Genomic DNA, 57,671 nt, shown 5'->3' with positions numbered 1-57,671 from the left:
GCAAGCGCGTCATCGAGCTGGAGAAGGGCCGCCTCGTCCGTGACCAGGCACGCGGCGTCTACGGCTACCAGCACTGACCGCCGACTGACCGCCGTCTGATGTCCGTCCACGGAAAGGCCTGAAGAAGCCGCCATGCGCGCCCAGTTCGTACTCTCCGAGATCGGTGTCGGTCTCCGTCGCAACCTGACGATGACCTTCGCGGTCGTCGTCTCCGTAGCCCTGTCCCTGGCCCTCTTCGGAGGCTCGCTTTTGATGAGCGACCAGGTGACCACGATGAAGGGCTACTGGTACGACAAGGTCAACGTCTCGATCTTCCTCTGCAACAAGAGCGACGCCGAGTCCGACCCCAACTGCGCCAAGGGCGCGGTGACCGACGACCAGAAGAAGTCGATCGTCTCCGACCTCGGCAAGATGTCGGTCGTCCAGAAGGTCGTGTTCGAGTCCCAGGACGAGGCGTACAAGCACTACAAGCAACAGTTCGGCGACTCCCCGCTGGCCAGTTCGCTGACGCCGGACCAGATGCAGGAGTCGTACCGGATCAAGCTCAAGGACCCGGAGAAGTACCAGGTCATCGCGACCGCCTTCGACGGTCGTGACGGCGTCCAGTCGGTGCAGGACCAGAAGGGCATCCTGGACAACCTCTTCGGCCTCCTGAACGGCATGAACTGGGCCGCCCGCGCGGTGATGGCCCTCATGCTGGTCGTCGCCCTGATGCTGATCGTCAACACGGTGCGCGTCTCGGCGTTCAGCCGCCGCCGCGAGACCGGCATCATGCGCCTGGTCGGCGCTTCCGGCTTCTACATCCAGGCCCCGTTCATCATGGAGGCCGCGGTCGCCGGACTGATCGGCGGCACGGTCGCCTGCGGATTCCTGGTGGTCGCCCGGTACTTCATCATCGACCACGGCCTGGACCTGTCCCACAAGCTCAACCTGATCAACTTCATCGGCTGGGACGCCGTCCTGACCAAGCTCCCCCTCATCCTCGCGACGAGCCTCCTGATGCCGGCGCTTGCGGCGTTCTTCGCGCTGCGCAAGTACCTGAAGGTGTGACACATGCCAAGAGGGCCGTACGGGCAACCGCCCGTGCGGCCCTTCGCGTTGTCCTAGACTCACCGCCATGTCAGGTCGTGACCTGTTCTGTCAGCCCCGCCGCATCCGCCGCGGGGCCGCCCTGACATTGGTGTTCGCGAGTGTGCTGGTCGCCGGTGCGGCGACCGGGTCGTTCGACGAACCCGACCGGCCCGACCGGAAATCGGCGTCCGGTACGGCCCGTTCGGCGCCCGTCGCCCGTACCGAAGAGGTCGCGAAGGCCGCCGCCGAGGCCAAGGCCGACGGCAAGTCGCCCATGGAGGCCGCCGAGCGCGCCGTCAGCCGCAGCGGGGACCGGTGGGGTGCCGTGTACTCCCAAGGGGAGTACGAGGAGTTCGAGGAGGCCCTCGACGGCCAGTACACCGGCGTCGGGCTCTGGGCCCGCCGCGAGCGGGACGGCCGCATCGAGGTGACCCGTGTCCAGTCCGGGTCGCCCGCCGCCACCGCCGGGGTCCGCAAGGGCGACCGGCTGCGCAGCGTCGACGGGGAGAACGTCGACGGGCAGCCCGTCACCGAGGTCGTGTCCTTACTGCGCGGTGACGCCCAGGATGCCGCCGCCGGCACCGCCGTCACCCTCGGCCTGGAGCGCGGCACGCACGCGTGGAGCGAGACCGTACGGCGCGCCCGCCTCTCCACCGACTCCGTGACCGTCCGCAAGCTCGCGGGTGAGGTCACCGTCATCAAGATCGCCGCGTTCACCAAGGGCGTCGGCGACCTCGTCCGCACCGCCGTACGGCAGGCCCCGGCCGACTCCGCGTTCATCCTCGACCTGCGCGGCAACTCCGGCGGCCTGGTCACCGAGGCCGTCACCACCGCCTCCGCCTTCCTCGACGGCGGCCTCGTCGCGACGTACGACGTCGACGGCCAGCAGCGTGCCCTGCACGCGGCGACCGGCGGCGACACCACCAGACCCCTGGTCGCGCTCGTCGACGGCGGCACGATGAGCGCGGCCGAGATGCTCACCGGCGCCCTCCAGGACCGCGGCCGCGCGGTCGTCGTGGGCTCCAGGACCTTCGGCAAGGGCTCGGTCCAGATGCCGAGCAAGCTGCCCGACGGCGTCGTCGCCGAACTGACCGTCGGCCACTACCGCACCCCCTCCGGCCACACCGTCGACGGCCGGGGCATCACCCCCGACCTCGATGTCACCGCGCAGGGACAGGCCGCCGTGGAGCGGGCCGAGACGGTACTGAGCGGGCTCGGGGACGCTTCCTAGTCGTCCGTCGCCACTGTTGGTAATCGCCTTTCCCTCCGACCCCCTCGTAGTGCGAAAATGGGCAGCACTATGAGCAAGGGAATGTACGTACCCAAGGAGTCCCAGCCCAAGCAGGGCGGTGGGGCCGCGAAGGCCAAGGACGGCAAGCGCAAGATCGTCGCGCAGAACAAGAAGGCCCGGCACGACTACGCGATCGTCGACACCTACGAGGCCGGGCTCGTCCTGACCGGCACCGAGGTCAAGTCGCTGCGCCAGGGGCGCGCCTCGCTGACGGACGGCTTCGTCCAGATCGACGGGGGAGAGGCGTGGCTGCACAACGCCCACATCCCCGAGTACAGCCAGGGCACCTGGACGAACCACACGGTCCGCCGCAAGCGCAAGCTGCTGCTGCACCGCGAGGAGATCGACAAGCTGGAGTCCAAGTCGGAGGAGACGGGTCACACGATCGTGCCCCTCGCCCTCTACTTCAAGGACGGCCGGGCGAAGGCCGAGATCGCCCTCGCCCGCGGCAAGAAGGAGTACGACAAGCGGCAGACCCTGCGCGAGAAGCAGGACCGCCGGGAGTCGGACCGCGCGATCGCGGCGGCGAAGCGGAAGCAGCGCGGCGAGTAGCCTGCCGGTCCTGCGGCCGGTCGCCGGGAATACGGTGGCATCGGCGTGCGTTGGTCACGTACGATGGCAACTGCACCCCACAGCGGGTGTGGCGCCCTCTTCGGAGGGACATTGAAAAAACAACATGGGGATGATCGGTTTCGACAGCGGCTGTCGAAGCAGGTGAAGCGTGTCGAGGAAGCGGCAATGATCTCGTTAACCATATGTCGCAACCAATAATCGCCAATTCCAAGAGCGATTCCCAGTCCTTCGCCCTCGCTGCCTAATAACAGCGACTGAAGGACCCTAAAAGGGTGTCAGCCCGGGAGTGTTCCCGACCCGGACCCTGGCATAATCTAGGGAACTAAACCATCGAGCCCGGTCACGGGGTTCGATGGGAAATCAAACAGTGACTGGGCCCGTCGGCGACTTGTTCGCGTGATCACCGGGGCCGAGAAAATCACAGCGAACTGCACACGGAGAAGCCCTGATTCTGCACCGGTGGACGCGGGTTCGATTCCCGCCATCTCCACTCATCCCATGTTTGTGATTGAGTACAGCGGCAGAGGCCCCGCCACTTTCGAGTGGCGGGGCCTTTGTCATGCGCTTTCAGTGAATGCTGAACGTCGACAGGCGCAGGCCGTCGCCCAGGACGAGATACACGTCCGTACGACCCTTTGCCGCGCCCGACAGGTCGGCGGTCACCGTCTCATAGTCGTACGACGATGCCGTCCCGTTCGCGTGTGCCGTACCGACGAGTCTGCCGGTCGGAGAGCCCAGCCGGATCTCGACCGTGCCGGGGGATGTCCCGGCGACGCGGGCGGTGAAATCGGCCGCCCCCTTGCCCAGTTGCGTGTCCGTGAATTTCAGCCACGCCCCGTCCGCAGCCGCGCCCACCGCCGTACCGCTCGCCTTGGACTCGTCCACGAGGTGAATGCCGGAGTAGTCGTCGAAGTTCTCGGCGCGGGTCGTTCGGGAAAGGTTCCGGGGCGGGATGGTCTCGCCGTGGACGCGCCAGGTCGTACGGGCGCGGATGTCCGTGGAGGATGCTCCGGCCATGACGTCGTACGTGCCGCTTTCCACCGCCCATTTCGAGCGGGTGACGTCCCAGTGGGCGAGGTCTTTCTGCTGGATCTTCAGGCGGACTGTTTTTGTCTCGCCCGCTTTCAATGAGACCCGCTGAAAGGCTTTCAACCGCTTCAGGGGTTCTTTGTCGCGGGACGTGCGCTGGTGGGTGTAGAGCTGTACGACCTCGTCGCCGGCCCGCGTTCCCGTGTTCGTCACCGTGACCTCGTAGCCGCCGGTGACGGGTTTCAGGGTGCCGTAGCGGAAGGTCGTGTAGGAGAGGCCGTAGCCGAAGGGGTAGAGCGGGGTGCCCTGGAAGTACTGGTAGGTGCGGTCGGACTTGATGATGTCGTAGTCGAGGATCGAGGGGAGATCCGACTCCGACTGGTACCAGGTCTGGGTGAGGCGGCCGGACGGGTTGACGTCGCCGTAGAGGACGTCGGCCAGGGCATTGCCCGTTTCCTGGCCCGCGTGGGAGGTCCACAGGAGGGCCGGGACTTCCTTCTGGAGGGCGCCGAGTGTGGTCGGGTAGCTGTTCTCGACCACTACCACCGTCTTCGGGTTGGCCCGGTGGACGGCCTTGACCAGGGCTTCCTGGGAGGGGGCCAGGGCCATGTCCGTGCGGTCGTGGGCCTCGCGGCCGTTGATCGACGGCATGGAGCCGATGACTACGACCGCCGTGTCCTTGCCCTTGACCGCCGCCACCGCGTCGGCGACGCCGCTGCGGACCACGTCCTTCGCGTAGTGCGCCGCCTGGTCCTTGGTGACCAGGCCGAGGGTGCCGTTCGTGTCGGTCGGGCCGAGGTAGAGGGGGCTCGACCACCAGGACTCGGTGGTCTCGTAGCCCGCGTACTTCAGCAAGTACGTGCCGTCGTCCTGCTGTTCCAGCTTGAACTGCTGCTGGACGTACCAACCGTTGGGCTGCGTCTGGTCGTTGACGAAGTTCGACCAGTTGTAGCCGACGTACTTGCCGTTGGCGGCCGAGCGCAGGGTCACGATGCCGGAGCCCCAGTCGAAGGCGTCGAACTGGGCGGCTGTTGTAGGGGTGTTCGTGGTCTCCTGCAAGGGTGCGCCCGCGTCGCCGGTGCCCGCCGTGACATATTTGCCGGTCGCCGTGTCGCGCAGGGCGATGCGGTCGACGCCCTCGCTGGTCGTGACACCGGTGCCGAGTTTCGAGGCGATGCCCTTCGCGGGGGTGACGGCGTAGGGGAGGGTGCCCGAGTACCAGTCCGTGTAGAGGGTGTCGGCCAGGGGGCCGACCACGGCTACGTTCTTCGCCGGGCCCGAGCCCGAACTCCTCAGTGGCAGCGCCCCGTTGTTCTTCAGCAGCACCGTCCCCTCGGCCGCCGCCTTGCGTGCCAACCGCTGATGCTCCGAGCTGTTGATGACGGACGCGTCGATCGAGCCGTACTTGCCGCCGCCCGGGTCGAACTCACCGAGCCGGACGCGGACGGAGAGGATGTGGGAGACGGCCGTGTCGATGTCCGAGACCTTCAACAGGCCTTGTTGGAGAGCCGAGGTGACGGCTGTCGTCGTCGGGCCGGGGTCGGCGCTGTTGTCCGTGAAGCTGTCGACGCCGGCCTTGAGTGCTGCCGCGTCGCCCTCGGTGATGCTGGGGTAGTACTGCTGCGGGGTGACGAGGTTGCCGGGGGCGAAGGCGTCGGTGACGTTCAGCAGGCTCTGGTCGGTCCACTTCCGCACTACGTCGTTCAGGTCCGGATTCACCGTGCTGGGACGGCCGTTGACCAGGTTGTACGACGTCATCACGCCCGTGGCCGCGTCCGCCTCGATCGCCGGTTTGAACGCGGCCTCGTCGTACTCCTTCTCCACCCGTGGGCGCAGGTCGGAGGACGTGGTCGCGCGGTCGGCCTCGTTGTTGTAGGCGAGGTAGTGCTTCAGGGTGGGGGCCGTCTTGAGGTGGTTCGGGTCGCCGCCGGTCAGGCCCTCGCCGTATGCCGTGGAGAGGGCGCCGGTGAGTTCCGGGTCCTCGCTGTAGCCCTCCTCGTTACGGCCCCAGCGCGGGTCGCGGAGGAGGTTCACCACCGGGGCCCAGAGATTCAATCCCCAGCCGTCCGGGCGTTGTTGCTGGAAGCCGCGGGCCTCGTCGCCGACCGCCGAGCCGACCTGCCGCATCAGCGCCGGGTCCCAGGTCGAGGCGAGTCCGATGGCCTGCGGGAAGACGGTGGCCCTGCCGAGCCAGGCGACGCCGTGCAGGGCCTCGGTGCCGGTGCGGAAGGACTGGATGCCGAGGCGCGGGATCGCGGGCTCGTACTGGTGGAGGAGGGAGATCTTCTCGTCGAGGGTCAGGCGGCCCAGGAGGTCGTCAACGCGCCGGCTCACCGGGAGAGTTGGGTCGCGGAAGGGGTAGGGGGTGTCGGCCGTCGCGGGGACCGTCGCTCCCAGTCCGGCGATCAGGGCGAACGCCACGACGAGCGTGGTTCTGCGTCTTCTTCCCGTGCCTTGTCTTCTTCTCTTGCCTTTCATGTCACGGCTCCTTCACGTAGGGCCTTGCATGCGGGCGTTACGGACCTCGGAGATCTCAGGGCGCGTTGCGCGGTGCCGTGCTCGCGCGTTCCGTCAGCCGGGGGGACAGGAGTGTCGCGTCGGGTACGGTCTTGCCGCCCAGCTTCGCCATCAGCAACTCGACGGCCCTGGAGCCCAGTTCGGCGGCGGGCAGCGCGACCGACGTGACCGGAACCCGTACGGACTCGGCGAGTTCGTCGGGGCAGATCGCGGTGATCGACAGATCGCCGGGTACGCGCAGTCCGAGCTGCTCGAAGGCGTCGATGAGAGGTTCCAGGAGTGGTTCGTTGTGAACGACGACTCCGGTCAACGCCGGTTGTTCGAGCAGCAGTTGTTCCGCCACGGCCGCCGCCGCGGCGGGTGCCGCCTCGCACGGGTGGACGGAGGAGGCGAGCCTGTTGCGGTCGGCGGCGGCCGTGAAGCCCTGAACGACCCGCTGGGCGAAGGCGGTTCCGCGGACGTACACCTCGGGTGGTGACCCGACGAGGGCGACGACCCGGTGCCCGAGCCCCGCGAGCCGTTCCACGCACAGTTCACCGGCCGCCTTGAAGTCGAGGTCGATGCAGGTCAGTCCGTCCGCCTCGGCGGGGAAGCCGATCATCACGGACGGCCGGTCCAGGGAACGGAGCAACGGCAGCCGGGGGTCGTTGAGTTGGACGTCCATCACGATCATCGCGTCCACGAGTGCGGTGTCCGCGACCCGCCGGAGGCCCTCCTCTCCCTCCTCCTGGGTGAGCAGCAGGACGTCGTGGTCGTGGCGGCGGGCGGTGGTCACCACGGACACCGCGAACTGCATGACGACCGGGACGTGGATGCCGGTCCGTAAGGGGATGACCAGCGCCAGCACGTTCGACCGGCTGCTGGCCAGGGCGCGGGCGCCGGCGTGCGGCCGGTAGCCCAGTTCGCGGATGGACGCCTCGACGCGCTGCCGGGTCTCCTCGGAGATCGGGCGCTTGCCGCTCAGGGCGTACGACACGGTGCTGGGGGAGACGCCGGCGTGCCGGGCCACGTCCGTGATCTTCACCATCAGCCCAGCTCCAGGGTCAGGAACCCGCTGCCCGACTTCGACCGGGACCCGGCGGCCAGCGCCCACGACACGGACGGATCACTGCAGGACGCCCGGAGCGTGTCCCCTTCCCGTACGACGGTGAAGGTCACCTCTCCGACCGGCACCGTCACTTGCGCGCCCCGTCCCAGGTCGTACGCCCGCAGGGTGACCCCGTCGGCGTAGTCGTAGTCGGGCCGGTCGGTCACCGCGCCGACCGGGATCACCGCGCCGGGCCGCACCAGCAGGGGCACGCTGTCGAACGCGTGCTTCTCGCGCACCCAGCGCGGCCCGGTGACCGTGCGGCCGGTGAGGTAGTGGGTCCAGGTGCCCTCGGGGACGTAGTACGAGACGTCCCCGTCGTCGCTGAACACGGGCGCGACCAGCAGATCACTCCCGAGCATGTACTGCCGTTCCAGGTGGGCGCACCCGGGGTCGTCCGGGAATTCGAGGACCATCGCCCGCATTATCGGCACGCCCTCGGCGGAGGCGGTGCGCGCGGTCTCGTAGAGGTACGGCATGAGGCTCAGCTTCAGGCGGGTGAACTGCCGTAGTACGTCGACGGATTCCTCGTCGAAGAGCCACGGGACGCGGTATGAGGAGCTGCCGTGCAGGCGGCTGTGGGAGGACAACAGGCCGAAGGCCAGCCAGCGTTTGAAGAGGGCGGGGGTCGGGGTGCCCTCGAAGCCGCCGATGTCGTGGCTCCAGTAGCCGAAGCCGGACAGACCGAGGGAGAGCCCGCCGCGCAACGACTCGGCCATCGACTCGTAGGTCGCCTCGCAGTCGCCGCCCCAGTGAACCGGGTACTTCTGGCTGCCTGTTGTGGCCGAGCGGGCGAAGACGACCGCCTCGCCCTCGCCCCGGTGTTTGCGCAGCACGTCGAAGACCGTGCGGTTGTAGAGGTAGGTGTAGTAGTTGTGCATCCGCTCGGGGTCCGCGCCGTCCGCGTAGGCGACGTCGACGGGGACGCGCTCGCCGAAGTCGGTCTTGAAGCAGTCGACGCCCTGCGCGAGGAGGGCCTCCAGTTTTCCGGCGTACCAGTCGCGGGCGGCCGGGCTGGTGAAGTCGACCAGGGCCATGCCGGGTTGCCACAGGTCCCACTGCCAGACACTGCCGTCCGGCCTGCGGAGCAGATGCCCAAGTGCCTTGCCCTCGGCGAAGAGTGGCGAACGCTGGGCGATGTACGGGTTGATCCAGACACTGATGTGCAGGCCCTTGGACTTGAGCCGGGCCAGCATGCCTTTCGGGTCGGGGAACACCCTCGGGTCCCACTGGAAGTCGCACCAGTTGAACTCGCGCATCCAGAAACAGTCGAAGTGGAAGACGGAGAGCGGGAGTTCACGCTCCCGCATGCCCTCGATGAAGGACGTCACCGTCTCCTCGTCGTACGAGGTGGTGAAGGACGTCGACAGCCACAGGCCGAACGACCAGGCGGGCGGGAGCGCCGGGCGGCCGGTGAGGGCGGTGTACTTGCGGAGAATCTCCTTGGGGGTCGGGCCGTAGATGACGTAGTACGTCAACTGCTGGCTCTCCACGCTGAACTGGACCCGGGACACCGCCTCCGAACCGACCTCGAAGGAGACCCGGCCGGGGTGGTCCACGAAGACGCCGTAGCCCGCGTCGGTCAGGTAGAAGGGGATGTTCTTGTAGGCCTGTTCGGTGGCGGTGCCGCCGTCGGCGTTCCACATGTCGACGACCTGGCCGTTCTTGACGAGCGGGCCGAAGCGTTCGCCAAGTCCGTAGACGGATGCGCCTACTTGGAGCCCGAGCTGCTCGCGCAGGTAGTGGGCGCCCGTCGCGTCGCGCATGATGCCCATGCCCTTGGGGCCGCTGCCGGTGAGGGTGCGGCCGTGGGCGAGGAAGTCGACGTGCCAGGGGCCGGTGCGGGCGACCTGGACCGACAGGGCGCCGGAGGTGAGGGTCGCGTGCTTGTCGTCGTACGACGTGTGGACCGCGCTGTGCTTTTCTGGGGGACATCCCCCAGACCCCCGGACCTCCTTCTGGACATCGAATTGGGGGCGGCGCGGCTGTTCGCCCTCGAAGTGGGTGAAGGTGACGCCGATGACGTCGGGCATCGGGGCGTGGGCGCTGATCGTCACGACCGGTCCCTTCAGCAGGTCGCCGCGGTGGCGGATGGGCATGGTCGGCGCGTGGATCTCCAGCGTGCTGTCCGGGGCGGTGACATCGAGGACCTCGACCGGGTGGGCCGCGGTGACGCCCTCGCGCAGCAGCCAGTAGCCGTCGGTGAACTTCATGTGGGGGTCCCCTTACTACTTGACGGCACCCACGGCGATGCCGCGCGTGAGGGTCCGCTGGAAGACGAGGAAGAAGACGATGGCGGGCAACACACCGAGCAGGGCAGCCGCGTTGGTCATCGTGGCGTCCATCAGACGCTGGCCCTGGAGGACGCCGAGGGCCACCGACACGGTCTGGTTGTCGTTGGAGATCAGCATGACCAGGGGGAGCAGGAACTCGTTCCAGGTCCAGATGAAGAAGAAGACCAGGAGGACTCCGATGGTGGGGCGGCTGACGGGGACCACGATCCGCCACAGCACCTGCCACTTGTTGGCGCCGTCGATCCGGGCCGCTTCGAGGATCTCCCTCGGGAACTGGCCGAGTACGGAGGAGAGGAGATACGTGCCGAACGCCGCCTGGATCACCGTGAAGACGATGATGACGCTCAACCTCGTGTCGTAGAGGCCGACTTGCTTGCTGAGGTAGTAGATCGGGTAGACCAGCGCCTCCTGCGGCAGCATGTTGGCGAGGACGAAGAAGGCCAGGACCCAGGTGCGGCCCTTGATACGGCCGATGCCGATCGCGTACGCGTTGAGGACGGAGAGGGCGGCGGCGAGGAGGGCGACCGAGCCGCTGATCAGGGCCGAGTTGAAGAGTTTCTGGCCGTAGTCGACGCGCTGCCAGAAGTCCTTGAGGCCGTCCAGGTAGAGGCCCTTGGGGAGGCTGAGGGGGCCGTGTGCGGAGTACTCGGCCGGTGACTTCACGGCGTTGACCACGACGATCAGGAACGGGACGACCATGAAGAGGGCCGCGATGCACAGGGCGATCAGTACGGGGTAGCGGCGCAGGGCGGTCGTCATGTGCGGACCCCTTCCTCGGCGTCCTCCGCGCGGGTCTGGAGCTTCAGGAAGGCGAGGGAGAGCACCAGGATGATCACCGTCAACACCGTTGATATCGCGGCTCCGTAGCCGACCTGGGTCTTCTCGAAGAACGTGGTGAAGGAGAAGTAGGAGGGGACGTCGGTCGCGCCGCCCGGACCGCCCTTCGTCAGCACGTACACCGCGCCGAACACCTTGAGCGCGGCGATGGTGCACCACGTGAGGACGACGTAGATCTCCGGGCGGATCTGCGGCAGCGTGATGTGCCAGAAGCGGCGCCACCAGCCGGCGCCGTCCAGCTCGGCGGCCTCGTAGAGCTGGGGGTCGACGCGTTGCAGCCCGGCCATGAACACCACGAGCGGGAAGCCGAGTTGGACCCAGACCATGACGCCCATGACGCTGTAGAGCGCGATGTCGGGGTCGCCCAGCCAGTCCTGTTGCCAGGAGCCCAACCCGACTGCTTTCAGCAGGGCGTTGAGGGAGCCGTTGTCGGGGGCGAGGATCCAGCTCCAGACGATGCCGGCGACCGCGATCGGCAGCACCTGGGGGAGGTAGAAGCAGGCGCGGAGGATCGCGGCGACACGGGTGCCGAAGTGCTTGGCGATGTAGTCGAACAGGGCGGCGGCGAGGACCAGTCCGATCAGTGTCGGTACGGCCGCCATCGCCACCACCATGAACAGGCTGTGGCGGAAGGACGCCCAGAACTCCGAATCGTCCAGCAGATCACGGTAGTTGGCGAGCCCGGTCCACTTGGGGTCGCCCACGCCCTGCCAACTCGTGAAGCTCACGGCCGTGTTCATCAGGAACGGGACGACGATCACGGCGAGGGCAGCCAGGGCGCCGGGGACGAGGAAGAGCGCGTACGAGTCGCGGGGGCGGCGTGGGCTGCGCGGGCCGGGGCGCTGGTGCTTGCCGGCGGCCCGCGCGTCCTTTTCGACGGTGACCGTCATGTCGACGGGACGCCCTTGTCGTACGCCTTCTGCAAGTTGCTGAGATAGGCGTCCGGCTTCTCGCTGTTCGTGATCAGCTTCTGGGTCTCGGAGACGAGGACGTCGTAGAAGCCGGGGACCGGCCAGTCCGGGTAGAAGGCCAGGCCGTCACGGGCGGAGACGGTGTTGAAGTTGGCGATGAGTTCCTTGGACTTGGGGTCGGTGATCGCGGAGGTGTCGGCCGCGACCGGGATGCCGCCCTTGTTGCCCATCAGGTTCTGGATCTTCTTCGACAGGGTGATGTCGATGAAGTCGTAGGCGAGTTGCTTGTTCTTGGCACCCTTGGGGACGACCCAGATGTTGCCGCCGGAGCCGAGGGTGAGGTTCGAGCCGGGCCAAAGGGTCGTGTCCCAGTCGAACTTGGCCTCCGTCTGGAAGCGGCCGTACCACCAGCTGCCGGAGAACAGGATCGGGGCCTTGCCCTGTATCCAGGAGACACCGGCGTCCTCGGCCTTCGTGCCGCTGGAGGTCTTGGCGATGTAGCCCTTCTTCACCCAGTCGGCGAACGTCGTCGCCGCGTACGTCCAGGCCGGGTCGTGGAAGTCCGTCTTGCCCTTGTACAACTCGTACTTGTCGACCCAGGCGCGGTCGGCCTTCGAGAGCGCGAGTTGGTAGAGGTACTGCTGGGCCACGTACTCGGCGCCCGCGTTGGCGAGGGGGGTGACGCCCTTCGCCGTGAACTGGGCCATGGCGGCGGTGAGTTCGTCGAACGTCTTCGGCTCGGCGATCTTGTACTTCTTGAAGAGGGCCTTGTTGTAGTAGACCATCGTGTACTCGCCGTAGTCCGTGACGCCGTACCACTTGCCGGAGCCCATCACTCCGTTGGTGTCGTAGACGTCCGTCGTGCCCACGCTCGCGGGGATCTTCTTGTCCCAGCCGCGCTTCGTCGCCTCGGCGGTGAGGTCGGTGAGCAGGCCTTGTTTCGAGAGCAGGCCTGCCGTCGCGTTGCCCTTGTTGTACTCCATGATGTCCGGGGCGTCGGACGAGTTGAGGACCATGGGGGCTGTCTTCTGGATCTGCTCGAAGCCCTTCTCCTCGAACTTCACCTTCACGCCCGGGTGTTGGGCCTCGAACTCCTTGATGGCCTCGTTCCAGGCCACGCCCATCGCGCTGTCGGGGCCCTCGTAGTGCCAGAGCTTGAGGGTCTTGCCGTCCGAGGAGCCGTTGTCCGAGCTGCCGCCGCAGGAGGACAGGAGCAGGGATCCGCTCAGGATCAGTGCGGCTGCTGTTGCGCGCCGTTGTGCCGTCGACATCCAGTGCCTCCAGGGGAGTCGGATGGGGGTCGAATCGATTCGACGGGGGGCGTCGAAGCGCTTCGATGGAGGAAGGTATGTAGGGGCTGTGAGGGCGTCAATGGGTTGGGCGGAGATTGGCGCAAGCGGTTCGATGGGTTCGTGGGTGGGTGCGGCGCCGTGGAGGCTGGTCGCGCAGTTCCCCGCGCCCCTGGGGAGCTGCCCCTTACGGCGTTTCCTTGCTCAGGACGCCGATCAGTAGCGCTGTTGCTGCTGCCGCTGTCGGTACCGCGAAGCCCGCCGTCGGTGATGCGTGATCCGCCACCCAGCCTCCCGTCGCTGAACCGCACGCGATTCCCAGCAGCAAGCCCGTCACTGCCAGGCTCATGCCCTCGTTCAACCTGCCCTCGGGTGTGCGGTGTTGGAGCAGGGTCATCGCGGTGATCATCGTGGGGGCCGTTGCCATGCCTGCCAGCAGCAGGGCAACTGCCAGCGCCGGGAGGGAGTTGAGCGTGCGGGTTGCCAGTAGGGGCAGTGGCATCAGGGTCGTCATCGCCAACAGGCACCACCGCAGGCGGCGTTCCGGTGCGTCCGTTGGGTTCAGCGTGCCGTAGAGCAGGCCCGCCGCGCAGGAACCGGCTGCCTGGAGGGCCAACACCGCGCCGCCCGCCGCGCGGTGACCCACCGCGTCCGCGTAGGCGAGCGTCACTACCTCCATCGCGCCGAACACGGCCCCGGTTGCGATGAAGCCGGCGACCAGGGGAGGGATGCCGGGGGTGCGGAGGGGTGAACTGCCCTTTGGGGTCGGGCTCGGTGGTGGTTCCGTGGAGCGCTGGGCCGTGAAGATCAGGATGCCGGTCAGGAGGAGTACCGCCCCGATCAGGGTGCCCGCCTCCGGGAAGAACGTGCCGCACAGGAAGGCCGCCAGTGCCGGGCCCAGCATGAAGCAGAGTTCGTCCGCCGCCTGCTCGAAGGAGTTCGCCGTGTGCAGGGCCTCGGTGTCGTCGGCGAGGAGATGGGCCCAGCGGGCGCGGGACATGCCGCCGGTGTTGGGGGTCGTCGCGGTGGCCGCGTAGGCGGCGAACAGGGTCCAGTCGGGGGCGCCGTAGCGGACGCAGAGGAGGAGGGCCAGGGAGCCGAGCGCCGCAACTGCCGTTGCCGGCACGGCTGTTCGGGACTGGCCGTGGCGGTCGGTCAGCCTCGCTATCCACGGGCCCGCCAGTGCTGTCGCCGCGAGGCCCGTCGCGGTGACGGCGCCGGCCAGGGCGTACGAACCCCGTGAACCGGCGATCATCACCACCGCGCTCACGCTGAACATGCCTGCGGGGAGGCGGGCGATGAGGTTCCCGGCGGTGAAGGCGCGGGTGCCGGGGAGGGTGAAGAGGTGGCGGTAGGTGGGGCGGGTGGTGGTCCGGCGGTTGGTGGTCCCGGGTTCGGTGGTCCGGGGTTCCGTGGTCCGGGGTTCGGTGGGCGTTTGCGGCATGCGGTAACCGTCGCCCGGAGTGGATCACCGGGTCCAACACCTGGTCCCGCCGATTCACGCACCCGCGTTGTAAGTTCGCCGGATGCCCACCTCGCTCGACCCCCGTCTCCTGCGCGCCTTCGTCGCCGTAGCCGAAGAGTTGCACTTCACCCGGGCCGCCGCCCGCTTGTACGTCGCCCAGCAGGCGCTCAGTCGTGATGTGCGGCGGCTGGAGCGGGAGTTGGGGGCCGAGTTGTTCGTGCGCACCACTCGGCAGGTGACGTTGACGGCGGACGGTGAGCGGCTGGTGCCGTATGCGCGGCGGGTGCTCGGTGCGCAGGACGAGCTGCTTGCCGCGTTCCGGGAGGCCGGGCCCCGGCCTCTCCTCGTCGATCTGAACTCGCCGGGGTTGGGCACCGGACGCCGCGTGCTGCATCGGGCCCGTGAACTCGCCCCGGAGCAGGAGCTGATGGCCCGCTATGAGAGTGGACTGGCGGGCGCGGCGGGGGAGTTGCTGGCGGGGCGGCTCGATGTGTCGTTCGGGCGGTTCGCCGGGCTGGACCCTGTGTTGCGGGCCGGCCTCGATCATCAACTCGTGCGGTACGAGCCGATGGCGGTCGTGTTGCCCGAGGGGCATCGGTTGGCGTCGCTCGCGGAGGTGCCTGTCGACGCGCTCGCGGGGGAGGTCGTGTACGCCGGAGCCGGGAATCCGCGTACTCCGGAGTGGACGGATCTCGCGCGTCGTTTGTTCGAGGGGCGTGACATCGAGGTTGCCGCGCCCGCGCCGATGGCCGTAGGCGAAGAGGAGTTCGAGCGGGTCATGGCGAAGACGCGGACGCCGATCCTCGCCGTGGTGGACTTTCCGGCCATGCCTCGGACGGTGTTGCGCCCGCTGGTGGACCCGGTGCCGTTGTCCGCCGTGTCGCTCGTGTGGCGAAAGGGGCTGGTGCACCCCGGATTCGATGCGCTTCGACGTGCTGCGGTGGAGATCGGTACCGCCGAGGGATGGCTGCGTCGGCCGGTGAACGGATGGATTCCGGCCATCGACGTGGACATGCTAAAAAGGGGAAAATAACGCATCCCACCACATGAAGTGCCCCTGTGCGCTACCTTCAGGGGCCTGAGCACGGTGTGGTAAGGGGGGCGCGAGGACCGGGTGGGGGCCCGGTTCGGCGGCGTGTGCTCAGGGTCGTTTGCGCACCCGGAACAGTCCCGTGGGGGGATGTGCGTGCGCATGGAAAAGTGGCGAGAAGACGCCCAACCGGAATGGCCCCAAGCCGCATCCGCGACCAGAGACGTACCGGTCGTAGGCGGAGAGGCCCAGGCGTTCCCGGAGACCGGAACAAGTGGAGGATCAGAGGTTTTGGAGGGCGGCAGACATGCCGCCAAGGACGGCCGTCATGCCGGTAAGGACAGTCGTCGTACGACCAAGGACGGCCGCCGTATACGGACCGGGTGGCCCGAGCCTCCACCAGGCAAGGACGCCGCATCCGCCGCATCCGTGACACCTGTCGCCGGTGTCGGCGCGGGAATCCTCGCCGATCCCTGGGACGCGTCAGCGGAGACAGGGTTGGGGATGGGGAGTGGGACCGGGGGAGCAGGGGACGGCACGGCCGACCCCGACGAGGTGACCGTCCAGCTCGACGGGCCCGCTCGGCACGCGGAGGGCGGGGGTAGGACGGGCGCCGGTCACGACGGTTCCGACCGGCCCGTCTTCGTCGACGAGTCCGGCCGTCGTAGCCGTAGGTACCGCCGGATCGGTATGGCCATCGGCCTCGCGTGTGCGGTGTACGCCGTCGTCATCGTCATCACGTTGTTGTCCGGCAGTTCGGACGCGCCGTGGCTGCTGGTGCCGGGGCAGAAGGACGACGCGCCCGCGGGCAAGGTCGACACCTCGCCGCTGCCCGCCGAGTCGGGGCGCCCGTCCGGTGGCAGCGACAGTGTGGCGCCGGGGAACATTCCGACGGCGAGCGACGGTACGACGCCGTCGCCGGGCGTGAGTGTGAGCGGTGCGGCCGGCGCGTCCGCGAAACCCGGTGGCAAGGCGAGCACGTCCGCGTCGCCCGGGGCGTCCGCGAGCAGGAGCGCCTCGGCGCCGGCGAGTGGCGGCGCGAGCAATCCGGTCGTACAGCCCTCGCGGTCGTCGGCGTCACCGCCGGCCGACCCGACGCCGTCCAACAGCGTGAGCGCGCCGGCCGATCCGGCGCCGACCCCGAGCGCGACGGCGGGCACCGGCACGGTGGCCGACGCGCCGAGCACTCCGTCGCCCGTGGCGCAGGGGCCGGCCGCTCCTTCCGAACCGGCCCCGACCCCGTCCAAGACCCCGGAGCACATCCTCTGATGGCATCGCACAACCGCCGCCCCAAGGCCACGCACCAGGCCCCGGGCGGACGTCATGGAGCAACTCCGGTCGCGGCAAGCGGAGTTGGGCCCAGCGATCGGAAGGGAGTTGGGCCCGGCCCCGCGCCTCGCACCGCGCGCGATCCCCGGCGCCGCCGGCTGTCCATGCGGTTCCTGCTGCCGATGCTGCTGCTCGTCGCGTTGCTGGCGATGCTGATGCTGCGCGGCTACGTGCACAGCGAGATCCTCGCCGACCACCGCATCCGTCCCGAGGCGGCCACCAACAAGGTGCCGGACAGGATTCTCGACGGCGGCCCGGTCATCGACACCCGCGGCGGCCGTACGAGCAGCCTGGACGTGCCGGACCACGACATCGTCCTGACCTTCGACGACGGCCCCGACCCGACCTGGACGCCCAAGGTCCTGGACGTGCTCAAGAAGCATCACGCGCACGCCGTCTTCTTCGTCACCGGCACGATGACCTCGCGCTACCCGGGCCTGGTCAAACGCATCGTGGCGGAGGGCAACGAGGTCGGCGTGCACACCTTCAGCCACCCCGACCTCTCCTTCCAGTCCAAGAAGCGCATCGACTGGGAGCTGTCCCAGACCCAGCTGGCGATCACCGGCGCGGCGGGCATCCGTACGTCGTTGTTCCGGCCGCCGTACTCGTCGTCCGCCGACGCGATGGACAACCTGTCCTGGCCGGTGACCGAGTACATCGGCACCCGCGGCTACATCACCGTCGTCAACAACACGGACAGCGAGGACTGGCAGAAGCCCGGCGTCGCGGAGATCATCAGCAACGCGACCCCGCGCGGCGGCAAGGGTGCGATCGTCCTCATGCACGACTCGGGCGGCGACCGCCACGAGACCGTGCAGGCGCTGGACAGGTTCCTGCCGGAGATGCAGGCCAAGGGCTACACGTTCGACAACCTCACCCAGGCACTCGGCGCGCGCAGCGCGCTCACCCCGATGACCGGCGTCAACCTGTGGAAGGGCAAGGCGTGGATCTTCCTGGTCCAGGCCTCGGACAGCATCATGGACGTCCTGGTGGTGGGCCTGGCGATCACCGGCTCCCTCGTCATCGCCCGCTTCGCACTGATGCTCCTGCTCTCCGTCATCCACGCCCGCCGGGTGCGCCGCAAGGACTTCGCGTGGGGCCCGCCGGTCACCGAACCGGTCACGGTCCTCGTCCCGGCGTACAACGAGGCCAAGTGCATTGAGAACACGGTCCGTTCCCTCATGGCGAGCGAACATCCCGTCGAGGTGATCGTCGTCGACGACGGCTCGGCCGACGGTACGGCGAGAATCGTGGAGGCGATGTTCCTGCCGAACGTACGGGTCGTGCGCCAGGTCAACGCGGGCAAGCCGGCCGCCCTCAACCGCGGCCTGGCGAACGCCAGTTACGACCTCATCGTCATGATGGACGGCGACACGGTCTTCGAACCGGCCACCGTCCGCGAACTGGTCCAGCCCTTCGGCGACCCGCGCGTGGGCGCAGTCGCCGGCAACGCGAAGGTCGGCAACAGGGACTCCCTCATCGGCGCCTGGCAGCACATCGAGTACGTGATGGGCTTCAACCTCGACCGCCGTATGTACGACATCCTGCGCTGCATGCCGACGATCCCGGGCGCCGTGGGGGCCTTCAGGAGAAGCGCGTTGGAGCGGGTCGGCGGCATGAGCGACGACACCCTCGCCGAGGACACCGACATCACGATGGCGATGCACAGGGACGGCTGGCGGGTGGTCTACGCCGAGAAGGCCCGCGCCTGGACCGAGGCCCCGGAGACGGTCCAACAACTCTGGTCCCAGCGCTACCGCTGGTCCTACGGCACGATGCAGGCGATCTGGAAACACCGGGGCGCGATCCTGGACCGGGGCCCGTCCGGCCGCTTCGGCAGGGTGGGCCTCCCACTGGTGGCCCTGTTCATGGTGATCGCCCCGATCCTGGCCCCGCTGATCGACGTGTTCCTGTTCTACGGCCTGGTGTTCGGCCCGACGGAGAAGACGTTCCTGGCCTGGCTGGGCGTCCTGGCGATCCAAGCGTTCTGCGCGGCCTACGCCTTCCGCCTCGACCGCGAACGCATGACCCACCTGGTCTCACTGCCCCTCCAACAGATCCTCTACCGCCAACTCATGTACGTCGTACTGCTCCAGTCCTGGATCACCGCGCTCACCGGGGGCCGCCTGCGCTGGCAGAAGCTGCGGCGGACGGGGGTCGTGGGGGCGCCGGGCGGGCCGGTATCGGCTCAGCGCAGCGGTAGCGGTAGCGGCAGTGATCGGAGGACTGTGGCATGACGCACGGATACACGGCAGGGACGGGTACGAGCCCGGATCCGGAGTCGACGCCGGCGTACGGGATTCCGCAACAGCGGCAGCAAGAACCCTTGGCGGAAAGGCCGGTTGAAGCGAAGAAGGGCGGGGGTGGCCGGGACCGCTACCTAGACCTCCTCCGCTCGATCGCCCTCGTCCGGGTGGTCATCTACCACCTCTTCGGCTGGGCGTGGCTGTCGGTCCTGTTCCCTTCCATGGGCGTGATGTTCGCGCTGGCGGGTTCGCTGATGGCCCGCTCGCTGAACCGCCCCGCGCTGGGTGTGATCAGGGGTCGGCTACGGCGCCTGCTGCCCCCGCTGTGGGCGTTCAGCGCGGTGGTGCTGGTGATGATGTTCGCGAGCGGCTGGAACCCGCTCAAGGACCCTGACCTGGGCGGCACTTGGGGTGTGGCGAAGCTCTTCGACTACATCGTCCCGTTCGGTGCGCCGCCGTATCCCGAGCATCTGGGTTCGGAGTCGGGCCTGTTGGAGAGCACGTGGGCGGACCAGGCGGCGGGGCCGTTGTGGTACTTGCGGGCGTATCTGTGGTTCGTGATCGCGTCGCCGCTGCTGCTGTGGGCGTTCAGGAGGGTCCCCTGGGCAACTCTGCTGGCACCCTTGGCGCTGACGGCGGTCGTAGGCACAGGCCTTGTGACCATCCCCGGTGAGACGGGCAACGCGGTGTCGGACTTCGCGGTGTACGGGGGCTGTTGGGTCCTGGGCTTCGCGCACCACGAGGGCGTACTGAAGAAGGTCCCGCGCTACCTCGCGGTGTCGGGCGCGACCCTGATCATGGGCTTCGGGTTGTGGTGGGCGTCGGGTCATCTGGGCCCCGATGGCTGGGACTTGAACGACATCCCGCTGGCCCAGGCGACCTGGTCCTTCGGCGTCGTGGTGATCCTGCTCCAGTACGCGCCGTCCTGGCAGGAGTTGCCGAGGCGGTTGGCTCGCTGGGACAAGCTGGTGACGCTGTCCAACAACCGTGCCGTCACGATCTACCTGTGGCACAACCTCCTCATCATGGCCACGGTCCCGATCCTCGACCAGCTGTACAACCTGCCCTTCATGGAGAACGACACGGCGACCGCCTTCCTCGACAAGGCGGACACGTTCCTGATGTTCCTACTGATCTGGCCGCTTATTGCCTTGGCGATCCTTGCGTTCGGGTGGATCGAGGACATTGCCGCCAAGCGGGGGCCGAGGTTGTGGCCGGACGGGGGGAGTCGGGGGAGGGCTCGGCGGAGGGGGTGATGAGAGCTTGACCATCGGCACCGAGTACAGGTCGGGCGACTACTCGCTTTCCTGCGGGGACGACTACACGTTTGCACGCGCGTCCGGCAGCCCGGGAATCCGCAGTAGTTGGAGCAACAGATCTCGCGTCAAGGACGCCCTGGCTTCTTTGGCGAGGTCAGTCAGTGGGGAATGTGACACTTCAGCGCCGAGTGTCACGCTCCCGCGCCGAGGCGTCCTGATGTCCGCTCCTCTTGTGTCTCCTCAACTTCGAGGAGCTCTGTTGACGTGGTTCGATCGAGCCCGCGCGCTCCCGCCCCCTTCGACAGGCCGCCCGGCGACCGATTATCCGCCCACCGCACCGGATGTCGGCGTTGGATGGGGTGCCAAATGGGAAAGCTGCCAGGGAGTTTGCAACTGGCCATAAGGTAAAGGGAATTGTCGGGTACGGACCCGTTGGGGGAGCTGTGGAGCCAGAGATTGCCGCGCTCGCGAGTACGGCGGGAACGACCATCGTCACCTTGATGGCCACGGACGCATGGCAACGCACGCGCGAGGGCATCACATCTCTTTGGCGTCGTGTTCACCCAGCGCGCGTTGAGGCCGTGGCCGCAGAACTGGATGCCGCCCACGAGGACCTGCTTGCTGCGCGCACAACCGGAGACCCGGATACTGAGCGGGAACTGGTGGCCGAGTGGCAGGGCCGTATCCGACGTCTGCTCACAGCTTGCCCTGAGGTAGCCGAGGACCTGCGGACCCTTCTGGACGAGCTGGACACACGTACGACGACAGTCCCGGTAGTGGTGCAGCAGGCCACCGCGTCAGGCAACTCCAGGATCTATCAGGCCGGACGTGACCAGCACGTCATCGAGCGATGAGCGACGCGATGGATGGTCGCGCCGATGGGCATGGCCGTGTGTACCAGGCGTCTGGTGACCAGCACATCATCGAGCACCACCACCACGGCGATGCAAGTCCTGCAGCGTGGGCCAGCACCGAATCAGTACGTCAACCGACAGGTGGTCGCGCGCCAGTGGTACTCCGCGACCGTACCGAGCTGATGGAGCGCCTTCGGGCCGCAGTAGCGTCCGACGCCTTCCATCAGATCTACGTGCTTCACGGCATGGGCGGCTGCGGCAAGACGGCGGTTGCGCGCGCAGTGTTCCAGTTTGCCTCGACCGAAGGCAGCCGGGTCGGCCTGTGGGTCAATGCGGCCGACCGCACCACGCTGCGCAGCGGAATGCTCGCCGTCGCCGCCGACCGAGGAGCGACGGAGGGCGAGTTGCTTGCCGCACGAAACGGATTGCGGGCTTCCGCTGATCTGGTGTGGGAGCGGCTCGACCGATCCGCGGAACCCTGGCTGCTGGTGCTGGACAACGCCGACGACCCCGCGAGCTTGCGGGACGGCAGTTGGCTCCGCACCAGCCCACGTGGGACCGTCCTGGTCACCACCCGTCAAGCAGCCCCCCGCTGGTGGCCACATGCTGAGTTGCACCACGTCGGTGTGCTGCCGCGTGATGCTGCCGCCCAGGTGCTGTACGACCTTGCGCCAGAAACAGGCACGATGGACGAGGCCGCCGAGATCGCAGACCGCCTGGGACGGCTGCCCTTGGCGCTCACTCTTGCGGGCGGCTTCCTCTCCCACCAGGTGATCGACCCGTGGACGATGACGAGGTACGGCAGTCACCTTGCCGGTCACGAGCCCGTCGACCTCATCGACCGGGGGGCCAACGCGCTGACCGACAGTGGTTCCAGGCATCTCGTCAGCCAAACCTGGCAGTTGTCCCTCGAAGCGCTAGCCGCTCAGGGGTTCCCCGAGTCGACCGTGTTGCTCCGGCTGATGGCCTGCTACGGCGCTGATCCGCTGCCGCTCACTCTCTTGAACAGCCCGGAGCTCAACGACGTACTCCCGCGCTCACGGGCGGAAACCGCGCTGCGGGGACTGCTGGACCAGTCCCTCACCACATTGGTCGATGTCGGCGTGCGATGTGTACAGACCCACGGCGTGCTGCTCGCCAGCGTGGCGGTCGGTACACCACACGGGCAGGCCACCAAGTCCGCACGCACGGCCGCTCGGTTGCTTGATGCCGGCGTCCCCGCCATCCCCGAGCCAGGCCCACAGGACCTGCGGCTGCGTTTGCTTTCGCCCCACGTGCTTGCCTTGCTTCGGCATGCCACGGATGTGTCCGTGGTGACTGAGGCCCTCGACGTTGCTGTACGGCTGGCCATCGCTCTTCACCGCACCGGCGATTACCTGTCCGCCTGGGAGTTGGCCTCCGACGCGGCGGCCGTCGCTCAACCAGTGCTCGGCGCGGAGCACCGGCTGGTTCTGTCCTCGTACGCACGAGCCGGCCGGGCGCTTTTTCGCCTCGGCCGGTATGAGGAGTCCGAGGCACTCCACCGCCGCGTGCTCTTAGACCGCGAGCGACTCTTCGGACCCGACGACCCCGACACCTTGGACAGTTATGAGGGGACCAGCGATCCACTGTTCGAGTTGAGCCGCGTGTCGGAGGGCCTGGCGCTTCTCCGGCACGCCGCTATGGGCCGGCAGCGGGTACTCGGGCCTACGCACCCACTCACCCTGGGGGCGAGAGCTCTCCTGCTCTCGCGCGTGCCCCCCTCCGAGCTCGCTGCGGAGGTCGATAGCACGGCGCTGCCGCTTCCCCAGGAATGCGCCCTGGAGCTGGGGCCTGACCACACGGTCACCCTGCAAGCACGGCTCAACTATGCCAACGCACTGAACAGGCTGGGCCGGTTCGAGGCGGCCATCGAAGACGCTCGCTTGGTCGTCGAGGAATACCAGCGGCGTTACGGCCCGGACTTTCCGATGACACTCTCGGCCCAGACGTTGTACGCGTCGATCAGGGCAGCACTCGGTGACGTGAACTTGGCAGTCGAGTTGATGGCAACCGTAGTGGACACCCGTGAACGGATCCTCGGTGCTCAACATCCATTCACGGCATTCAGCCGGAGGCGCTTGGACGAATTCCGCGCAAAGGCTGACCATCAGTCGCCCGATGGTCAGCCTTGACAGTCGTACGAGCCTCGGACACCGGCAAGATCCTCTCCGAGACCCGGTCTCTCCCCCCCCCAGAAGGCCCTGAAGCGCCTCTGGGGGGAGCCCGAACTCGTCATCGGAGGACGGGTGTACACGCTCGCAGGGCGGGAGAAGTCGTACGTCGCCGAGGTCGTCGTACATCACTGCCGGGTCGAGGTTCGTACTCGCGTGGGACCCGGACGGCGCCGCCAATGATCCGGGACGGTTGCGTGCTGTGGGCGTCGGGCCGACGGCTGTGGCCCTGAGGACCTGACCGCCACCTCACCGCGCCCCACCCCCGCCCGTGAGAGCAACGTTCCCTTCCGGTCACTCACAGCCACAGCGTCGAAACGCGCCCTCCCTACCTTCGGGACGTATCACCGCTCGTTACCCCGTCGTAGGGGCACCCCCGAGCCCCGGAGCACCGTGGAGGCGTCATGACAGCCCCAGTCCCAGCCCCCGCCCCAGTCCCAACTCCCGCCCCCGGCAAGTGGATCGAGCACTGGGACCCGGAGGACGAGACCTTCTGGCGGGAGACCGGTGAGAAGGTCGCCCGGCGCAATCTCGTCTTCTCCGTGCTCTCCGAGCACATCGGCTTCTCGATCTGGACCCTGTGGTCCGTGCTGGTGCTCTTCATGGGCCCGGAGTACGGGCTGACCCCGGCGGACAAGTTCCTGCTGACGTCGATGGTCACGCTCGTCGGCGCGGTCGTCCGGGTGCCGTACACCTTCGCGGTCGCGATCTTCGGTGGACGGAACTGGACGATCGTCTCCGCGAGCCTCCTCCTCATCCCCACGATCGCCGCGTTCGCCGTGATGAAGCCGGGGACGTCCTTCGACACCTTCCTCTGGATCGGCCTGCTGGCCGGTATCGGCGGCGGCAACTTCGCCTCCTCCATGACCAACATCAACGCCTTCTTCCCGTTGAAGAAGAAGGGGTGGGCCCTTGGGCTCAATGCCGGGGGCGGCAACATCGGTGTCCCGGTCATCCAGCTCGTCGCCCTCGCGATCATCGGGGCCAGTGGCGGGCCGCGCGTGCTGCTCGGGATCTACATCCCGCTCATCCTCGTCGCCGCCGTCCTCGCCGCCCTCTTCATGGACAACCTCACCTCCGTGAAGAACGACACCGGCGCCGCCAAGGACGCCGCGCGGGACTGGCACACCTGGATCATGGCGTTCCTGTACATCGGCACGTTCGGGTCGTTCATCGGGTACGCGTTCGCGTTCGGGCAGGTGCTTCAGGTCCAGTTCGGCCGTACGCCGTTGCAGGCCGCGTATCTCACCTTCATCGGCCCGCTGCTCGGCTCGCTCATCCGTCCCGTCGGCGGGTGGCTCGCCGACCGTTACGGCGGCGCGCGGATCACCCTGTGGAACTTCGTCGCCATGGCCGCCGCGACCGCCATCCTGGTCGTCGCCAGCATGCAGAAGTCGCTGCCGCTGTTCGTCACCGTGTTCATCGTGCTGTTCGTGCTCAGCGGGCTCGGCAACGGGTCGACGTACAAGATGATCCCCGGCATCTTCCAGACCAAGGCCCTCGCGAAGGGACTCGAAGGGGATGAGGCCGCCGCTTACGGTCGGCGGCTCTCCGGGGCCTCCATGGGGCTCATCGGGGCCGTCGGCGCGCTCGGCGGGGTCGGCATCAACCTCGCCTTCCGGCAGTCCTTCCTCTCCTCCGGCTCCGGGACCGGCGCGTTCGTCGCCTTCCTCGTCTTCTACGGCCTCTGCTTCGGGGTCACCTGGGCCGTATACCTTCGCCGCCCGACCGCCCAGGCTCAGGCCAAGGCTTCCGCATCGGAGGCGAAGTCGCAGCTCAGCTATGCCGAGGTGTGACGTAACACCGGCGACATAAAGCCGAACCGAGCCTGTCACGCGCCGTTGACAGGCTCGTTCGGCATGTAGGCGCCGCACCATTGGATGTACGACCAGTACGTACCACTGCATGTACGACGACGTTCGGGACGAGAGCCATGCACGAGGAACAGCAGCTACCGGATCGCACGCAACACGGTCCCCTCTCCGGGTTCACCGTGGGCGTCACCGCCGCGCGCCGCGCCGACGAGCTGGGGGCACTGCTCCAGCGGCGCGGTGCGGTGGTCGTGCACGCGCCCGCGCTGCGCATCGTGCCCCTCGCCGACGACAGCGAACTGCTCGCCGCGACCAAGGAGTTGATCGACCAGGCGCCCGACGTGGTGGTGGCCACGACCGCGATCGGGTTCCGGGGATGGATCGAGGCCGCCGACGGGTGGGGGCTCGGGGAGGCGCTCCTCGAACGGTTGGGCGGGGTGGAGCTGCTCGCCCGCGGGCCCAAGGTCAAAGGGGCGGTGCGCGCCGCCGGGCTGACCGAGGAGTGGTCGCCGTCCTCCGAGTCCATGGCCGAGGTGCTCGACCGGCTCCTGGAGGAGGGCGTCGAGGGGCGCCGGGTCGCCATCCAGCTGCATGGCGAACCGTTGCCCGGGTTCGTGGAGTCGCTGCGGGCCGGGGGAGCGGATGTCGTCGTCGTTCCCGTGTACCGGTGGATGCCGCCCGAGGACATCGCCCCGCTGGACCGGCTCCTCGACGCCACGGTCTCGCGCGGCCTGGACGCGCTGACGTTCACCAGCGCACCGGCCGCCGCGTCGCTGCTGTCCCGCGCCGAGACCCGGGGTCTGCTGCCCGAACTCCTCGCCGCCCTGCACCACGACGTCCTCCCGGCCTGCGTCGGTCCCGTCACCGCGCTCCCGCTCCAGAACCACGGCATCGGCACGGTCCAGCCCGAGCGTTTCCGGCTCGGCCCGCTCGTCCAGCTCCTCTGCCAGGAACTCCCCGGCCGCGCCCGCGTGCTGCCCGTCGCCGGCCACCGCGTGGAGATCCGCGGCCACGCGGTCCTGGTCGACGGCGCGCTACGACCCGTCCCGCCGGCCGGGATGTCATTGCTCAGGGCCCTGTCCCGCCGCCCGGGTTGGGTCGTGGCCCGTGCGGAACTCCTGCGGGCGCTGCCGGGTGCCGGGCGGGACGAGCATGCCGTAGAGACGGCAATGGCCCGCCTCCGTACGGCACTTGGGGCACCGAAGCTGATTCAGACGGTGGTGAAGCGGGGGTACCGGCTGGCGCTGGACCCGGCGGCCGACACGAAGTACTCCGTAGGGTGAGCGGGAGTTGGTGCGGGGCGCTGGTGCGAGCGTCCCTGGGGGCTCCGCCCCCAGCCCCCCCCCATCGGCCCTGAAGGGGCCTCGTCCTCAAACGCCGGACGGGCTGAATTTCGCCGCCCTGCACCAAGAAGCGACCCTCCACGGGCTGGATGGCGCCGTCCTGCACCGAGAGACCACCCGGCGCTGAATATTGCCGCCCTGCACCAAGAAGCAAGCCCCCACGAGCTGAGCCGGATGATGCCGGCCCGCACCGAGAAGCGAGCCTCCGCAGGCTGGATGGCGCTGCCCTGCACCGAGAGACCACCCGGCGCTGAAGGTGCCGCTCTGCATCACGAGCCCGCCCTGCGCTGAAAGGCCCCGGCCTACGCCAGAAGCAAGCCCTCACCGGCTGGATTGATACCGGCCTGCACCAAGAAGCCAACCTCCACGGGCTGGATGGCGCCGTCCTGCACCGAGAGACCACCCGGCGCTGAAGGCGTCAGCCTGCGTCAAGAGGCCCAGCTGACCCGGTGCTGAAGGTGCCGGCCTGCGCCAAGAGCCCCCAGCGCTGACGGCGCCAGCCTGCGTCAAGAGGCCCAGCTGACCCGGTGCTGAAGGTGCCCCCCTGCATCAACAGCCCGCCCTGCGCTCGCTGAAGCCGCCGCCCTGCACTAGAAGTTCCCCTGCGCTGAAGCCCCCCCGCCCTGCACTAGAAGTTCCCCTGCGCTGAAGCCCCCCGCCCTGCACTAAGAAGTCCCCTTGCGCTGAAAGCTGCCGTACAGCACCAGTGCCCGCGCCAAACACCCCACCCCCACCGTCGACAACACCGCCCGTACCACGTTCCACCCCACCCACGCGCTCTCGAAGCGATCTCGCGCCACCCCCACATCCCCCGTATCCGCCAACCCATTGTTCAGCGGAATATTGAAGGCAACCGTCACCAGGAACGCCAGCGCATGCGCCCCCAGCCCCGCCCACACCCACCCCCGATACGGCCTCCCGCGTGCCTGCCACGCGGACACGCCGGCCAGCAGCAACGCCCCCATGAAGCTGAGGAAGAACACCGGGTTCTGGATCACGTCGTTGATGTTCCGCATGACCTCGACGAACACCCGGTCGTCGCTGCGCGCAAGCGCCGGCATGATCGCGCACGCGAACACGTAGAAGACCCCGGCGATCAACCCCATCGCGACCGTGGCCGCACCCAGTACCCAACCCGTGCCAGTCCTGTTCTCTGTCATGCCTCCAGTCAACGGACGAGCCGCCCCACCGAACATCGCCGAGACGCGCGACCGCATACGCGACCGTCCACGCGCGCCCCGCACAAGGGGTTACGGCCACGCGAGCGGGCAGGCACTGTAGAGAGAACGGTTTCCCGCGCCCCGACCTCTCCCCACCTCTCCCCACCTCTCCTCTCCCATCCCATCCCCTCCCCACTCCCACCGACCGACCCGACGACCGGGGTAATCCCAAGGCGGTGACAGGCACATGGCACTGGGTTCGACCATGGCCCCGTACGAGCTGCGTTTCGACGCCGGGCGGATCTGTCTGGATCTCCTCGCCACCACGCACCCCGAGGAACGGCTCGACGCGCCGGAGCCGTTGTGCGCGTGGATCGTCCGATCAGGGCTCGTCCCCGCGGCCACCCCGCTCGCGCACGTCGACTCCGCCTGGCTCGTCGGCTTCCGTGAACTGCGCGGGCAGATCGGGCAGTTGGTCCGCAGAAGCACCGGTTCCGACACCCGCCCCTACGACCTCGCCCTCGCCCGCGTCAACGACCTCGCCCGCGCCGCACCCCCCGCACCCCGTGCCGTACGCGATGAAGACGGCGCCCTGGTGCGGCAGTTGGACGGGCCCCCGGGGTGTGACGCGCTGCTCGCGGTGATCGCAAGGGATGCTGTGGAGCTGCTCACCGATCCGGTTGCGCGGGCCTCGCTCAGAGAGTGCGAGGGGGACAACTGCCCGATCGTTTATCTGGATACGTCCCGGGGGCGGCGACGGCGCTGGTGCTCCAGTGAGGTCTGCGGGAATCGCGAAAGAGTGGCCCGGCATCGACGGCGCGCGGCGCTCGCCCGAGCCTGAGAATCCCTTATGCGGCTTCTGTGAGGTGACGGGACGTCAATTGTCGAAGTGATTTCGACAACAGTGCGTTTCACTCCGGCGCGGCACGGGCAGCTCGCGTGATCTTGCTTGTGTGGTGGAAATGTAAAGATCGTACGGTGGGAATGTGCACTCATGTCCCCCTCGTCACGTCACTACACAGAAAAATGTCGCCTCCCTCTGAACACTCGACCGCCCGCCCGCGTACCTCTCCATGAGCGACCGACTGGGGGAACCCCCGGACACCGGAGGTGGGCGTGCGCAAGGATTCCGTCGTGGCCAATGAACACGCACCGAGGGCCCGACATCGCATGTCCCAGTCCTCGGAACCTGATGAGGAGCTGATGCGTGCCCTGTACCGAGAGCACGCCGGACCCTTGCTCGCCTATGTGTTGCGGCTCGTCGCCGGGGACCGGCAGCGTGCCGAGGACGTGGTGCAGGAGACGCTCATCCGGGCCTGGAAGAACGCCGGCCAGCTCAATCGAGCGACCGGATCGGTACGACCCTGGCTGGTGACGGTCGCACGGCGCATCGTCATCGACGGTCACCGCAGCCGGCAGGCCCGGCCGCAGGAGGTGGACCCGTCGCCGCTGGAGGTCATCCCCGCGGAGGACGAGATCGACAAGGCGTTGTGGCTGATGACACTGTCGGACGCGCTGGACGACCTGACCCCGGCCCACCGGGAGGTGCTCGTCGAGACGTACTTCAAGGGGCGTACCGTCAATGAGGCGGCCGAGACGCTTGGCATCCCCAGTGGCACGGTGCGCTCAAGGGTGTTCTACGCCCTTCGATCGATGAAGCTTGCTCTGGAGGAGCGGGGGGTGACGGCATGAGCATTTACGGGGGATACGGAACGGGTAGTCCTGGTTCCATGCAGGGATCTCAGGGCTCGAACGAACACGAGACCGTCGGCGCCTACGCCCTCGGGATTCTCGACGACACCGAAGCAACCGCTTTCGAGGCCCATCTCGCCACCTGTGAATGGTGCGCCCAGCAGCTCGACGAGCTGGCCGGGATGGAACCGATGCTGGCGGCGCTCGCGGATCTGCCGGGCTCCGGCACCCCCGCGATCGGCGAGTCCCTGTCCGCGAAGCCCAGTCCCCGACTGGTGGAGCGGCTGGTCGACGACGTCGGTGACCGTCGGGCCCTGAAGCGTCGGCGCAGTTTCTACATGATCGCCGCCGCGGCGGCCCTGATCATCGCGGGACCGCTGGCCGTCATCGCCGTCAACGGCGGCAACGACTCGGGCGGCAGGGGAAACGTGGCCGTGTCCACCGCGAAGACCACCTTCGACACTTTGTCCGACAAGGTCTCCGCGACGGACAAGACCACCAAGGTCAGCGCGACCGTGGCGATGTCCAAGAAGGACTGGGGCACCCTCGGGGTCGTCGAGCTCAAGAACGTCAAGGGCCCGCTGAAGTGCTCCCTGATCGCCGTCGGCAAGAACGGCGAACGCGAGACGATGAGCTCCTGGTCGGTCCCGGCCTGGGGTTACGGCATCGCGAACGCCACGAAGGCGGAGGCCAAGAGCCCGCTCTACGCCCAGGGCGGAGCGGCTCTCACGCCGAACGAGATCGACCACTTCGAGGTCATGACCTTCGACGGCAAGAAGCTCGTGGCAGTGGACGCGTAAGCACGTAGCAACTGATCAAGTTTGGTCAGTGGGGTCCGGAACGCGGCAGGTGCGCGTGCCGGGCCCCGCGTCTTTGTCAAGATCCACTCGGCAGGCCCCTCGCTACGGAGGCTTTCTTTCGCGTACGGTTGACGGCTGCCCAGCACGTCAGAAGGGGGCCCGGTGGCCGCACAGGCTCAACAGGAGACCGCGCTCGACACGGTGTCCGACAAATCCGCCCAGGATTCGCTACGGGACCGGGAGATCAGCGTCGAACAGGCACACCTGGACCGGGTGTACCGACGTCTTGAGGAGAAGATCCACGAGGCAGAGTTCCTCATGAACGACGCGGCCAAGCGCGGCCAGGTCGGCACGCCCGGCGCGCTCGCCGAACGGGACGCACAGGTGTTCCGCGCCGGTATCCACCTCAACCGGCTCAACAACGAGTTCGAGGACTTTCTTTTCGGGCGGATCGACCTCCTGCTCGGAAAAGACGGCAAGAAGGGACCCGACGGCGCCTACACCGCCGTGGAACCGGCCGAAGGCGCGGTGCGGGACGACCGGACCGCCGATATCGCCGAGACCCTGCACATCGGGCGGATCGGGGTCCTGGACTCCGAGTACGCGCCGCTGGTGATCGACTGGCGGGCGCCCGCCGCGGCGCCCTTCTACCGGTCGACCCCGGTCGATCCGGGGCGGGTCGTACGGCGGCGGGTCATCCGCTCCAAGGGGCGGCGGGTGCTCGGGGTCGAGGACGACCTGATGCGGCCGGAGTTGACCGCCTTCCTCGACGGCGAGCAACTGGCCGTCATCGGCGACGGCGCCCTGATGGCCGCGCTCGGCCAGGCCCGCAGCCACACCATGCGCGACATCGTGGCGTCGATCCAGGCCGAGCAGGACCTGGTGATCCGCGCCCCCGCCGCCTCGGTGACCTACGTCGAGGGCGGCCCGGGGACCGGCAAGACGGCCGTCGCCCTGCACCGCGCCGCCTACCTGCTCTACCAGGACCGGCGCCGGTACGCGGGCGGCATCCTCATCGTCTCGCCGACCCCGCTGCTGGTGGCGTACACCGAGGGCGTCCTGCCGTCCCTCGGCGAGGAGGGCCAGGTCGCCATCCGGGCCATCGGCTCGCTCGTCGACGGCGCCGAGGCCACCCTGTACGACTCCCCGGCCGTGGCCCGCGCCAAGGGCTCGTACCGCATGCTCGGCGTGCTGCGGAAGGCCGCGCGAGGGGCCCTGGAGCGGAGCGAAGCGCCGACCCGGCTCAGAGTGGTGGCGTTCGGCCGTCGTCTCGAACTGGAGGCCGCCGACCTGGAGCGCGTCCGGCAGAGCGCGCTCAGCGGTACGGCCCCGGTCAACATGCTGCGCCCGCGCGCCCGAAAGCTCCTCCTGGACGCCCTGTGGGAGCGCTCCGGTTCGGCCGGCCGGCACACGGACCCCGAACTGGCCGCCGAACTGCGCTCGTCCTTCGACGAGGACATCGCGAGCGAGGACGACTTCATCGCGTTCCTCGACGCCTGGTGGCCCGAACTCACCCCGCGCGCCGTCCTGCGGTCGATGTCCGACGAACGGAAGCTCGGCCGCTGGGCCCGGCGCATCCTCAACCCCGGCGAGGTCCGCAGGGTCGCCCGCGCACTGAAGCGGGACGGCCTCTCGGTCCACGACGTGGCGATCCTCGACGAACTCCAGGCGATCCTCGGCACCCCGGCCCGCCCCCGCAAGCGGCGCGACCTGGACCCGCTGGACCACCTCACCGGCCTCGAAGAGCTGATGCCGACGCGCGAGGAGTCGCAGCGCGAACGGGCCGAGCGGCTCGCCCAGGAGCGCACCGAGTACGCGCACGTCATCGTCGACGAGGCCCAGGACCTCACCCCGATGCAGTGGCGCATGGTCGGTCGCCGCGGCCGGCACGCCACCTGGACGGTCGTAGGAGATCCGGCCCAGTCGTCCTGGTCCGACCCCGACGAGGCCGCCGAGGCCCGCGACGAGGCCCTCGGGTCCCGCCCCCGGCGCCGCTTCACCCTCACGGTCAACTACCGCAACCCGGCCGAGATCGCCGAACTGGCGGCGAAGGTCCTGGCCCTGGCCATGCCCGGCTCCGAGTCCCCGTCCGCGGTCCGCTCGACCGGAGTGAAGCCGCACTTCGCCGTCGTACGGAACTCCCTGTCCGAGTCCGTCCGCGCGGAGGCCGCCCGGCTGCTCGACCGGGTCGACGGCACCGTCGGCGTGGTCGTCGCCATGAACCGCCGCGAGGAGGCCCGCCGTTGGCTCACCGGCCTCGGCGACCGGGTCGTCGCCCTCGGCAGCCTGGAGGCCAAGGGCCTGGAGTACGACGCGACGGTCGTCGTCTCGCCGGCGGAGATCGCCGACGAGTCGCCCGCCGGCCTCCGCGTCCTGTACGTCGCCCTCACCCGCGCGACCCAGCAGCTGACGGTCGTCTCGGCGGAGCGGGACGAGCCGGACGCGAACGGGGTGCCCGATCTGCTCAGGGACTGAGGGGACTGGTCAAGGCTCTGATCGCGGGTCTGATCGAGAGTCTGATCGAGGGGTGGTTTTCATGAACTCTCGGGATGGGAATGGTCTTACGGGATCTGTTTGTTAGCCTGGATGTGACACCGGCCCGATCCAAGCCCCCGGGCCCAACCTTCGTCGCTTAGAGCGACCACTTGCCGCGAGGCGAGCATGGCGGGTCGGTGTCATTGCTTGTCAGAGAGGCCCCCGTCACGGGAAAAGTGACGGGGGCCTCTTTTTCTCGCGAACAAAACGTTCGCAATCGGGGGCGGCTAACGCCTACCCGACAGTAGGTGCGACCATCGGAACGCGTACTCAGCTCAACGGTGAAAGCAGAGGAAGTCGGCCATGGCTACGGCGCCCAGCGTCTCCTACTCGATCACGGTCCGTCTGGAGGTGCCCGCCAGCGGAACGGCGGTCTCCCAGATCACCACGGCCGTGGAGTCCCACGGAGGCTCGGTGACCGGCCTCGACGTGACCGCTTCCGGCCACGAGAAGCTCCGGATCGACGTCACCATCGCGGCGTCCTCGACGGCCCACGCCGACGAGATCGTCCAGCAGCTGCGCGGCATCGAGGGCGTCACACTGGGCAAGGTCTCGGACCGTACGTTCCTCATGCACCTCGGCGGCAAGATCGAGATGCAGTCCAAGCACCCGATCCGCAACCGTGACGACCTCTCCATGATCTACACCCCGGGTGTCGCCCGCGTGTGCATGGCGATCGCGGAGAACCCCGAGGACGCGCGCCGCCTCACCATCAAGCGCAACTCCGTCGCGGTCGTGACGGACGGCTCGGCCGTGCTGGGCCTCGGCAACATCGGTCCCATGGCCGCGCTGCCGGTCATGGAGGGCAAGGCGGCCCTGTTCAAGCGGTTCGCCGGCATCGACGCCTGGCCGCTGTGCCTGGACACCCAGGACACCGACGAGATCGTCGCGATCGTCAAGGCGATCGCCCCGGGCTTCGCCGGCATCAACCTGGAGGACATCTCCGCGCCGCGCTGCTTCGAGATCGAGGCCCGGCTGCGCGAGGCCCTCGACATCCCCGTCTTCCACGACGACCAGCACGGCACCGCGATCGTGGTCCTCGCCGCGCTGACGAACGCGCTGCGGGTCGCGGGCAAGGGCATCGGTGACATCCGGGTCGTCATGTCCGGGGCGGGCGCGGCCGGTACGGCCATCCTCAAGCTGCTGCTCGCCGCCGGCCTCAAGAACGCGGTCGTCGCCGACATCCACGGTGTCGTGCACGCCGACCGCGAGGACCTCGTGGACGCCAAGGCCGACTCGCCGCTGCGCTGGATCGCGGACAACACCAACCCCGAGGGCCTGACGGGCACGCTGAAGGAGGCCGTGCGCGGCGCCGACGTCTTCGTGGGCGTCTCCGCCCCGAACGTCCTCGACGGCGACGACGTGGCCGCGATGGCCGAGGGCGCCATCGTGTTCGCGCTCGCGAACCCCGACCCCGAGGTCGACCCGGCGATCGCCCGTCAGACGGCGGCGGTTGTCGCCACGGGCCGCTCGGACTTCCCGAACCAGATCAACAACGTGCTGGTCTTCCCGGGTGTCTTCCGCGGTCTGCTGGACGCGCAGTCCCGCACCGTCAACACCGAGATGATGCTCGCCGCCGCGACCGCACTCGCGAACGTGGTGACCGAGGACGAGCTGAACGCGAACTACATCATCCCCAGCGTCTTCAACGACAAGGTCGCCGGCGCGGTCGCGGGCGCGGTGCGCGACGCGGCCAAGGCGGCCGGAGCAGCGGCGCCCCCCGCGTCGTAGACCCGTCCTGGTCCCCCGATCGGGGTGTGTGCGGTGGCTGTGAGGATCGCCACGGCCGTGCGTACATCGGCGCGTCGCGGAACCCGGGGCCTTCGGCGGCCGTTTATCGTGGCGGCCAGGTTTCGGGCCTTCCAGGCCCGGCCCTCGCCGCCGGGAGCAGACGGAGCGTCACCACGCTGATGCAGTGGCGCTCTTCGTGTGACTCCCACGGGTGTTCTCGCGACTCCTACGGGTGCCGGATTGGCTTTCCCGCCGCAGGTAGGGGCAGGATGCGTCTTCGGGCGCGAGGGTCTGGACGACGGACCCGGGTCCGGGGACTCACCGAGGACCCTGGCAGCATCGGCAGCACCGTGCCCGATATGCGGCTCCGCCGCGTGGCACGCCTCAAACGGCAAGAAGAACACGGGAGTAACAACATGAACCGCAGTGAGCTGGTGGCCGCGCTGGCCGACCGTGCCGAGGTGACCCGCAAGGACGCCGACGCCGTTCTGGCCGCGTTCGCCGAGACCGTCGGCGAGATCGTCTCCAAGGGTGACGAGAAGGTCACCATCCCCGGCTTCCTGACCTTCGAGCGCACCCACCGTGCCGCTCGTACCGCGCGCAACCCGCAGACCGGCGACCCGATCAACATCCCCGCCGGTTACAGCGTCAAGGTGTCCGCGGGCAGCAAGCTCAAGGAAGCCGCCAAGGGTAAGTAGTCCTTCGCGTACGCGACGGGATTGCGTACGAGGCTCAAGTAACGCGAATGGGGCGGCCACCCGGTCAGGGTTATTTAGTCGGCCGGTACCGCCCGGGGTGTGTGTCCGGGGCTAACGTAACGCTTATGGGCCGGCCACCGGGTCCGGGGGCCCGCCCCATCGTCGTACGTTACGGCTGCTTATCCGAGCGCCTTGCCCGGCAACTCCACCTTCGCGCCGAGCTCCACGAGCTTCTCCATGAAGTTCTCGTAGCCGCGGTTGATGAGGTCGATGCCGTGGACGCGGGACGTGCCCTGGGCCGCCAGCGCGGCGATGAGGTACGAGAAGCCGCCGCGGAGGTCGGGGATGACCAGGTCGGCGCCCTGGAGGCGGGTCGGGCCCGAGACGACCGCCGAGTGGAGGAAGTTGCGCTGGCCGAAGCGGCAGTGGGAGCCGCCGAGGCACTCGCGGTAGAGCTGGATGTGCGCGCCCATCTGGTTGAGCGCGGAGGTGAAGCCGAGCCGGGACTCGTAGACCGTCTCGTGGACGATGGAGAGGCCGGTCGCCTGCGTGAGGGCGACGACCAGCGGCTGCTGCCAGTCCGTCTGGAAGCCCGGGTGCACGTCCGTTTCGAGCGCGATGGACTTCAACTGGCCGCCGGGGTGCCAGAAGCGGATGCCCTCGTCGTCGATCGCGAAGGCACCGCCCACCTTCCGGTAGGTGTTGAGGAACGTCATCATCGAGCGCTGCTGCGCGCCCCGGACGTAGATGTTGCCCTCGGTGGCCAGCGCCGCGGACGCCCAGGACGCGGCCTCCAGACGGTCCGGGAGGGCCGCGTGGGTGTAGCCGCCGAGCGAGTCCACACCGGTGATGCGGATCGTGCGGTCGGTGTCCATGGCGATGATCGCGCCCATCTTCTGCAGTACGCAGATGAGGTCCTCGATCTCCGGTTCCACGGCCGCGTTGGCGAGTTCGGTGACGCCCTCCGCCAACACCGCGGTCAGCAGCACCTGCTCGGTGGCGCCCACGGACGGGTACGGCAGCTGGATCTTCGTGCCGCGCAGCCGCTGCGGGGCTTCCAGGTACTGGCCGTCCGCCCGCTTCTCGATCTTCGCGCCGAACTGCCGCAGCACCTCGAAGTGGAAGTCGATCGGCCGGCCGCCGATGTCACAGCCGCCGAGCCCCGGGATGAACGCGTGTCCGAGCCGGTGAAGGAGCGGACCGCAGAACAGGATCGGGATGCGCGACGAGCCCGCGTGGGCGTCGATGTCGGCGACGTTGGCGCTCTCCACGTGCGACGGATCGAGCACCAGCTCGCCCGGCTCCTCACCCGGACGGACCGTCACCCCGTGCAGTTGCAGCAGTCCGCGTACGACACGAACGTCACGGATGTCCGGAACGTTGCGCAGTCGACTTGGCTCACTGCCCAGCAGGGCGGCGACCATGGCCTTGGGTACGAGGTTCTTCGCACCACGGACACGGATCTCGCCCTCGAGCGGGGTTCCGCCGTGGACAAGCAGTACGTCGTCTGAGCCGTTGACGGTCATGAATCTCGCGTTCCGTGGAGTTGGGCAGGGGCCGAAGACGTAAGCGTAATGGCCGCCCACCCCCCTCCTGTAAGCCCAAGGAGCACCCAGCTACGTCATAGCTGTGTCACAACACGAACCGTTCCCAATCGGGCACATGGGGTCACGGGGGCGTCGTGTGCGCCGGGGACGCCTCTGTCCGCCCTGAGCTGCATTCACTCCCGAACCCCCATTGCCTCCCCCATCCGCGGGAAGATGCGGGATCATGTCAGGCATGACCGAGGTGTCCTCGCTCACAGGGCGGTTGCTCGTGGCAACACCCGCCCTGGCGGACCCGAACTTCGACCGCGCGGTGGTGCTCCTTCTCGACCACGACGAGGAGGGCTCCCTCGGTGTCGTCCTCAACCGCCCGACTCCTGTGGACGTCGGCGACATCCTGGAGGGCTGGGCGGATCTCGCCGGCGAGCCGGGAGTCGTCTTCCAGGGCGGCCCGGTCCAGCTGGACTCGGCCCTCGGCGTCGCCGTCATCCCGGGCGGCGCGTCGTCCAGTGAGCGTGCCCCGCTCGGCTGGCGGCGCGTGCACGGCGCGATCGGACTCGTCGACCTGGAGGCCCCGCCGGAGCTGCTGGCCTCGGCCCTCGGCTCGCTGCGGATCTTCGCCGGGTACGCGGGCTGGGGGCCCGGGCAACTGGAGGACGAACTGGTGGAGGGCGCCTGGTACGTCGTCGAGTCGGAGCCCGGTGACGTGTCCTCGCCGTCCCCGGAGAGACTCTGGCGCGAGGTGCTGCGCCGCCAGCGCAGCGAACTGGCGATGGTGGCGACGTATCCGGACGACCCTTCGCTGAACTGATGCCGGTGAGCTTCAGTACCCTTGGCCGTATGAGCACTCTTGAGCCCGAGCGCGGGACTGGTACGGGGACCCTCGTAGAGCCGACGCCCCAGGTGTCGCACGGCGACGGGGACCATGAGCGCTTCGCCCATTACGTCCAGAAGGACAAGATCATGGCGAGCGCCCTCGACGGCACTCCTGTGGTGGCGTTGTGCGGCAAGGTCTGGGTGCCCGGGCGCGACCCGAAGAAGTACCCGGTGTGTCCCATGTGCAAGGAGATCTACGAGTCCATGGGCTCGGGCGGCGACGGCGACAAGGGCAAGGGCGGCGACGGCAAGTAGACGGCCGGTCCGTCCGCTGGCAGTCCGATTCGTCTGACCTTCTGGCCGTCTGACTTCGTGAGGCCCTCGGGGCGCGGTTTCGCGCGCCCCGAGGGCCTTTCGCGTGTTTCGGCGGGCTTTCGTGTGTCACGAAGTGGTTGAGACCTCTTGTCGGCGCGTTCATCTACTCCTTAATCTCCGTGGTGTTGTGCAGAGCGAAACGCCCATTGCATATGTTGCAACGCACGCCCGGAGGAACGCTCCATGAAGCTCGCCCCCAGATTCGCCGTACTCGTGGCGGCCGCCGCTGTCGTCGCCGGCTGCGCGCCCCAGACCTCCGACAACTCGTCGTCGGACAAGGACGACCAGAGCGGCACCCTGCGGGTGTGGCTCTTCCAGGAGGTCGGCAACGACCCGAAGGCGAAGGTCGTCGACTCCGTGGTCACCGCCTTCGAGAAGGCGCACAAGGACACCAAGGTCGACGTCGAGTACATCCCGATCGACACCCGCGCCCAGCGCGTCAAGGCCGCCTTCAACGACCCGAAGTCCGCGCCCGACGTCATGGAGTACGGCAACACCGACACGGCCGGCTATGTGAAGGACGGCGGACTCCTCGACGTCACCAAGGACTTCGGCGCCTGGAGCGAGGCCAAGGACACCGACCCCACCGCGAAGCAGTCCGTCACGGTCGACGGCAAGATGTACGGCTCCCCGTTCTACGTCGGCGTCCGCGCCCTGTACTACCGCACCGACGTCTTCAAGGACCTGGGCCTCCAACCCCCCAAGACCATGGCCGAGTTGGCCGCCACCGCCCGCAAGATCCACAAGGCGAAGTCCGACCTCTACGGCCTCGTCGTCGGCGGTGCCTACACCTACGGCGCGATGCCCTTCGTCTGGGCCAACGGCGGCGAACTCGCCACGGCCAAGGGGGGTTCGGGGGGCTCGTACACCTCCGCGATCGACAGCGCCGCCGCGCAGAAGGGCATCAAGGCGTACACCTCGCTCTTCACGAGCGACAACTGTCCCGCCGCCAAGTGCGCGGTGATGGGCGGCAACGACACGATCACCGCGTTCGCGGCCGGCAAGGCGGGGATGGCGATCGGCGGCGACTTCAGCCACAGCGCGGTCGAGGCGGGCAAGGTCAAGGGCAAGTACGCGGTCGTGCCGTTGCCGGGTGTCGCGTCCGGGTCGGTTGCCCCCGCGTTCGCCGGGGGCAACAACATCGGTGTCCTGAAGAGCACTTCGCACCGCACGCTCGCGGTGGACCTGATGGAGCAGCTCACCTCGAAGACGACGCAGGCTTCGATGTTCGACGCGATGGGGTTCCTGCCGACGTTCACCGACGTCCGGGATGCGGCTGCGGCGAAGGTGCCGTTCGAGAAGCCGTTCGTGCAGACGTTGGCTGCGGGGACGAAGTTCGTTCCCGCGTCGCCCGGTTGGTCGGAGATCGACTCGTCGTTGGTGTTGCCGACGATGCTGCAGGAGGTCATCAGCGGCAAGAAGGACGTGGCGGCGGCTTCCAAGGACGCGGCGAAGAAGATGAACGACGCGTTCAGCTCCGCGGGTTGAGCGGTGGCGCCCAATAGCTCGGTTGGTGCGGATCGTTCGCGGGTGCGGGGGCGTCGTGGCTTGCCGCGCCCACGCGGCGGTAGCCGCAAATCAAACACAGCCCCGCGCCCCTGGCGGAGTTCGGGTGTGCCTTGGTTGTATCTCGCCCCGGCTCTCGTGGTCCTTGGGGGGTTGCTGGTCTACCCCATTTATCAGCTTGGGTTGATCTCGTTCTTTCAGTACACGCAGGCCCAGGTCAGTGGTGGGGAGCCGACGACCTTCAAGGGGTTCGGGAACTACGCGGAGTTGTTCTCGGACAGCCAGTTCTGGCAGGTGCTGCTGTCGACCGTGTTGTTCGCGGGGGCGTGTGTGGTGTCGACGCTGGCTGTCGGGTGTGCGCTTGCCGTGTTGCTCACGCGCGTGCGGGCCTTGCCGCGGCTTGTGTTGATGCTGGCCGCGTTGGGGGCGTGGGCTACGCCGGCGGTCACCGGGTCGACGGTGTGGTTGTTGCTCTTCGACCCTGACTTCGGGCCGGTGAACCGCATCCTCGGCCTCGGGGACCACTCCTGGACGTACGGGCGGCTGAGCGCGTTCTTCCTCGTGCTGCTCGAAGTGGTGTGGTGCTCCTTCCCGTTCGTGATGGTGACGGTCTACGCCGGCATCCGCGCCGTACCCTCCGAGGTCCTGGAGGCCGCCGCCCTGGACGGCGCCTCGCAGTGGCGGATCTGGCGGTCCATCCTCACGCCGATGCTCCGGCCGATCCTGACCGTCGTCACCATCCAGTCCGTCATCTGGGACTTCAAGGTCTTCACCCAGATCTACGTCATGACCAACGGCGGCGGCATCGCGGGCCAGAACCTCGTCCTGAACGTGTACGCCTACCAACAGGCGTTCGCGTCCTCGAAGTACAGCCTCGGCTCGGCGATCGGCGTCGTCATGCTGCTGATGCTGCTCGCCGTCACGCTGGTCTATCTGCGCCTGCTGCGCAGGCAGGGGGAGGAGCTGTGAGTCTGCTTCGCGGTCTTGGCGGCTTTATACGACGGCCCCGGCGGCCCTGGCGGCTCGCTGCCGAGGCCTCGGCGCTGCTGATCGCGGTCGTCGTCGCCTTCCCCCTCTATTGGATGGTGCTCAGCGCGTTCAAACCGGCCGGTGAGATCGAGTCGAGCGAGCCTCGGCCGTGGACGCTCGCGCCCTCTCTGGACTCGTTCCGGCGCGTGTTCGGGCAGCAGGAATTCGGCCGTTACTTCGTCAACAGCCTTGTCGTGGCGTGCTCGGTGGTCATCGTCTCGGCGCTGATCGCCTTTCTCGCCGCGACAGCGGTGACGCGATTCCGGTTCCGCTTCCGGACCACCCTCCTGATCATGTTCCTGGTGGCCCAGATGGTGCCCGTGGAAGCGCTGACGATCCCCCTGTTCTTCACCATGCGGGGGCTCGGGCTGCTGAACACCCTGGGGTCTCTGATCCTGCCCCAGATCGCGTTCTCGCTGCCGTTCGCGATCTGGATGCTGCGGGGGTTCGTGAAAGCCGTACCGGACGCGCTGGAGGAGGCCGCGTACATCGACGGGGCGAGCCGGACGCGATTCCTGTGGCAGATCCTTTTCCCGCTCGTCTTCCCGGGGCTGGTGGCCACGAGCGTGTTTTCCTTCATCTCGGCCTGGAACGACTTCCTGTTCGCCAAGTCCTTCATCATCAGCGACACTTCCCAGTCGACCCTGCCGATGGCCCTCCTTGTCTTCTACAAGCCGGACGACCCGGACTGGGGCGGGGTCATGGCGGCCTCCACGGTGATGACGATTCCGGTGCTGGTGTTCTTCGTACTCGTACAGCGACGTCTGGTCTCGGGGCTGGGCGGAGCGGTTAAGGACTGACGTGACTTCAGAGACGGAACTGATTCCTGAGCCCCGCGGTGTTGTCGCCGGTTCCGGCGAGGTGCGGCTGACAGCGCGCTCCCAGCTCTACGCCGGCGACGGGACGGAAGGCGTCGGCAATTGGCTGCGCACCGTGCTCCAGCAGGCGACTGGTCTGCCGCTGCGTGAGGGGCGGGAACTCGACGACGCCTGCGACGACGGCATCGGGCTCCAGCTCGACCCCGCGCTCGGCCCCGAGGAGTACCGCCTCGTCAGCGACTTGAACGGGATCCTCATCGAGGGCGGCAGCCCGGCCGGTGTGTTCTGGGGCGCCCAGACGCTGCGTCAACTCCTCGGCCCCGACGCGTATCGCAGGGCTCCGCTCGACCGCGACCGCACCTGGGCCGTGCCGCACCTCACGATCCACGACTCCCCCCGCTTCCACTGGCGCGGCCTCATGCTCGACGTCGCCCGGCACTTCATGCCCAAGGAAGGCGTCCTGCGCTACCTGGATCTCATGGCGGCGCACAAACTCAACGTCTTCCACTTCCACTTGACGGACGACCAGGGCTGGCGCGTCGAGATCGAGCGGTACCCGAAGCTGACCGAGATCGGCTCCTGGCGGGCGCGCACGAAATTCGGCCACCGTGCCTCACCGCTGTGGGACGACAAGCCCCACGGCGGCTACTACACGCGGGACGACATCCGCGAGATCGTCGCCTACGCCGCCGAGCGGCATATCACCGTGGTCCCCGAAATCGACGTACCGGGACACTCGCAGGCCGCCATCGCCGCGTATCCGGAACTGGGCAACACCGACGTCATCGCCACCAACTCCCTCTCCGTCTGGGACACCTGGGGCATCAACCCGAACGTACTCGCCCCCACTGACAACACCCTGCGCTTCTACGAGGGGGTGTTCGAGGAACTCCTGGAGCTGTTCCCCTCGGAGTTCATTCACGTCGGCGGTGACGAATGCCTCAAGGACCAGTGGAAGCAGTCGCCGACCGCGCAGGCGCGCATCAAGGAACTCGGGCTCGCTGACGAGGACGAGTTGCAGTCGTGGTTCATCGGACACTTCGACAAGTGGCTCTCCGCGCGCGGGAGAAGGCTCGTCGGCTGGGACGAGATCCTGGAGGGCGGGCTCGCGGAGGGGGCCGTGGTGTCGTCCTGGCGTGGTTACGAGGGCGGGATCACGGCGGCCCGCGCGGGGCACGACGTCGTCATGTGCCCTGAACAGCACGTGTACTTGGACTGGCGGCAGGCCCCCGGCGAGGACGAGCCGGTGCCGATCGCCCATGTGCGCACCCTGGAGGACGTCTACCGCTTCGAGCCGGTTCCCGAGCAGCTCAGCGAGGCCGAGGCCCGTCATGTGCTGGGCGCGCAGGCCAACGTGTGGACCGAGGTGATGGAGGACCACGCACGCGTGGACTACCAGACGTTCCCCCGGCTCGCGGCGTTCGCCGAGGTCGCCTGGAGTGCTCTTCCGGCGCCCGCGGAACGGGACTTCGCCGAATTCGAGCGACGGATGGCCGCCCACTATCCGCGCCTCGACGCCCTGGGTGTCGCCTACCGTCCGCCCACCGGACCACTGCCGTGGCAGCGGCGCCCCGGAGTGCTCGGACGACCGAAGGACGGCCCGCCCCCGAACGCATAGAACAGGGAAGGGAAAAAGACCCCAAGAGTCACCGATGAGTGGCAATTCGTGCGTACCGGTGATGCCGTGCGAAAACGGACCATCTCCCAGGTGAGATGGGCGAATGCCTCCTAGCGGACCCCCGCGTTCGGGTCTTGCGAAGATGTGCCAGAGTTGCCACGTCCGCCCTGTCAGCACGTACCGTACGGCAGCAACAGGTGGGACCAGGTGGGGCAGCGGGAAGGGGCAGCCGGTTTGACCACGCACGCACCGCAGGCGGGGCAGTCCGTCACGCTGCCCACGACGCTGGACGAGGCCGTGGCGGCGCTCACGGCCCTGCCCACGGCCGTCCCCGTGGCCGGCGGCACCGACCTCATGGCGGCCGTCAACTCGGGCCAGCTCAGGCCCAGCGCGCTGGTCGGCCTGGGCCGGATCAGCGAGATCCGCGGCTGGCAGTACCAGGACGGGCACGCGCTGCTCGGCGCGGGCCTCACGCATGCCCGTATGGGCCGCCCCGACTTCGCCGCCCTCATCCCGGCGCTCGCCGCCTCCGCGCGTGCGGCGGGCCCGCCGCAGATCCGCAACGCGGGCACCCTGGGCGGCAACATCGCCTCGGCCGCGCCCACCGGGGACGCGCTGCCCGTACTGGCCGCCCTGGAGGCGACGCTGATCATCGCGGGCCAGGACGGAGCCCGCCGGGAGATCCCGGTGTCGCACCTCCTGGCCGGTGTGGAGATGCTGCGCGGCGGCGAACTCATCGGCTTCGTGCGCGTGCCCCTGCTGCACGCCCCGCAGGTCTTCCTGAAGGCCACCGGCCGGACCGGCCCCGGGCGCTCGGTCGCGTCCGTCGCGGTCGTCCTCGACCCCGCCCGGCGCGGGGTCAGGTGCGCCGTCGGAGCCATAGCGCCGATGCCGCTCAGACCGCTGGACGCCGAACAGTGGGTGGCCCGGCTGATCGACTGGGACAACAGCCGCACGATCGTCCCCGAGGCGCTGAGCGCCTTCGGGGAGTACGTCGCCGCGGCCTGCATCCCCGACCCGGTACCGGCCGAGGACGGCTCCGTGGAACAGCTTCCGCCCGCGGTACTGCACCTGCGGCGCACCGTCGCCGCACTGGCCCGACGAGCACTCGGGAGGGCGCTGTCGTGACCGACGACCAGCACGGAGAGGGCACCCCCCAGGGCGGCGGACGCTGGGACCCGCTGCCCCAGGGCGACTACGACGACGGCGCCACGGCCTTCGTGAAACTCCCCGAAGGGGGCATCGACGCCCTCCTGGCCGCCCCGGGCCACGGCTATGTGCCGCCGCCCATCACGGCCACCCCCGCCCCGGACGCCGACGACCCGTCGGGCACCGGCTCCTGGGCGATGCCCGCCGAGGGCGTCCAGTGGCCCGACCCGAACGCCGTACCGCAGCAGGGGACGGCCGGAGGGGATCAGTTCTCGTACCGCCCCGGGGCCACCGGCCAGTGGACCTTCCAGGACACCAACGCGCCGGACGCGGGCGCCGCTCCCGGTCGCGACGTGACCGGGGAGTGGTCGATCCCCGTGGCCGGTGGTGATCTCCCGGACGAATCGGGCGAGTTCACCACCTCGGCCCTGGTCGAGCAGTGGGGCGGCACCCCGCCGGCCACCCTGCCCGGCGGCGCTCCCGCGCCCTGGGCGACGGACGGCGCGGGCCAGCCCTGGGCACAGCAGGCGTCGGACGCGGGAGTGGCGGAGCGGCCGCACGTGGAGCCGTCCGAGCACACCGACGGACGCGGCCTGGAACACCCGGCCGACCGGTCCGGCACGCGCACGGCCGGCGAGGTGTCGGCGCGGGCCGCCACCCGACCGCCCACCGAAGCGACCCGGCAGCCGTACGGCGAACCCGGCGACCCGTACGCGCACACCCGGACCGACGCCGCCGCCGACCCCTACGGCGACGCGCGCGCCGACCGCCACGACGACACCGCCGCCGAACTCGCCGCGGCCGACGCACAGTCGGCTCATGGGAGCGGTGGGACGGGCGACGACGGCGAAGGGGCCGCGGAGGGCACTGAGGGGCCCGCTGAGGCGTCCGCGGCGGTCGACGCGGCCGAGGATGCCGAAGCAGCTCCGGAGGCCGCTGAGGCGCCCGTGACGGCCGTCGAGCCCGACGCGCCGGACGAGGCCGCCGAGCCGGCCCCGAAGATCCCCGGCGACGAACACCCGCTCGCTTCCTACGTGTTGCGCGTCAACGGCGCCGACCGGCCCGTCACCGACGCCTGGATCGGCGAGTCGCTGCTGTACGTGCTGCGCGAACGCCTCGGGCTCGCGGGCGCCAAGGACGGCTGCTCGCAGGGCGAGTGCGGGGCTTGCAACGTCCAGGTCGACGGACGGCTCGTCGCCTCCTGCCTGGTGCCCGCCGTGACCGCCGCCGGCAGCGAGGTCCGTACGGTCGAGGGCCTGGCCGTCGAGGGACAGTCCTCCGACGTGCAGCGGGCGCTCGCCAAGTGCGGGGCCGTGCAGTGCGGTTTCTGCGTGCCCGGCATGGCGATGACCGTGCACGACCTCCTGGAGGGCAACCCCGCGCCCACCGAACTGGAGGCGCGCCAGGCACTGTGCGGCAACCTGTGCCGCTGCTCCGGCTACCGGGGTGTCCTGGACGCCGTACAGGAAGTCGTCGCCGAACGTGAGGCGCACGCCGCTGCCGCCGAACCTGAGTCGGACGGCGACGAGGCGCGTATTCCCCACCAGGCGGGCCCCGGGGGCGGTGGCGTCCACCAGTCGGCGTTCGAGTCCCCGCGCACGCAGGACCAGGTCTACGGCCAGGACGGAGGTCAGGCGTGAGCAACGAAGCCGCCACCGCGACCACGGAGGTCGCGCCCGCCCCGGAGCTGCCGGGCCACGGCCTGGGCGCCTCGCTCCCGGCCGCCGACGCCCGCGCCAAGACCGAGGGCACCTTCCCGTACGCGGCCGACCTGTGGGCCGAGGGCCTCCTCTGGGCGGCCGTCCTGCGCTCGCCGCACCCGCACGCGCGCATCGTGTCCGTCGACACGTCCCACGCGCTCGACATGCCCGGCGTACGGGCCGTCATCACCCACGAGGACGTGCCGGGCAGGGACCGCTACGGCCGGGGCACCGCCGACCGTCCGGTGTTCGCCTCCGAGGTCGTACGCCACCACGGGGAGCCCATCGCCGCGGTCGCCGCCGACCACCCCGACACCGCGCGGATGGCCGCCGCGGCCATCATGGTCGAGTACGAAGTACTCGACCCGGTGACCGACCCCGAGCAGGCCTTCGAGGCCGAGCCGCTGCACCCCGACGGCAACCTGATCCGGCACATCCCGCTGCGCCACGGCGACCCGGACGCGACCGCCGACATCGTCGTCGAGGGCCTGTACCGCATCGGCCGCCAGGACCCCGCCCCCATCGGCGCCGAGGCCGGCCTCGCCGTACCCCGCCCCGACGGCGGCGTCGAGCTGTACATCGCCTCCACGGACCCGCACAACGACCGCGACACGGCCGCCGCCTGCTACGGCCTGGAGCCCGACCGCGTGAAGGTCGTCGTCACCGGCGTCCCCGGAGCCACCGCCGACCGCGAGGACCAGGGCTTCCAACTCCCGCTCGGACTGCTGGCCCTGAAGACCGGCTGCCCGGTCAAACTCACCGCCACGCGCGAGGAGTCCTTCCTCGGCCACACCCACCGCCACCCCACCCTGCTGCGCTACCGCCACCACGCCGACGAGGACGGCAGGCTGGTCAAGGTCGAGGCCCAGGTGCTGCTCGACGCGGGCGCCTACGCCGACACCTCCTCGGAGGCACTGGCCGCCGCCGTCTCCTTCGCCTGCGGCCCGTACGTCGTCCCGAACGCCTTCATCGAGGGCTGGGCCGTGCGCACCAACAACCCGCCCTCGGGACACGTCAGGGGCGAGGGCGCCATGCAGGTCTGCGCCGCCTACGAGGCGCAGATGGACAAGCTCGCCAAGAAGCTCGCCATGGACCCGGCCGAACTGCGCCTGCGCAACGCCATGGCCACCGGGGACGTCCTGCCGACCGGCCAGACCGTGACCTGCCCGGCGCCGGTCGCCGAACTCCTCCAGGCCGTACGGGACTTCCCGCTGCCGCAGCTCCCCAAGGACACCCCCGCGGACGAGTGGCTGCTGCCCGGCGGCCCCGAGGGCGCGGGCGAACCGGGCGCGGTACGCCGGGGCGTCGGCTACGGCCTCGGCATGGTGCACATGCTCGGCGCCGAGGGCGCGGACGAGGTCTCCACGGCCACCGTGAAGGTCCACGACGGCATCGCGACCGTGCTGTGCGCGGCCGTCGAGACCGGCCAGGGCTTCACCACGCTCGCCCGGCAGATCGTCCAGGAGACCCTCGGCATCGACGAGGTGCACGTCGCCCCCGTGGACACCGATCAGCCTCCCGCCGGCCCCGGTTGCCGAGGCCGCCACACCTGGGTCTCGGGCGGCGCGGTCGAACGGGCCGCGAAAATGGTCCGCACCCAACTGCTCCAGCCCCTGGCGCACAAGTTCGGGATGTCGACCGAGCTGCTCCAGATCACCGACGGCAAGATCACCTCCTACGACGGTGTCCTCTCGACGACCGTCACCGAGGCCCTGGACGGCAAGGAACTCTGGGCCACCGCCCAGTGCCGCCCGCACCCGACCGAGCCCCTGGACGAGGCGGGCCAGGGCGACGCCTTCGTAGGGCTCGCCTTCTGCGCGATCCGCGCGGTCGTCGACGTCGACATCGAACTCGGCTCCGTACGGGTCGTCGAGTTGGCCCTCGCCCAGGACGTCGGCCGGATCCTGAACCCGACCCAACTGGTCGCCCGTATCGAGGGCGGTGTCACCCAGGGTGTCGGTATCGCGCTGACGGAAAACCTACGCACCGCGCGCGGGTTGATCCGCCACCCCGACCTCACGGGCTACGCCCTGCCCACCGCCCTGGACGCCCCCGACATCCGGATCGTGAAACTCGTCGAGGAACGTGACGTGGTCGCCCCCTTCGGTGCGAAGGCGGTCAGCGCGGTACCCGTGGTCACGTCCCCGGCGGCGATCGCGTCCGCGGTGCGCGCGGCGACAGGCCGTCCCGTGAACCGGCTGCCGATCCGCCCGCAGGCGGCTGTGGTGACGACGAACGAGCAGTACGGGCAGGGGCAGGGGCAGTACGGGCATTAAGCGGCCCGTGCTGGAAGGTACTTGAGCGGGTCCTGGAAGGTGCTTCAGGGTGTTCGAGGGAGTCGTCCTCATCACCGGTGTGATGGCCTCCGGCAAGTCGACGGTCGCGCAGGCGCTGGCGGAGAGGCTGCCGAGGGCGGCGCACGTCCGGGGTGACGTCTTCCGGCGGATGATCGTCTCGGGACGCGAGGAGTACGTCCCCGGTGCGGGCGGCGAGGGGGAGACTCAACTCCGGTTGCGGTACCGGCTGTCGGCGGCGACGGCGGACGCGTACGCGCAGGCCGGGTTCACGGCGGTCGTCCAGGACGTGGTGCTGGGCGCGGAGTTGCCGGCGTACGTCGACCTGATCCGCACCCGCCCGCTGCACGTGATCGTCCTCGCACCGACCCCGGCGACCGTGACGGCACGGGAGGCGGGCCGGGCGAAGACCGGATACGGCGCGTGGACGGTCGAGGAACTGGACGGCGCGCTGCGGACGGAGACCCCGCGCATCGGCCTGTGGCTGGACACCTCCGGGCTGACGGTGGGGGAGACGGTGGACGCGATCGTCGAGGGACGGGAACGTTCGCGGGTGACCTGAGCGTCTGATGGGTGGGGACGTTTAGGACGTTTCCGCGCTCTGCGAGGCGTTTCGCTGCGTTTTGCCTGGTCAGGGCCATTGTCAGTGGTGCCGCGTAGTGTTCTGGGCAGTGGGGACGACAGCGGAGCGCCGGTGCCACACGGGGAAGATTCACGCACGGGGGAACAATGAGCAGGACCGACGCCGGTTCTACGGCGACCATGATCACCTTGACCGAGGGCGACCTCGATCCGTACATCACGCACGAGTCGACGCGCCGCTGGCTGACGGGTCCCGGACTGCCGGGCGACAGCGGCCTGTTGACGTTCGAGGAGCTGCGCAGGGCGGGCCTGCGGACGGTGGCGGACTCGATGGGTGACCCCGCCCCGCTGGCGGAGGAGCTCCGGGACCAGCTGGTGATAGGCGCGCTCTGGGGACCCGACGGCGGGGAGGCGGAGTCCATCCTGCTCGACGGCGAGACGGGCGAGATCGCGACGACGTACTTCTTCCACGACCGCCCGGACCTGATGGAGACCGGCCCGCTGGCCCCGTCGATCGAAACGCTGACGCGCTTCACGACGACGACGGACGAACTGACCGACCTGCGCGGCCAGTTCGCGTCCTACGAGGGCCGTCACGGCACGAAGACGGCGGCGGAGGCATCACGCCAACTGCTCGCGGTGTTCGAGTCGGAGACGGACGGCGAGGTGCCCCCCTTCTGGAAGGCGGCGGCCCTGATCCGCCCGCTCGCACTGGTCGCCGGCCCGGGCACGACATCGGGGCTGACCCTCGACATCCCGGCCCGCCTGCTGGACCAGGAGTTCGGCCAGGGCACGGTCGCCCGCTTCGAGGAGGTCGACTTCCCCGCCACGCTCACCCACGAACCGACCCGCCGCTTCCTGCGCGAGACGGGCCTGCCCGAGGACGCGTTCCTCTTCCAACTCGACACGGACGTCCCGCTCTCCACCCTCGCCGAGTTCTACGAGGACGAGCCCGCCGAGGAACTCCCGCCCCGCGCCGACCAGTTGATCCGCCTCGGCTACCTCATAGAGGACAACAGCCTGATGGTGGACGGCGCGACGGGCGAGATCCTGACCTGGAGCGAGCCCGAGGCGACGCTGGCTCCGTTGAACACGGACGTCTCGACCCTCGCTTTCACCCTCTGGCTGCTCCACCGCGAGAAGGCGATCGACGCGGACCTGTCGGGCGAGCTGACGGCAGAGGCGTACGACCAGTTGGCGACGACGATGCTCCAGACGCTGTCGAGGGTGGACCCGACGGGCACGACCCCCCGGGCGGCAGACCGCGACCGCCACCATCTGCACCCGCACCCGCACTACTGGACGGAGGCGTTCCAGGACGAGGCGGGCGGGGTGCTGTGACGCGCGCGTAGGCCGGCCGAGAAAATCGTTCGCGTCGAGTGAGGCGAGCGGTTACCGTCCGCCTGACCGCACCGGGGTGAGGGTGCGGGTACGGGACGCCACGGGCGAGGGGAGCAGAGGTGGAGACCGACCGCTTGGGCTTGCTGCTGGAGCAGTTCGACAAGGCCCGGGAGATGGCACAGGTACGGCTTAAGGGGCTCGGCGACGAGGAGTACCTCTGGGAGCCGGCGCCCGACTGCTGGTCGCTCCGACGCCGGAGCGAGGCGGTGACACCGAGGGCGTTCGGACCGGGGGAGTGGGTCCTCGACCTGGGCGCGGCGGACATCCCGGCGAGCGAGTACGCCGAGGTCGCCCGCCAGGCCGCCGACGGCATGACCGTCGCCAAGATCGCCGACGACTGGAGCGTGACCGTCGAACGGGTGGAGGAGATCCTCGCCCACACGGGCGAGCCGGAGCCCGACACGACACCGATCACGACCATCGCGTGGCGACTGGGGCACCTGCACTTCCAGTTCGCGGGGGCGTGGGAGTGGACGTTCGGTGAGCGACGTCAAGACCCGAAGCAGATGGTCGACTTCACGCCGTCGGCCGCCCTGACCCTGGACCACTTCTGGCCGGTGATCGACCGCTGGCGAGCGGCTGTCACCACGGTCACAGAGGCCCAGCTGGACGTGGTCGGCTTCTCCCAGTACCCGTACGGATCCGACCCGGACGACCCGTACGTCGCTGTGCTGGCGGGGGCGAACCTGGAGTTCATTCACCACATGGCGGAGATCGCGTTGTTGCGTGATCTGTGGCGGGCGCGGGTGGCGAGTGGGGGTTAAGTCCGAGGCGCCTTGAGGGTGTTCAACCGAGGGGAGGGCGGCACCTCACGCCTGGGCGAGGGGCTCGGCGGGAACGGCGGCACCGAGTGCGGCGTTCTGCAGCGTCGTGATGCGCTCGATCACGAGCCCCGCCAGTACGGCCGCCGCGATCATGAGTGCCTCCTCCACCACCAGGAAGGCCGTCGAGCCCGGGGTCACCCGGCTCGCGACCACGAACACCAGCACGTGCCCGATCCAGGTGGCCCACCACGCATTCACCAGGGTCGTGTCCCGCTTCTCCTCCCACGACGCGGAGCTCGCGCGCCCGATGGCGAGGACGATCCCGCGAGGGACAAAGAGATTGACCACTGGAATGAACCACATGCCGATCGTCCGACCCCGACTCGGAACCGAGGCCCCGGGCGACAACTCCTGCGCGTTGCGCCGGGATCGGGCGAGCCACACGAGGAACAGCACGGCCGCGAGAGTCGTCAGATAGCCGAAGATCATGGAGATGAAGCCCGACTCGGATGCATCCGTGCCGTGCAGGTAGCGAGACCGGACCGCCGCCGCACGGAACACGTCCGCCACGGCGGCCGCGCCTATCGCCACCTGCGCGGAGCGGACAAGGATCCGGGGCGCTTTGCGGGCGGTACTCGTCATCGTCTTCGGCCTGTCTCGGAGGCGTGTGTGGCCACGGCGGACGCCGGGCGGAGTGATCTTAAGGTCTGATCGCCGCACGCGCGTACGATTTCCGGGCCCTTGGTCTCGGTCGGCTCTCCCTTGGTGGCGAAGGTCCGCTCGTCGGGGATCGCTGCGGCACGGCAGTGCTGTCGGTCGAGCGCTGTCGGTCGTTGGTCCAGGACTTCGGTTGGTCAGCCTGCTGTAGGGCTCTGCGGAACCTGCGCCCGCACGAACCCGTGGCTCCGCTCCACCTTCGCCACGTGCAGCGTGTAGCTCTGGTACCACTCGGCCTGCCCGCGCTTCTGTGCCGCGCGGTGCTCGGCGTTGGTCCGCCACTCGGCGAGGGCGTCGGCGTCGCGGAAGTACCCGACGGTGATCCCCAGCCCGCCCGGAGTCTGAGCGTGGTCCATCCCCAGGTACCCGGGGATGTCCTTCACCAGGTCCTCCATGCGCGCGTTGGTCTCGCCGTAGCCGCTCTGCTCCTGGGTTCGCACCGTGGTGAACACGGCCACGTAGTACGGAGGTTCATAGGCCTCGACGGGCGTGACAGGCACCTCGGAGTGATCGCTCATGGCGCCACGGTAGGGCAGCGTGTCCCCGATTCCGACGCCGAGAGTTCAACCGGCAACCGGCACCGGCGGGGCCGCGAGGTCAGGCAGAGGACCGAGCGGCATGCTGGTCAGCCGTACTACTGGAGGCCGTGGCGGGAATCGAACCCGCGTAACTCGCTTTGCAGGTTTGTCCGGGCTGGTCAGAGCTTGATCCGGTCGTGTTCACGTGCGTTCAATTCCGTACGGATGATGTGCCGGCTGAGGCAGGCTGAACGGCCTTGGACGGCGGCGTACGGCGATGAATGAGACGGAAACTGAGACGGCTTGCTCTGCCGGGTGACTGCCCAGTTGCCCCACTGTGACATCCCCGTGAAGCCGGACGACTACATTGCGTAGATGCAACTCATCAGTCCCGACGTGGCACCGACCGTTGCCTTAGGGTCACTCAGCGTGGCGCTCACCTCGCTGATTCTCGCGTTCTACGCATTTCGGACCGGAGGTCCGAAGGTTAGCGTCCAGTGCTACATCGTGAGGTATTCGACTGGCGAGTACGTGCTTCGGCTCGTTGTGTCGAACAGGGGACGCTCCGCTACGACGATCGAGGCTGGGCAACTCGATGTCTCTTGGCAGTACGACGATAAGCCTTGGCGGGACACGCATCGCACCCTCTGGCCCGTGTTTCCCACGGAGTTCCCGTTTCGATTGGAAGGGAACACGCTCGTCGAGTGGTCTTGCCCGGCAACCGAACTGATGGCGGAAGCGATCGGTTGGACTCCCAACGCATGGCGACTTCACGTCAAGATCGGCCATCGGAAGCGCAGCGTACGCGTCTCAAAGACGATCGCCCTTGTGGAGAAAGTTGGAGTAGGTCCTTTGCGTTAGCTGAGCGAGTTCGGTCGTGGAGTTGTGGCCTGCCGCGCCGAGGTTGATCGCTTTGCGGGATCGTCCGCGCTGGTCGGGAACTTGTCGCGCCCAGAGGGGTTGTCAGTGCCCTCGTCTACGGTGTTCGGCATGGCACCTGCTGAGGTTGGTCAGCTTCACGGCTTTGATCGAGATCGCGGTCACAACAAGTCAGGGTCACCATGGAGGCACAGGGCCTCCAGTTTTCTATCTTGACCGAAAGGCTGACGCTGCATCAGTTGGCACACTAGGATTCACTCATCACCGTGTAGTGAAACGTCAGCCTTCGCTGACCAATCGGAGGAGATCCTCAATGACTAGCGCCTATGAGTCGGACCCGATTTTCGACCCTGTACCACGGCAGCTTTCGAATATTGTCACGAGGATTAGGGCTGGCGAGGTTGCTCTGCCAGACTTCCAGAGGAACTTTGTATGGGACGCGGCAAGAACAGAAGAGCTAATTAAGTCCATTATTTCCAAGTTTCCTGTAGGTACCCTCCTGCTTTGGAAGCAAGGAAGTGAGGAGCTTTTTGCGAGTAGAAATTTTGAAGGTGCTCCGGAACTTGCTGGAAAAAAGCCAGACGAGCTAGTGCTTGACGGTCAGCAGCGATTGACTGCTCTCTATCAGGCACTCACAGGGACAGGGGATGAGCTGTATTACCTGAAAGTAGATGAATTCGTAAATTTCGACGAGAAGACCATTAGAGAATTCCACGAGGTGGATTTTGAGACCGCCATTATTTCGGTCCCAAAGGCCTCGACCGAAACGCAGAGGAAGAAGAACGAGGGCATCCTCACGCTCTCCCACTTTCCGATTTCTGATGTGAGTCGTTTTGATGACTGGTTGGACGATTTTGCGGATGCGGCGAAGGAGGGAGATGCGTCTATTGACGCTAAAGCTCTCAGGTCCCTCTATCGGCAGATGCGGGATAAGTATGTAATTCCGCTGCGCTCCTACGGACTCCCGACGCTGACACTTCCCGAAACGACGCCGATTGAGGCTGTCTGTACCATCTTCGAGACGCTTAACCGGACGGGAAAGCCGCTGGGTCCGTTCGAGCTATTGACTGCGCGCTACTATCCCCAAGGGGTCAATCTCCGAGAGTACTGGGATGAAGCCCGTAGTAACTATCGGGCTCTAGTAGATTTCAAGATCGACCCCTATAACGTGCTACAGGCGGTCACTCTGCGGGCTCACGGATCGGCTCAACGCTCCGATATTCTAAAGAAGTTGACGGCTGACGACATTCGTGAGCACTGGAATCCTGTAATTAAGGGCATCGCTGGAGTCATTGACATGCTCCAGTCCGACTGCGGCGTGGTCGACGCAAAATGGCTGCCTTATGGCATGGTCCTCTTCCCTATGGCGGCTGTATGGCAAGAGATCATGGAACTTGAGCCACTTGATCGGGCCACTGCCACCGAACGAATCCAGAGGTTCTTCTGGAACAGTGTCTTTACGACCAACTATGATCAAGGTGCTAACAGTCAAGCGGGCGCCGACTATTCACGCCTCAAGAATTGGGCACCGAAGGGTGAGGGAGGGGCGCCGGAGGCAATTGAGGATCTTCCGCTTGATGCGGCGACCTTCAGGTCCGCTTCAGTCCGTCGCAAGGCGCTGTACGCCGGGCTGATGTGTTTGCTCGTCAAAAGCCGGGCGGAAGATTTTCACACTGGCCAGGCAATGACTCCATATCGAGTTGGTGAGACACCAATCGACTCGCATCACATCTTTCCGAAGGCCTTTTTGGCGAGGTCGGGGGCGGCGGAAAGCTCCGAGCTCTTGCTAAATCGCAGCTTGATCGATGCCGAGACCAATAGAATCATCAAAGATAAGGCGCCAAGCGACTACTTGCAGGACATGGCCGATGCATACGGTGAGGACAAGTTGCGGTCTGTTCTGAACTCCCACGCTATCAAGGTTGGTCCTGAGAGCGGAATCTCAAGGGATGACTATACGGCGTTCCTTGATGAGCGCTTGGATACGGTAGTTCAGCTAGTCGAGCGGGCGACGGGGAGAACTCTTGTTGAAGTGGAGGATGAAGAAAGTACGGATCAGTTGGCCTAATTGCCCTGACCTCGCTCTGAGAACTTCGGCACCCAACGATTGGACCCCCGAGTGTCAGGGTGCAGCTGTTCCTGTGGATCACGGCGATGCGCGTCTGCCTGCTAAACCTTTAGTTGCAGCAGCGAGTTGTCCTATGTACACCCGACCACAGAGTCCGAAGCGCGTCGCACCATGCGAGGCTTAGCTGTGATGATGGGTAGATGGAGAGGGAGAGCGAGTGGCACAGCAGGGGAGCCCTCGGGGGACCTTCCTGGAGATTGCAGCGGCGGTGAAGGCTCGGATCAAGGCCGACCCGGGGATGATGAAGCTGCCGCCGGCGGCAGACCTCATGCAAGCTCACGGGGTGTCTCGCGGAGTCGTACTCCGTGCATTCGGTGTGCTCCAGAAGGAAGGCGTCGCTGAACCCGAGCCGGGTGGGCGGTGGCGCGTCGTCCGCAGCGGCGATCAAGTCGACCGCCGACCTCTCACTGAGCGGATCGCGGCCGTCGTCGTGGATGATCGTCTGATGGTTGGGGCACCGTTCCCTAGTGCATCCGCTCTCGCCATCAGGTTCGGAGTCTCGCGCCCCACCGTGACCAAGGCGCTCGACAAGCTGGAGGCCGCCGGCGTGTTGGCGAGTGGAGGGCAGGGCAGGGTGCGGACCGTCCGCGCGGTGCCGAATCGAGAGGAGCGTTCGTAGCTTGTCGGAGCTGACGGAGTGGGCGTATCCCCTGGCTGAGTCCCTGCTGGCTGAGCCGTTGCCGCGTCGCTGGAAGCATTGCCTCGGTGTCGCCGAGCGGGCGCGCAGTATTGCGCTCATCCTCGGGGACGACGCCGAGCTACTGGAAGCGGCGGCCGTGCTGCACGACATCGGTTACGCACCCGACCTCGCCAAGACCGGTTTCCATCCGCTCGACGGCGCCCGCTACCTGCGAGATGTCGCTAACGCCGATGAGCGGGTCGTGCACCTAGTGGCGCATCACTCCTGCTCATGGATGGAAGCCGACGCACGTGGCCTGCGCGACGAGTTGGAGGGGGAGTTCCCGCGTGAGAGTGCGCACCTCAACGACGCCCTCTGCTACTGCGACATGAACACGACGCCGGACGGTACCCCCACGAATCCCGTGGATCGGGTCAACGAGATTACGGGACGGTATGGGCCGGAAAGCCTGATCGGTACGTTCATCCGCCGCGCCGAACCCGAGATCCTGGCGAGCACGGGGCGTGTACTCGAAAGGGTCGCCGCGGCCAAGCGTCAGCCGATGTAGGGGGACCGCCGGGTCCGGTCCATCGCGTGCTCGATACGCATCCGCATCGTGGGGTGGACATCCAACTGTGCCAAGTCCGCTGGGGCGACCCAGCGGACTTGTGTTGTCTCGTTGCTCGTACGCAGCTCACCGCCGACCGGCCGGGCGTGAAAGCAGATGCTGAACTGTTGGCGGACCTCGCCGTCGTCGTACTGCATGACATGACCCGGGTCGGTGTAGATCCCTGACAGGTCGTCGACTTCGGCCTTAATGCCCGTCTCTTCCCAGACCTCTCGAATCACCGTGTCACTGATGGATTCGCCGACGTCGTGGCCACCGCCGGGAAGTGCCCAACGCCCGTTGTCGGATCGCTGAATCATGAGCACCTGCCCCGCGTCGTTCTGCACGAACGCGACGACCGACGGCACGACTGAGTTGGCCGGCGGGGCGTCCGGGTCGTGCAGGTAGTCGATGCGTCCCATGCTCAAGCTCCCGTGATGTCGTGGTCGGTCACTGGCCTGGCGCCTTCCCAGGTCTGCTGAACGCTATTGGCGAACGTGTCGAACAGACCCCCGCCGGGGAGCCGCCGCAGGTGAAGCACGGGAGCCATGTAAGCGCCGATGCCGTACACGTGCGTGTTGGCCAACATCTCGTCATCGGCGCGGTAGATCGAGTTGTAGAGCACCGTGTCGTGCAAGCGGAAGGTGATCTCGGGGTGGCTGGTGAACAGAGGGCGGTAGTTGAGTAGTGCGTTACGGATCTTGCTGTCCATGACGCGATGCCCTTCGTCGATGCCGCGTCGAATGACGGCCTCGCACTCTGGATCGCCCATCAGCACTCGGATGCGGACGCCGCTCTTGGACTTCTCTTTCAAGGTCGAGAAGAAGAGGGGGTCTTCAGCCAGGTAGATGCCGGCGTACACGAGGATGTCGATGCGCTCCGTGGCGCGCTCGCACATCTCACGCCAGAGGTCCGACGGCACGACGTGCCGATGAGGGTAGACAGTCGTGATCTCAGCCTTGCTCAGGTCGGCTGAGGAGTCCTGAACTCGGGAGTCTTCCCAAAGCATCGTCACATCGACGTTGAGCGCAGCCGCCGTGGCGTACTGATGGCGCCGGTACGGCACCTTGCCCTGCGTGATCCAGCGTTCCACGGTCTTCGGGTTGACCTTGATCCCGTCCGCGAGGCTCTGAACGGTCATGCCACGGGCCAACAGGGCTGACCGCAAGCGCTCGTTGGGCATCTTGTATCCCTCCGTGGGACATCTAGGGAGCTCTTGACGGTAGTCAGCTGATCGGGAGCTGTCCACGTAGGGGGTAACCAACTCCCCTGACCTGGGGCGATTCTGAATGTGCGCCAAGAAGTCCCGGCGCAAAACCAAGAGGTTCCGTCGGTGAGCTTGACGGACCCCTATGCAGTACCTGTAAAACAGGTATCGCAACACAGTGTCCGGAGAACCCCGAAACGGGATTCGCCGGCTGTGTTCGCAAGTGCTTGACCTGCAAGAACGCATGACCAGGAGCCCCGCGTTGGACGGGGGGAGGGCACCGGACAGTCGTCTGTTTCAGGCGATCCCTTGGCAGTCCGGATGGCAGACCGAAAGGTCAGGTCTCTGCCTACAAC

The 57,671-nt window shown here is 68.0% G+C and carries 46 protein-coding genes and 1 other RNA gene (1 of these 47 running past the window's edge); 33 read left to right on the top strand and 14 right to left on the bottom strand.

Features of this window, described 5'->3' with window-relative positions; genetic code table 11:
* The 5 genes from ftsE to ssrA all read left to right on the top strand — a co-directional run.
* Window positions 1-77 carry the 3' end of a cell division ATP-binding protein FtsE gene (ftsE, locus tag ACFWP5_RS23070; RefSeq protein WP_033286714.1) on the top strand. 613 nt of this gene lie to the left of the window's left edge, so the window shows 77 of its 690 coding nt (coding positions 614-690); its start codon lies off the left edge, out of view; its stop codon occupies window positions 75-77.
* Window positions 78-132: 55 nt separating this feature from the next.
* Complete coding sequence (gene ftsX / locus ACFWP5_RS23065; RefSeq protein WP_366490460.1) at window positions 133-1,050, top strand: permease-like cell division protein FtsX; 918 nt, start codon at window positions 133-135, stop codon at window positions 1,048-1,050.
* A 67-nt stretch (window positions 1,051-1,117) separates the two neighbouring features.
* The gene (locus ACFWP5_RS23060; RefSeq protein ID WP_384159542.1) at window positions 1,118-2,302 is read left to right on the top strand and encodes a S41 family peptidase; all 1,185 of its coding nucleotides are present in this window, start codon (window positions 1,118-1,120) and stop codon (window positions 2,300-2,302) included.
* A 69-nt stretch (window positions 2,303-2,371) separates the two neighbouring features.
* Window positions 2,372-2,914, top strand: coding sequence for an SsrA-binding protein SmpB (smpB, locus tag ACFWP5_RS23055; RefSeq protein ID WP_384159539.1), 543 nt, complete (start codon window positions 2,372-2,374; stop codon window positions 2,912-2,914).
* A gap of 126 nt (window positions 2,915-3,040) precedes the next feature.
* Window positions 3,041-3,428, top strand: a transfer-messenger RNA (tmRNA) gene (ssrA, locus tag ACFWP5_RS23050).
* Window positions 3,429-3,502: 74 nt separating this feature from the next.
* On the opposite strand, the gene ACFWP5_RS23045 is transcribed toward ssrA, so the two are convergent.
* The 7 genes from ACFWP5_RS23045 to ACFWP5_RS23015 all read right to left on the bottom strand — a co-directional run bounded on the left by ACFWP5_RS23045 (window position 3,503) and on the right by ACFWP5_RS23015 (window position 14,343).
* Window positions 3,503-6,442 (bottom strand): glycoside hydrolase family 3 C-terminal domain-containing protein, encoded by a 2,940-nt coding sequence (locus tag ACFWP5_RS23045; protein WP_384159536.1) that lies wholly within the window; start codon window positions 6,440-6,442, stop codon window positions 3,503-3,505.
* A 55-nt stretch (window positions 6,443-6,497) separates the two neighbouring features.
* Window positions 6,498-7,508 (bottom strand): LacI family DNA-binding transcriptional regulator, encoded by a 1,011-nt coding sequence (locus ACFWP5_RS23040; protein WP_384159533.1) that lies wholly within the window; start codon window positions 7,506-7,508, stop codon window positions 6,498-6,500.
* Window positions 7,508-9,781, bottom strand: a complete 2,274-nt coding sequence (yicI, locus tag ACFWP5_RS23035; protein ID WP_384159530.1) for an alpha-xylosidase — start codon at window positions 9,779-9,781, stop codon at window positions 7,508-7,510. The genes ACFWP5_RS23040 and yicI overlap by 1 nt, the downstream gene beginning before the upstream one ends.
* Window positions 9,782-9,796: 15 nt before the next feature.
* A complete protein-coding gene (locus ACFWP5_RS23030; RefSeq protein ID WP_384159527.1) occupies window positions 9,797-10,621 on the bottom strand; it encodes a carbohydrate ABC transporter permease in 825 nt (274 codons plus the stop codon).
* A complete protein-coding gene (locus ACFWP5_RS23025; RefSeq protein WP_384159525.1) occupies window positions 10,618-11,589 on the bottom strand; it encodes a carbohydrate ABC transporter permease in 972 nt (323 codons plus the stop codon). Before ACFWP5_RS23025 ends, ACFWP5_RS23030 begins: the two co-directional genes overlap by 4 nt.
* Window positions 11,586-12,881 carry an extracellular solute-binding protein gene (locus ACFWP5_RS23020; protein WP_384159522.1) on the bottom strand — a complete coding sequence of 432 codons (1,296 nt, stop codon included), beginning with the start codon at window positions 12,879-12,881 and terminating at the stop codon, window positions 11,586-11,588. Before ACFWP5_RS23020 ends, ACFWP5_RS23025 begins: the two co-directional genes overlap by 4 nt.
* A 205-nt stretch (window positions 12,882-13,086) precedes the next feature.
* Entirely contained in the window at window positions 13,087-14,343 is a 1,257-nt protein-coding gene (locus tag ACFWP5_RS23015) for an MFS transporter (RefSeq protein ID WP_384159519.1), read from the bottom strand.
* A gap of 82 nt (window positions 14,344-14,425) precedes the next feature.
* Between ACFWP5_RS23015 and ACFWP5_RS23010 the strand changes: the two genes are divergently transcribed.
* A complete protein-coding gene (locus ACFWP5_RS23010) occupies window positions 14,426-15,397 on the top strand; it encodes a LysR family transcriptional regulator (RefSeq protein ID WP_384159516.1) in 972 nt (323 codons plus the stop codon).
* 614 nt (window positions 15,398-16,011) lie between these two features.
* On the opposite strand, the gene ACFWP5_RS23005 is transcribed toward ACFWP5_RS23010, so the two are convergent.
* Window positions 16,012-16,656 (bottom strand): hypothetical protein, encoded by a 645-nt coding sequence (locus tag ACFWP5_RS23005; protein WP_384159513.1) that lies wholly within the window; start codon window positions 16,654-16,656, stop codon window positions 16,012-16,014.
* 6 nt (window positions 16,657-16,662) lie between these two features.
* Here ACFWP5_RS23005 and ACFWP5_RS23000 point away from each other — a divergent pair, with 6 nt between their 5' ends.
* From ACFWP5_RS23000 to ACFWP5_RS22975, 6 genes are all read left to right on the top strand, one after another.
* Complete coding sequence (locus ACFWP5_RS23000) at window positions 16,663-18,960, top strand: glycosyltransferase (RefSeq protein WP_384159510.1); 2,298 nt, start codon at window positions 16,663-16,665, stop codon at window positions 18,958-18,960.
* Entirely contained in the window at window positions 18,957-20,225 is a 1,269-nt protein-coding gene (locus ACFWP5_RS22995; RefSeq protein ID WP_384159507.1) for an acyltransferase, read from the top strand. The genes ACFWP5_RS23000 and ACFWP5_RS22995 overlap by 4 nt, the downstream gene beginning before the upstream one ends.
* 446 nt (window positions 20,226-20,671) lie before the next feature.
* Window positions 20,672-21,082, top strand: a complete 411-nt coding sequence (locus ACFWP5_RS22990) for a hypothetical protein (protein WP_384159504.1) — start codon at window positions 20,672-20,674, stop codon at window positions 21,080-21,082.
* The gene (locus ACFWP5_RS22985; protein WP_384159501.1) at window positions 21,079-23,235 is read left to right on the top strand and encodes a tetratricopeptide repeat protein; all 2,157 of its coding nucleotides are present in this window, start codon (window positions 21,079-21,081) and stop codon (window positions 23,233-23,235) included. The genes ACFWP5_RS22990 and ACFWP5_RS22985 overlap by 4 nt, the downstream gene beginning before the upstream one ends.
* Window positions 23,236-23,678: 443 nt before the next feature.
* Window positions 23,679-25,070, top strand: a complete 1,392-nt coding sequence (locus ACFWP5_RS22980) for a nitrate/nitrite transporter (RefSeq protein ID WP_384159497.1) — start codon at window positions 23,679-23,681, stop codon at window positions 25,068-25,070.
* A 137-nt stretch (window positions 25,071-25,207) separates the two neighbouring features.
* A complete protein-coding gene (locus tag ACFWP5_RS22975; RefSeq protein WP_384159494.1) occupies window positions 25,208-26,368 on the top strand; it encodes a uroporphyrinogen-III synthase in 1,161 nt (386 codons plus the stop codon).
* Window positions 26,369-27,093: 725 nt separating this feature from the next.
* Here the strand turns inward: ACFWP5_RS22975 and ACFWP5_RS22970 are convergent.
* Entirely contained in the window at window positions 27,094-27,588 is a 495-nt protein-coding gene (locus ACFWP5_RS22970) for a DUF1772 domain-containing protein (RefSeq protein ID WP_384159491.1), read from the bottom strand.
* Window positions 27,589-27,835: 247 nt separating this feature from the next.
* Here ACFWP5_RS22970 and ACFWP5_RS22965 point away from each other — a divergent pair, with 247 nt between their 5' ends.
* From ACFWP5_RS22965 to ACFWP5_RS22940, 6 genes are all read left to right on the top strand, one after another.
* On the top strand, window positions 27,836-28,429 hold the full coding sequence (locus ACFWP5_RS22965; RefSeq protein WP_384159488.1) for a CGNR zinc finger domain-containing protein: 594 nt from the start codon (window positions 27,836-27,838) through the stop codon (window positions 28,427-28,429).
* 329 nt (window positions 28,430-28,758) lie between these two features.
* Window positions 28,759-29,280 carry a sigma-70 family RNA polymerase sigma factor gene (locus tag ACFWP5_RS22960; protein WP_019056398.1) on the top strand — a complete coding sequence of 174 codons (522 nt, stop codon included), beginning with the start codon at window positions 28,759-28,761 and terminating at the stop codon, window positions 29,278-29,280.
* A gap of 38 nt (window positions 29,281-29,318) precedes the next feature.
* Complete coding sequence (locus ACFWP5_RS22955; RefSeq protein WP_384159486.1) at window positions 29,319-30,080, top strand: anti-sigma factor family protein; 762 nt, start codon at window positions 29,319-29,321, stop codon at window positions 30,078-30,080.
* Between the two features lie 162 nt (window positions 30,081-30,242).
* A complete protein-coding gene (locus ACFWP5_RS22950) occupies window positions 30,243-32,555 on the top strand; it encodes a HelD family protein (protein ID WP_384159483.1) in 2,313 nt (770 codons plus the stop codon).
* A 363-nt stretch (window positions 32,556-32,918) separates the two neighbouring features.
* Complete coding sequence (locus ACFWP5_RS22945; protein ID WP_384159480.1) at window positions 32,919-34,346, top strand: NAD-dependent malic enzyme; 1,428 nt, start codon at window positions 32,919-32,921, stop codon at window positions 34,344-34,346.
* 416 nt (window positions 34,347-34,762) lie between these two features.
* Window positions 34,763-35,044 carry an HU family DNA-binding protein gene (locus ACFWP5_RS22940; protein ID WP_019056394.1) on the top strand — a complete coding sequence of 94 codons (282 nt, stop codon included), beginning with the start codon at window positions 34,763-34,765 and terminating at the stop codon, window positions 35,042-35,044.
* 179 nt (window positions 35,045-35,223) lie between these two features.
* On the opposite strand, the gene murA is transcribed toward ACFWP5_RS22940, so the two are convergent.
* Entirely contained in the window at window positions 35,224-36,570 is a 1,347-nt protein-coding gene (gene murA / locus ACFWP5_RS22935; protein ID WP_043679363.1) for a UDP-N-acetylglucosamine 1-carboxyvinyltransferase, read from the bottom strand.
* Window positions 36,571-36,823: 253 nt separating this feature from the next.
* Between murA and ACFWP5_RS22930 the strand changes: the two genes are divergently transcribed.
* From ACFWP5_RS22930 to ACFWP5_RS22875, 12 genes are all read left to right on the top strand, one after another.
* Window positions 36,824-37,399: a YqgE/AlgH family protein gene (locus ACFWP5_RS22930; RefSeq protein WP_384159477.1), complete on the top strand. Its 576-nt coding sequence runs from the start codon at window positions 36,824-36,826 to the stop codon at window positions 37,397-37,399.
* Between the two features lie 29 nt (window positions 37,400-37,428).
* Window positions 37,429-37,719, top strand: coding sequence for a DUF3039 domain-containing protein (locus ACFWP5_RS22925; protein WP_363101406.1), 291 nt, complete (start codon window positions 37,429-37,431; stop codon window positions 37,717-37,719).
* Window positions 37,720-37,962: 243 nt separating this feature from the next.
* A complete protein-coding gene (locus tag ACFWP5_RS22920; RefSeq protein WP_384159473.1) occupies window positions 37,963-39,267 on the top strand; it encodes an extracellular solute-binding protein in 1,305 nt (434 codons plus the stop codon).
* Window positions 39,268-39,327: 60 nt separating this feature from the next.
* Complete coding sequence (locus ACFWP5_RS22915; protein WP_384159470.1) at window positions 39,328-40,254, top strand: carbohydrate ABC transporter permease; 927 nt, start codon at window positions 39,328-39,330, stop codon at window positions 40,252-40,254.
* Complete coding sequence (locus ACFWP5_RS22910; protein WP_384159467.1) at window positions 40,251-41,114, top strand: carbohydrate ABC transporter permease; 864 nt, start codon at window positions 40,251-40,253, stop codon at window positions 41,112-41,114. Before ACFWP5_RS22915 ends, ACFWP5_RS22910 begins: the two co-directional genes overlap by 4 nt.
* Window position 41,115: 1 nt before the next feature.
* Complete coding sequence (locus tag ACFWP5_RS22905; protein WP_384159464.1) at window positions 41,116-42,750, top strand: beta-N-acetylhexosaminidase; 1,635 nt, start codon at window positions 41,116-41,118, stop codon at window positions 42,748-42,750.
* Between the two features lie 234 nt (window positions 42,751-42,984).
* Window positions 42,985-43,878, top strand: coding sequence for a xanthine dehydrogenase family protein subunit M (locus ACFWP5_RS22900; protein ID WP_019056386.1), 894 nt, complete (start codon window positions 42,985-42,987; stop codon window positions 43,876-43,878).
* Window positions 43,875-45,539: a 2Fe-2S iron-sulfur cluster-binding protein gene (locus tag ACFWP5_RS22895; protein ID WP_384159460.1), complete on the top strand. Its 1,665-nt coding sequence runs from the start codon at window positions 43,875-43,877 to the stop codon at window positions 45,537-45,539. Before ACFWP5_RS22900 ends, ACFWP5_RS22895 begins: the two co-directional genes overlap by 4 nt.
* Window positions 45,536-47,875 (top strand): xanthine dehydrogenase family protein molybdopterin-binding subunit, encoded by a 2,340-nt coding sequence (locus tag ACFWP5_RS22890; RefSeq protein WP_384159457.1) that lies wholly within the window; start codon window positions 45,536-45,538, stop codon window positions 47,873-47,875. Before ACFWP5_RS22895 ends, ACFWP5_RS22890 begins: the two co-directional genes overlap by 4 nt.
* Before the next feature lie 49 nt (window positions 47,876-47,924).
* Window positions 47,925-48,455 carry an AAA family ATPase gene (locus ACFWP5_RS22885; protein WP_384159454.1) on the top strand — a complete coding sequence of 177 codons (531 nt, stop codon included), beginning with the start codon at window positions 47,925-47,927 and terminating at the stop codon, window positions 48,453-48,455.
* A 167-nt stretch (window positions 48,456-48,622) separates the two neighbouring features.
* Entirely contained in the window at window positions 48,623-49,816 is a 1,194-nt protein-coding gene (locus ACFWP5_RS22880) for an SUKH-4 family immunity protein (protein ID WP_384159452.1), read from the top strand.
* A gap of 119 nt (window positions 49,817-49,935) precedes the next feature.
* Window positions 49,936-50,640 (top strand): DinB family protein, encoded by a 705-nt coding sequence (locus tag ACFWP5_RS22875; protein WP_384159449.1) that lies wholly within the window; start codon window positions 49,936-49,938, stop codon window positions 50,638-50,640.
* Window positions 50,641-50,685: 45 nt separating this feature from the next.
* Here ACFWP5_RS22875 and ACFWP5_RS22870 read toward each other — a convergent pair whose 3' ends face one another.
* Window positions 50,686-51,282, bottom strand: a complete 597-nt coding sequence (locus ACFWP5_RS22870; RefSeq protein ID WP_384159446.1) for a DUF4328 domain-containing protein — start codon at window positions 51,280-51,282, stop codon at window positions 50,686-50,688.
* 212 nt (window positions 51,283-51,494) lie between these two features.
* Window positions 51,495-51,875, bottom strand: coding sequence for an antibiotic biosynthesis monooxygenase family protein (locus ACFWP5_RS22865; RefSeq protein WP_384159443.1), 381 nt, complete (start codon window positions 51,873-51,875; stop codon window positions 51,495-51,497).
* 1,192 nt (window positions 51,876-53,067) lie between these two features.
* Here ACFWP5_RS22865 and ACFWP5_RS22860 point away from each other — a divergent pair.
* The 3 genes from ACFWP5_RS22860 to ACFWP5_RS22850 all read left to right on the top strand — a co-directional run bounded on the left by ACFWP5_RS22860 (window position 53,068) and on the right by ACFWP5_RS22850 (window position 56,069).
* Window positions 53,068-54,822: a DUF262 domain-containing protein gene (locus tag ACFWP5_RS22860; RefSeq protein ID WP_384159441.1), complete on the top strand. Its 1,755-nt coding sequence runs from the start codon at window positions 53,068-53,070 to the stop codon at window positions 54,820-54,822.
* A 298-nt stretch (window positions 54,823-55,120) separates the two neighbouring features.
* Entirely contained in the window at window positions 55,121-55,501 is a 381-nt protein-coding gene (locus ACFWP5_RS22855) for a GntR family transcriptional regulator (RefSeq protein WP_384159553.1), read from the top strand.
* 1 nt (window position 55,502) lies between these two features.
* On the top strand, window positions 55,503-56,069 hold the full coding sequence (locus ACFWP5_RS22850) for an HD domain-containing protein (RefSeq protein ID WP_384159438.1): 567 nt from the start codon (window positions 55,503-55,505) through the stop codon (window positions 56,067-56,069).
* Here ACFWP5_RS22850 and ACFWP5_RS22845 read toward each other — a convergent pair.
* Both ACFWP5_RS22845 and ACFWP5_RS22840 read right to left on the bottom strand, forming a co-directional pair.
* A complete protein-coding gene (locus ACFWP5_RS22845; protein ID WP_384159436.1) occupies window positions 56,057-56,530 on the bottom strand; it encodes an NUDIX domain-containing protein in 474 nt (157 codons plus the stop codon). The genes ACFWP5_RS22850 and ACFWP5_RS22845 overlap by 13 nt on opposite strands.
* Window positions 56,531-56,532: 2 nt before the next feature.
* On the bottom strand, window positions 56,533-57,291 hold the full coding sequence (locus ACFWP5_RS22840; RefSeq protein ID WP_384159433.1) for an XRE family transcriptional regulator: 759 nt from the start codon (window positions 57,289-57,291) through the stop codon (window positions 56,533-56,535).
* Between the last annotated feature and the right edge of the window lie 380 nt (window positions 57,292-57,671).

It is taken from the genome of Streptomyces sp. NPDC058469, assembly GCF_042721125.1.
Taxonomy (GTDB): Bacteria; Actinomycetota; Actinomycetes; order Streptomycetales; family Streptomycetaceae; genus Streptomyces.
Note: the sequence above shows the minus strand (reverse complement) of the source record. Positions and strands in the feature narration are given on the sequence as shown.

Coding starts and splice junctions, on each gene's coding strand:
- ftsX (WP_366490460.1), top strand. CDS start 133: ATGCGCGCCCAGTTCGTACTCTCCGAGATCGGTGTCGGTCTCCGTCGC.
- ACFWP5_RS23060 (WP_384159542.1), top strand. CDS start 1,118: ATGTCAGGTCGTGACCTGTTCTGTCAGCCCCGCCGCATCCGCCGCGGG.
- smpB (WP_384159539.1), top strand. CDS start 2,372: ATGAGCAAGGGAATGTACGTACCCAAGGAGTCCCAGCCCAAGCAGGGC.
- ACFWP5_RS23045 (WP_384159536.1), bottom strand. CDS start 6,442: ATGAAAGGCAAGAGAAGAAGACAAGGCACGGGAAGAAGACGCAGAACC.
- ACFWP5_RS23040 (WP_384159533.1), bottom strand. CDS start 7,508: ATGGTGAAGATCACGGACGTGGCCCGGCACGCCGGCGTCTCCCCCAGC.
- yicI (WP_384159530.1), bottom strand. CDS start 9,781: ATGAAGTTCACCGACGGCTACTGGCTGCTGCGCGAGGGCGTCACCGCG.
- ACFWP5_RS23030 (WP_384159527.1), bottom strand. CDS start 10,621: ATGACGACCGCCCTGCGCCGCTACCCCGTACTGATCGCCCTGTGCATC.
- ACFWP5_RS23025 (WP_384159525.1), bottom strand. CDS start 11,589: ATGACGGTCACCGTCGAAAAGGACGCGCGGGCCGCCGGCAAGCACCAG.
- ACFWP5_RS23020 (WP_384159522.1), bottom strand. CDS start 12,881: ATGTCGACGGCACAACGGCGCGCAACAGCAGCCGCACTGATCCTGAGC.
- ACFWP5_RS23015 (WP_384159519.1), bottom strand. CDS start 14,343: ATGCCGCAAACGCCCACCGAACCCCGGACCACGGAACCCCGGACCACC.
- ACFWP5_RS23010 (WP_384159516.1), top strand. CDS start 14,426: ATGCCCACCTCGCTCGACCCCCGTCTCCTGCGCGCCTTCGTCGCCGTA.
- ACFWP5_RS23005 (WP_384159513.1), bottom strand. CDS start 16,656: ATGTGCTCCGGGGTCTTGGACGGGGTCGGGGCCGGTTCGGAAGGAGCG.
- ACFWP5_RS23000 (WP_384159510.1), top strand. CDS start 16,663: ATGGCATCGCACAACCGCCGCCCCAAGGCCACGCACCAGGCCCCGGGC.
- ACFWP5_RS22995 (WP_384159507.1), top strand. CDS start 18,957: ATGACGCACGGATACACGGCAGGGACGGGTACGAGCCCGGATCCGGAG.
- ACFWP5_RS22985 (WP_384159501.1), top strand. CDS start 21,079: ATGAGCGACGCGATGGATGGTCGCGCCGATGGGCATGGCCGTGTGTAC.
- ACFWP5_RS22980 (WP_384159497.1), top strand. CDS start 23,679: ATGACAGCCCCAGTCCCAGCCCCCGCCCCAGTCCCAACTCCCGCCCCC.
- ACFWP5_RS22975 (WP_384159494.1), top strand. CDS start 25,208: ATGCACGAGGAACAGCAGCTACCGGATCGCACGCAACACGGTCCCCTC.
- ACFWP5_RS22970 (WP_384159491.1), bottom strand. CDS start 27,588: ATGACAGAGAACAGGACTGGCACGGGTTGGGTACTGGGTGCGGCCACG.
- ACFWP5_RS22965 (WP_384159488.1), top strand. CDS start 27,836: ATGGCACTGGGTTCGACCATGGCCCCGTACGAGCTGCGTTTCGACGCC.
- ACFWP5_RS22960 (WP_019056398.1), top strand. CDS start 28,759: ATGTCCCAGTCCTCGGAACCTGATGAGGAGCTGATGCGTGCCCTGTAC.
- ACFWP5_RS22955 (WP_384159486.1), top strand. CDS start 29,319: ATGCAGGGATCTCAGGGCTCGAACGAACACGAGACCGTCGGCGCCTAC.
- ACFWP5_RS22945 (WP_384159480.1), top strand. CDS start 32,919: ATGGCTACGGCGCCCAGCGTCTCCTACTCGATCACGGTCCGTCTGGAG.
- ACFWP5_RS22940 (WP_019056394.1), top strand. CDS start 34,763: ATGAACCGCAGTGAGCTGGTGGCCGCGCTGGCCGACCGTGCCGAGGTG.
- murA (WP_043679363.1), bottom strand. CDS start 36,570: ATGACCGTCAACGGCTCAGACGACGTACTGCTTGTCCACGGCGGAACC.
- ACFWP5_RS22930 (WP_384159477.1), top strand. CDS start 36,824: ATGACCGAGGTGTCCTCGCTCACAGGGCGGTTGCTCGTGGCAACACCC.
- ACFWP5_RS22925 (WP_363101406.1), top strand. CDS start 37,429: ATGAGCACTCTTGAGCCCGAGCGCGGGACTGGTACGGGGACCCTCGTA.
- ACFWP5_RS22920 (WP_384159473.1), top strand. CDS start 37,963: ATGAAGCTCGCCCCCAGATTCGCCGTACTCGTGGCGGCCGCCGCTGTC.
- ACFWP5_RS22880 (WP_384159452.1), top strand. CDS start 48,623: ATGAGCAGGACCGACGCCGGTTCTACGGCGACCATGATCACCTTGACC.
- ACFWP5_RS22870 (WP_384159446.1), bottom strand. CDS start 51,282: ATGACGAGTACCGCCCGCAAAGCGCCCCGGATCCTTGTCCGCTCCGCG.
- ACFWP5_RS22865 (WP_384159443.1), bottom strand. CDS start 51,875: ATGAGCGATCACTCCGAGGTGCCTGTCACGCCCGTCGAGGCCTATGAA.
- ACFWP5_RS22860 (WP_384159441.1), top strand. CDS start 53,068: ATGACTAGCGCCTATGAGTCGGACCCGATTTTCGACCCTGTACCACGG.
- ACFWP5_RS22855 (WP_384159553.1), top strand. CDS start 55,121: ATGATGAAGCTGCCGCCGGCGGCAGACCTCATGCAAGCTCACGGGGTG.
- ACFWP5_RS22845 (WP_384159436.1), bottom strand. CDS start 56,530: ATGGGACGCATCGACTACCTGCACGACCCGGACGCCCCGCCGGCCAAC.
- ACFWP5_RS22840 (WP_384159433.1), bottom strand. CDS start 57,291: ATGCCCAACGAGCGCTTGCGGTCAGCCCTGTTGGCCCGTGGCATGACC.